The following is a 54,692-nucleotide window of genomic DNA, read 5'->3' on the forward strand; positions in this document are numbered from 1 at the left end:
CAGCGCGCCGACCGCGCGCTCTACCGTGCCAAGAGCGACGGGCGGGATCGCACGAGCATCGGTTGACGCGCCGGCGGTGCCGGCCCACGGTCGGCACCCACGCCTGCGCGGCGAGAGGGGCGCTGACGGTTACCGCGGCCAGGCGTTGGCGATCGTGCAGAACAGCCGTGCCGTCTGCTCGGTGTCGTACACCGCGCTATGCGCTTCGTTGGCATCCCAGCCCAGTCCCGCCGCATTGGCAGCACGTGCCAGCACCGTCTGCCCGTATGCGATGCCGGCCAGCGTCACCGTGTCGAATACGCTGAAGGGGTGGAACGGATTGCGCTTGTGCCCGGTACGGGCGACGGCGGCATTGACGAAACCGAGGTCGAAATGCGCGTTGTGGCCGACCAGGATTGCGCGCTGACAGCCGTACTTCTTCATTGCGGCGCGAACCGGGGTGAAGATATGGTCCAGCGCGGCGCGCTCTTCCTTGGCCAGCCGGAACGGGTGATCCAGGATGATGCCGGTGACTTCCAGCGACTTCGGATCGATTTCCAGCCCTTCGGCCGGCACGACATGCGCGCTGGCGGTCTGCCCGGGGAAGAGCAGGCCGTTCTCGTCCATCTCGATCGGCACCGCCGCGATCTCCAGCAGCGCGTTGCGCTGGGCGTCGAAGCCGCCGGTCTCCACGTCCACCACCACCGGCAGGAAGCCACGGAAGCGTTGTGACATCGCACGCTGCGCCTGCGGTACTGCGGAAACGGGGGCGACGTCAGGTGCGGGGGTGGGGTCGGTCATGCGTGGATTCTAGCAGAGCGTTCCTGAGCGCCCGGTGCGCGCAGCCGGATGGGGCGTTGCGGGCGGCGCGCCAATCAGCGGCATCGCGGACCGGCTCCCGCCCAGGTGCCCCCGCCAGCGCCATGCCGGGCCAGCAGTGCATCGACGCTCAGCCTGCCGGCGCCAGCGAACAGCAACGGCAGCAGCATCGCCATGAACAGCACGGGCAGTTTGAAGTTGCCGAAGCCTTGGTCGCTGATTGCATACCCCATGGCGAGGTCGCCCAGCGAGTGCCATTCCATCGGCCAGTGCACCGCATGGGTCGCCACCACGGTCAGCACCAGCAGGCTGGCAGCGGCAAAGCGGGTGCCGAAACCGACGAGCAGGCAGGCGGCACCCAGCAGTTCGAACCAAGTGGCCAGTTGCCAGTTCAGCGCGGCCGGCAAGTGGTCGAATGGAAACGGAAAGGCCTGCTGCAGGTCGGCGAACCAGTTCTGGCCGTGCAGTTTCTCCAGGCCGGATTCGAAGTACTCCCAGGCCAGCAGTACGCGCAGGCCCAGCGGGGCCAACCAGGGGGCGAGACGGTCCAGCTGGCCACGCGCGGTGGCCAGGATCGGGTAGTTCATCGGGAATCTCCGGGAGTGGGGCGTCAGGGCGGCGGCGTGATCGGGCCGATTACGCCGGCTTGCAGGAACTGTTGCAGCAGGGCGGCACCGGCCTCGTCCAACGCGTGCTCCTCCAGCCCGTGTGCCAGTGCCAGCTGCCGCAGGTAGGTGTTGCCATCGGCGCCGGGCTGCTCGCCGATGCGGGCCAGCAGATGCACCGCCAGTGGGCTGAGGCTGGCGAAACGCACCTCACCGTCAGCATCGCGCCGGACCAGCAGGCCGGTCGGCTCGGCCGGAGCCGTGCGCGGCGCATCGTCCGCGCCAAGCCGGTGGACCGGCCATTGATACAGCAAGGGCCAGGCCAGCGGCGAACGCTGCAGGGCGACCACCCGAGGATCGATCGCGCCGGCCACCGGCAGCGGCTCGGCCTGCAGCTGGTACAACGCCGTTTCCACCCACTCGTAGTGGGCCAGCTCGGCCAGCGCCGGATGCGGAAGCTGCGGCTGTGCCTGCAGCCACTGCACGAACTCGGCGGCCAGTTCGGTGAACAGCGGACTGCGGCAGCGATGCGTCGCGAAGTAGCTGCGCACCAGGGCACTCCAGCCCGGTTCACCGAGCAGGCGCACGCAGACCGGGAACCCGTTGCTCAACAGACCCAGCAGGTTGTTGAACAGCAGGCGCTGGTACACCGCTACGCGTCGCGGCTCCATGCCGGCCGGCGCGGCCACGGTGTCCGGGTCGCGCAGATGGGCGGTGAACGCGTGCTGCTGCGCACGCAGCCGTTCCGGCGCTTCAGCCATGCGTGCTGCCTCCGGCTGGGTCGGCCTGCAGGCGGCGGATGGTCTGCAGCTCGCTCTGGAGCTCGGCGTATGGGGGGAAGTTGAAGTCGCGTTCGAGCAGGGTGGGGCGGGGGCCGATGCGCGCATAGGTACGTGCAAGCAGTTCCCAGACCGGATCGATCACGGCGCTGCCATGGGTGTCGATCTTCAGGTCCGGCGCTTCATCCAGGTGCCCGGCCACGTGCAGGCAGACGATGCGCTGTGCCGGCAGGCCGGCGATGAACGTGTCGGCGTCGTAGCCATGGTTGCAGGCGTTGACGTAGACGTTGTTGACGTCCAGCAGCAGGTCGCAGTCCGCTTCGGCAAGCACCGCGTTGGTGAAGGACAGTTCGTCCATGGACGGTTCCGGTGCCAGGTAGTAGGACACGTTCTCCACCGCGATGCGCCGGCCGAGCAGGTCCTGCACACGGGCAATGCGCGTGGCGGTATGGCGCACGGCTTCATCGGTGAACGGAATCGGCAGCAGGTCGTACAGATGGCCGTCGTCGCTGCAGTAGCTCAGGTGCTCGCTGTAGAGCGGCACGCGGTGCTCGTCCAGGAACCGGCCAACCTGTGCCAGCAGCTGCGTATCCAGCGGTGCACTGCCGCCCAGCGACAGCGACAGGCCGTGGCAGCTCAGCGGATGCCGCGCCGCCAGTTCGGCCAGTGCATCGCCTGCCGGGCCGCCTACATGGATCCAGTTTTCCGGCGCACATTCGAGGAAGTCGAAGTCGCCGGCCGGCGCCTCGCGCAGCGCCTGCAGCAGCGCGCGGCGCAGGCCCAACCCGGCGGCCGCCGCGGGAAGCGGCGACCGCCGGTGGGCAGCGCTGGCGCGGACGTCAGTGCTTGCCACCGCACTTGCCTTCGCCGCACTTGCCTTCGGCCGCCTTCTTGTCGCCGGTGCTCTTGGCCTTGGCATCGGTGCCGGCGGCGGCCTTGCCCTTGTCGCCACCACACTTGCCTTCGGCGCTCTTGCCATCGGCGCCGCACTTGCCTTCGGCATGCTTGGCGGCGTCGCCGGTACGCGCGTCGGCAGCCTTGGCATCGGTGGCCTTGGCGGCCTGGCCGGCCACCAGATAGCCCTGTGCCAGATCGCTCATGCTCAGAGCCGAAGCGCTGGCCGTCATGCCCAGGCCGGTGACAAGGGCGGTAGCGGTCAGCAGGGACAGGGTCTTGTTGGTACTGCTCATCGGTTGTGCTCCTGGGTGGTGTGGGCAGGTGCCCGGGTGGCCGGCAGAGGTGCCGGTGGAAGCGATCGTGCGCAGATCCTACTCAACGAATCCTCGCAGAGAACTCAAATTTTCGTGAGATTTTCCGCGCAGTCAGGGGGCGGGGCCTTGCCAGGCAGGCGCGGCGCCTTTGGAAATGCTGGAAGGCCCAAAAAGAAAGGCCGCTGTCGCGCGGACAGCGGCCACTCTGGAGTCGACTCCGGTGTTGCAGTGCAGCGTCAGGGCTGACCGGTGCTGGAGGTTTCGTCGCGCTTCTCGCGCGGCGGCAGCGGCTGCTCTCCATGCACGAGGAACCAGACGTTCTCGGCGATGTTGGTGGCGTGGTCGCCCACGCGTTCCAGATTCTTGGCCATGAACAGCAGGTGGGTGCACGGCGTGATGTTGCGCGGATCTTCCATCATGTAGGTCAGCAGTTCGCGGAACAGCGCGGTGTACTGCGCATCCAGGCGCGCGTCATCCTCGCGCAGGGCCAGCGCCGCCTCGGCATCATTGTCGCGGTAGGCCGCGATGGCGCGGCGCACCTGCTGTGCGGCCAGCCGGCCCAGGGCGCGCAGGCCCTGGATCTGCGGCAGCGGCGGCACCTTGCCCAGTGCGATCGAACGCTTGGCAACGTTGGCCGCGTAGTCGCCGATCCGCTCGATGTCGGCGGGGATGCGCAGGCCCGCAAGGATTTCGCGCAGGTCGCGCGCCATCGGGCCGCGCAGCGCAAGGCGCATCACGTCGTGGCTGATCTGCTGCTCCAGTGCATCGATCGCCTCATCGTTGGCGATGATGCGATGGGCGGCGTTCTCATCGCGCTTCTCGATCACGTCCATCGATGCTTCGAGCTGGGCGACGGCCATCTCGCCCATGCGCACGATTTCGGCCACCAGGCGCTGCTGCTCTTCGTCGTAGCTCTTGACGATGTGGTCGTTGGGAAGATTCATGGTTGTTCCGTCATGTAGAGCCGGGCCATGCCCGACTGGCGTTGTCTGTGAAGAAGCCGCGGTCCGGTCAGCCGAAGCGACCGGTGATGTAGTCCTCGGTCTGCTGCTTGGACGGCTGCGAGAAGATCACTTCGGTGCGGTCATGTTCGATCAGGTCGCCCAGGTACATGAAGGCGGTGTAGTCCGATACGCGGGCGGCCTGCTGCATGTTGTGGGTGACGATGACGATGGTGTAATCGTTCTTGAGCTCTTCCACCAGCTGCTCGATGCGGCTGGTGGAGATCGGGTCCAGTGCCGAAGTCGGTTCGTCCAGCAGCAGCACGTCGGGGCGCAGGGCGACGGCGCGGGCGATGCACAGGCGCTGCTGCTGGCCACCGGAAAGACCCAGCGCGCTCTGGTTGAGCTTGTCCTTCACCTCGTCCCACAGCGCGCCCTGACGCAGTGCCTGCTCGACGCGGTCGCTCATCTCACCCTTGGACAGCTTCTCGTGGTGGCGGATGCCGTAGGCCACGTTCTCGAAGATCGTCATCGGGAACGGCACCGGCTTCTGGAACACCATGCCTACTTTGCTGCGCAGCCGGTTCATCGGGAACTTCGGCGACAGGATGTTCTCGCCGTCCAGCAGCACTTCGCCGCGTGCTTCCAGCTTCGGGTACAGCGCGTAGATGCGGTTGAAGATGCGCAGCAGGGTCGACTTGCCGCAACCGGAAGGGCCGATCAGCGCGGTGACGCGCTTTTCCGGGATCTCCAGGTTGATGCCCTTGAGGGCGTGGAACTTGTCGTAGTAGAAGTCCAGGCCACGCGCAGCGAGCTTGACCGGAGCCGGGGTATGCAGGTTCTCGTGCGAGGCCGGCACGGCGATGCGCTGCATCGGCACGGCATTGGAAAGATCGTTCATGGTGGTTTCCACGGAAAGGTCAGTCATGGGAGATGCGGTTGCGCAGCAGGAGGCCGCGGGCGGCGAGGCTGACCAGCAACACGAAGACGGTCAGCACCAGGGCACCGGCCCAGGCCAGCACCTGCCAGGATTCGTACGGGCTGCCGGCGAACTGGTTCATCACCACCGGCACCGAGGCCATCGGCTGGAACACGTTGCTGTTCCAGTACTGGTTGCCGAAGGCAGTGAACAGCAGCGGTGCGGTCTCACCGGAGATGCGGGCCAGCGCCAGCAGGATGCCGGTGATGATGCCGGCCGAGGCGCTGCGGTAGAGCACCTGCACGATCACCTTCCATTGCGGGATGCCCAGCGACAGCGCCGCTTCGCGCATCTGCGAGGGCACCAGGCGCAGCATTTCGTCGGTGGTACGCACCACCACCGGCAGCACGATGAAGGCCAGCGACAGCGCGCCGGCGAAGGCGGAGAACTGGCCGCCGGTCTGCATCACGTACAGGGTGTAGACGAACAGGCCCAGCACGATCGACGGGGCCGACAGCAGGATGTCGTTGACGAAGCGGACCACGGTGCCGGCCTTGCGGGCATTGCCGTACTCGGCCAGCCAGGTGCCGGCCAGGACACCCAGCGGGGTGCCGATGCCGATCGCCAGCGCACACATCACCGCGCTGCCGAAGAAGGCGTTGGCCAGGCCGCCTTCCTGCATGGGCGGCGGTGTCATCTTGGTGAACAGGTCCAGGTTGATGCCGGCCAGGCCCTTCGCGGCCAGGGTGAACAGGATCCAGCCCAGGAAGAACAGACCGAACAGCGCGGTGGCGCAGGACAGCGCGATGGCGACGACATTGCCGATGCGGCGGCGCAGGTACAGCGAGTCAGCGGTGGTGGACATCAGTTGCCCTCCTTGCGGGCCAGGCGCATCAGCATCAGGCGGGCGATGGCGAGCACCACGAAGGTGACGATGAACAGGACGAAGCCAAGCAGCAGCAGCGCCGAGCGGTAGGTTTCAGTGGCCTCGCCGAAGTCGTTGGCGATCAGGGCGGCGATGGTGGTGCCCGGCTCCAGCAGCGACGGCGACAGGCGCACGCTGTTGCCGATCACGAAGGCCACGGCCATGGTCTCGCCCAGTGCGCGGCCAAGGCCGAGGAAGACGCCGCCGATCACCGCCGAACGGGTGTAGGGCAGCACGATGTCCCAGCTCACTTCCCACTTGGTCGACCCCAGCGCATAGGCCGATTCCTTCAGGCGGGTCGGTACGGTCAGGAACACCTCGCGCATGACCGAAGAGATGAACGGGATGACCATGATGGCCAGCACGAAGCCGGCGGTCAGCATGCCGATGCCCAGCGGTGGGCCCTGGAATATCGGGCCGATGACCGGCCATTCGCCCAGCGTTTCGTTGAGGAACGGGGTGACGTACTCGGTCATCACCGGCACCAGCACGAACAGGCCCCACATGCCGTAGATGATGGAGGGAATGCCTGCCAGCAGTTCGATGGCGGTGCCGACCGGCCCCCGCAGCCAGCGTGGCGCCACTTCGGTCAGAAAGAAGGCGATGCCGAAGCTGACCGGCACGGCGATGACCATCGCGATCAGCGCGGTGACCAGGGTGCCGTAGATCGGAGCGAGCGCACCGAACTTGTTTTCGACCGGATTCCAGTCGGAAGAGAAGAAGAAGCTCAGGCCCTGCATCTGCAGGGCATGGCGGCCGCCCCACAGCATCGACAGAGCCGCGCAGGCCAGGGCGATCAGGACGAAGATGACGGTGCCGACCAGCACCCATCGGAACAGTTTGTCGTTGCGGGCATCACGCGCGTCACGCGTGGACGGGGCGGCTACAGGCTGGGCGATGGCATTCATGGGGACGGCAGGGCCAGGAAGGGGCGGGGCGGCACGGCGTGGAAGACACGGTGCCCGCACGCGGCGGGCACCGTCGGGTCCATCACTTCAGTTCGGTCGCCCAGTAGGCCTCGATCTGCGTGACCAGTTCGGCCGGCAGCGGCACATAGTGCAGCTCGTTGGCCTGGGCCTGGCCGTTCTCGAAGGCCCACTTGAAGAAGGCCAGGGTGTCCTGGTTGCGCTTGGCATCCTTCGGCTGCTTCTGCATCAGCATGAAGTTGGTGGCGGTGATCGGCCACGCCTGCTCACCCGGAGCATTGGTGATGACCAGATTGAAGTCCTTGGCGCTGGCCCAGTCGGCGCTGGCGGCCGCAGCGGCGAAGGTCTCCGCGCTCGGCTGCACCCAGGTGCCGGCGGCATTCTGCAGCGAGGTGTACGGCATGGCGTTCTGCAGCGCGTAGGCCAGTTCGACGTAGCCGATCGAGCCCTTGATCTGCTTGACGTACGAGGCGACGCCTTCGTTGCCCTTGCCGCCCACACCGTCCGGCCACTGCACCGAAGTGCCTTCGCCGACCTTGCTCTTCCACTCCGGGCTGACCTTGGACAGGTAGTTGGAGAAGTTGAAGGTGGTGCCCGAACCGTCCGAACGGTGGACGATGGTGATCTTGCCGTCCGGCAGGGTCACGCCAGGGTTGGCAGCGACGATCGCCGGGTCGTTCCAGGTCTTGACCTTGCCGAGGAAGATGTCGGCCAGCAGGGCGCCGCTCAGGCGCAGCTTGCCGGCTTCCAGGCCTTCGATGTTGACGACCGGCACCACGCCGCCGATGGCCGACGGGAACTGGGCCAGGCCGGCCTGCGCCAGCTCCTCGCTGCTCAGCGGCTTGTCGGACGAGCCGAAGTCGACCGTGCCGGCCTTGATCTGGGCGATGCCGCCGCCGGAACCGATGGACTGGTAGTTGATCTTGGCGCCGGTGCTGGCGTTGTAGTCGGCCGACCACTTCGACACCAGCGGGAAGATGAAGGATGCGCCGGCGCCGGAGACTTCGGCGGTCACCTTCGCACCGGCGGCAGCCGGGGCAGCGGCACCGTCGGCGGCCGGCTGCTGCGCGGCCTGCTTGTCGCCACCGCAGGCCGACAGGCCCAGGGCGATGGCCAGGGAAAGGGCGGCGAGGCCGGCCGAGTGCAGTTTCATGGTCACTCCATAGCGGGGAAGAGCCGACGGCGTCGGCGGATGCGGCTATGAAATGATGTTTTTGTTACAGCCGTATGACGTCCATGACAGAGGTGTCCTGGATCACGTTCCGACAAGGGTTTCACAGGGTCGTCGCCCACGGCGGACATCCCCGGAGACCGCCGTGGCCGCCCGATCTGCGCACCGGCAGGGTTGCCCCGGGCCGGTGCAGGATCGAGCCCCACGCCCCGCTGCGACGGCAGGCCGGACCCCACAAACGAGAAGAGCGCGAGATCCCGAGGATCTCGCGCCCGGTGGGGCCGGCGGGGGAGAGAGGACCCGCCGGCCCCGCTCCTGCGGGGGAGGTCTTGCTCAGTACTTCAGGTTCTGGGTCCAGTAGGTCTCGATCTGGCGGACCAGGGTGTCCGGCAGCGGCACGTAATCAAGCTGCTTGGCCTGCTGGTCGCCGTTCCTGTAGATCCAGCGGAAGAACTCCTGCGTGGCCTTGGCACCGGCGACGTTCTTCGGCTGCTTGCGGACCAGGATGAAGTTGGTGGCGGTGATCGGCCACGCATCGGCACCCGGGGCATTGGTCATCACCAGGTAGAAGTCACGGGCATTGGCCCAGTCGGCGCTGGCGGCGGCGGCCGAGAACGAGGCGTCCGACGGCTGCACGATCTTGCCCGCGGCGTTCTTCATTGCCGCGTACGACATCTTGTTCTGCAGCGCATAGGACAGCTCGACGTAGCCGATGCCACCCTTGATCTGCTTGACGTAGGCGGCCACGCCTTCGTTGCCCTTGCCGCCGATGCCCGCCGGCCACTGCACCGAGGTGCCTTCACCGACCTTGCTCTTCCACTCCGGGCTGACCTTGGACAGGTAGTTGACGAAGTTGAAGGTGGTGCCCGAACCGTCGGAGCGGTGCACGATGGTGATCTTGCCGCTGGGCAGGGTCAGGCCCGGGTTCAGTGCAGTGATGGCCGGATCGTTCCAGGTGGTGATCTTGCCCAGGAAGATGTTGGCCAGGGTCGGGCCATCGAGCTTCAGCGCACCCGGTGCGACGCCGGCGACGTTGATCACCGGCACCACGCCGCCGATCACCGACGGGAACTGGGCCAGGCCGGCGGCAGCCAGTTCTTCCGGCTTCAGCGGCGCGTCGGAGGAACCAAAATCGACGGTCGCTGCCTTGATCTGGGCAATGCCGCCGCCGGAACCGATCGACTGGTAGTTGACCTTCTTGCCGGTGGCGGTGCTGTAGTCCGCCGACCACTTGGACATCACGGGGTAGATGAAGGAGGCGCCCGCGCCGGTGACATCGGCAGCATTGGCGGCGAACACGGACGACGCGGCCAGGATGGCGACAGCGGCGCGCGACTTGAAGGCGTGGATCACGGGAGAGACTCCTGGGGTGGTCGAAGGGCGGTTGCCCAACGTATCGGTGCACATTCCATAACGATTCCGTGACACGGAAAGGTCTGTCATATGACGCCGGTGTGACATCGGATGAGGGGATCGCGCTGCGGTACAGGCGCTACCGGACGTGGCAAGGGCACGACCGCAGTCGTGCCCTTGCCGGTGCATGGTGCGATGACGCGGGCTCTTACCAGAAGAACTGCGCGCGGGCTTCCAGGATGTTCGGATCGTCATTGACGAAGCCGCGGGCGCTGGAGCTGTACTTCTTGCTGTCGACCTTCACGTAGTTCAGCATCAGCTTGAAGTTCGAGCGCCAGTACCAGTTGGCGCCGACGGTCCACACATCCATCTTGCCGCCGAGCACGCCATCGACGATCGGCGGGCGACCGGCGACCGGGTTCGCGGCCAGGTTGCCGTCGTTGAGGTCCATGTGGTCGTAGCGCACGCCCAGCTGCCACTGGCCGCTGGCCGGGTTGTTCGGCAGGCCGGTGCCGGGCGTGCCGCCCTTGTAGCTCCAGGTCTCGCCGGTGACATTCCACAGGCCGCTGATGTAGTAGCCGTCGCTGGTGTAGTTGTCGTGGTCGTAGCGCTTGGCCTTGCTGGTGTAGTACTCGGCCTGGGCCTTGAACGGGCCCTGGAAGTACATGGCTTCGGCGCCGACGGTGCTGATTCGGTCGGTGTCGGTCAGGTTGCCGCTGTCGATCAGGCGGGCGGTGGCCAGGTCGGCGTTCGGACGCGCACGCACGCGCAGGGTGTCAGCGTCGGCATCGTAGTCCACGTAGCTCAGGCCGAAGTGCAGGACCTGGCCCTTCTCGTTGATCGGAGCCCAGGTGCCACGCGCGCCATAGCCGCTGCCATGGGCCAGGTTGCGGGTCAGCTCGCGGCCGAAGGCGCTGGCGGTGACCGACCAGTTGTCCTGGCCGTAGCTGTAGGCGCCACCCAGGCGGCGGGCGATCGCGTAGGTATTGGTGACCGCGGCCTTGGAGATGAAGTCGTTGTTCTTGGTGCTGGACAGCTCTTCCAGGCTGTTGGGCTGCTTGAACTGGCCGACCTGGATGAAATGGTTGGCATTGCCCAGCAGCTTGTACTTCACGTTGGTGTCGAGGAACTTGTCGGCCTTGGCGTCGTAGCCGAGCACCCACTCCACGTTGCCCGGGCCCTTGCCCTTGAGCACCAGCTCGGCGCGGCGCAGCTCGAACTCGCTGTCCTTGCCGTTGCCGGCATCGCCACCATTGAGGTCCACGACGTCGTTGTGGAACCAGTTGCCGTCGGCCTGGACCAGGCCTTCGAAGGTGATTTCCGAACCGCCGATCACGTCGATGGCGACTTCAGCGTGGGCAGCCGGCACATAGAGCGCAGCGGCCACGGCCACCGTCAGGAGTTGGTGATGCAGTTTCATGGAGAGGAGCCTTGCAGGCAGGTGGGAAGATGCGCGCAGGCTAGAAGGTAAAGATTGCGTAAATGTGACAGTTTCCGCGCGCAGTCTGTCCGCCGCGACCCTTGCCACGACTGGGCCCGGCATTGATGCCGGGCCGATATGACGTGGGGATTGCGCTGCGATGGCATTTACCCGCAGGCGCTGCGCGGATGCCTCAGGGGGCCGGTGTCTTGTCCTTGAAGCGGCACAGATCAGCGATCACGCATCCCGGGCAGTCCGGCTTGCGTGCCTTGCAGACGTAGCGTCCGTGCAGTATCAACCAGTGATGTGCGTCGAGCAGGAATTCATCAGGAATCGCCTTCACCAGCCTGTCTTCCACTTCGCGCACGTTCCTTCCCGGCGCCAGTCCCGTGCGGTTCGCAACGCGGAAGATGTGCGTATCCACCGCCATCACGGGTTCGCCGAAGGCCGTGTTGAGCACGACGTTGGCGGTCTTGCGGCCGACGCCGGGCAGGGCTTCCAGTGCCTCGCGATCGCGTGGTACTTCACCGCCATGTTTCTCCAGCAGGATCGCGCAGGTGGCGATCACGTTTTTCGCCTTGGCGTTGAACAGGCCGATGGTGGCGATGTATTTCTTCAGTCCGTCCTCGCCCAGCGCCAGGATCTGCGCGGGCGTGTTGGCAACGGGGAACAGGCGGCGCGTGGCCTTGTTGACGCCGACATCGGTGGCTTGGGCCGACAAGGCCACCGCCACCAGCAGTTCGAACGGCGAGCTGTATTCCAGTTCGGTCTTCGGATGCGGGTTGAGTTCGCGCAGGCGCGTGAACATTTCCACCACGTCGGCGCGCGGCATGCTGCTGCCACGCCGCGCTGGCGCGCGGGCGGCCTTCTTCGCGGTGGCCATCAGCGCTCCTTGCCGGTGGCGCGTGCCTTGGCACGGGCGAGGATGGCGGCAGCGGCGGCGGGCAGCGCAGGTTTCACGTCCGGCGCCGGGCGCGGCGTGCGACGCGCATCGCGTTCGGCGTCGCGGCGGGCCAGGCGCACCGCGCGTGCGCGGTAACGGTCACGTGCGGCCCAAGCGCGCTGCAGCTGCTGCCGCGCCTGGCTGAGCACCTCCGGCAGTTCCGGGTGCCCGGGAACCTCGTGTGTGTCGCCTTCGTTGGCGACATAGTCCATCAGACCGGCCTGCAGGGCACCATCAAGATCGTCTGCCTGGACCCGGGCGAACAGCAGCGCGGGGTTGGGTCGGGATGCCATGGGGTCAACGGTTCTGGAAGGCGGGGGGACGGCGTTGCAGGAAGGCACCGGTGCCTTCGCGCATATCCTCGGTGGCGAACAGCAGGCCGAACTGCGCGCTTTCGTACTCCAGTCCCGCCTCCAGACTGCACTCGCCGCCGACGTGGACCGCATCAAGCAGGGCGCGCAGCGCCAGGGGCGCCGAGCGTGCCAGCTGCCGGGCGATGTCCTGCACACGGGTGTCCAGATCGGCCGCCGGCACCACCTCGTTGACGATGCCCAGCGCGAGCGCACGGGCGGCATCGATGGGCGCACCCAGCAGGCACAGTTCCAGGGTGGCGGCACGGCCGCACAGGCGCAGCAGGCGCTGGCTGCCGCCGAAGCCGGGGATCAGGCCGAGATTGATCTCCGGCTGGCCGACCTTGGCCGAGTCAGCAGCAACGCGCAGATGGCAGGCCAGTGCCAGTTCCAGGCCGCCGCCCAGGGCGAAACCGTTGACGCGGGCGATGACCGGCTTGGGCATGCGTTCGATCTGTCGCATCAGTCCTTGGCCGAGCAGGGAGAAATCACGTCCCTGAACCGCACTGAGTGTGTTCATCTCGGCGATGTCGGCGCCGGCGACGAAGGCCTTCTGGCCGGCACCGGTCAGCACCACCACACGCACCTCGGGGTTGGCCGCGGCGTCCCTGAACGCATCGGCCAGACCCTGCAGGGTCGCGGCATTGAGGGCATTGAGCTTGTCCGGGCGCTGGACGGTCACGGTGCGGATGGCGCCATCGTCGGTGACAGCGATCAGGTCATCGGCCACGGTGAAACTCCTGGAACGTTAAAAAAGAGTGATTTTGAACTCTGCCCGCGCAGACAGGTCATAGCCTGCGTGGTGAGTAGCGGTTACACGTTGTGGCCGTTATCCTAACCCGTCGCCTCAGGGCGGCGCAGAACGTCCCTGAGTTACCACCCCTGGAGAACTGTTTGATGAAGTTGCGTTCTATCGCGGTCGCCGTCGCGGCCCTGGCCCTGACGGGCAATGCCTTCGCCCAGGACGTCTCGTCCGAAAAGGGCAAGCTGAGCTACTACTTCGGTTACGACTACGGCAACAACCTGGCGGAGCTGACCGGTCGTGGTGAGCAGCTGGACATCAACTCGGTGGTGAAGGGTCTGCAGGACGCCTACGCCAAGAAGCAGCCGGCGATCACCGCCGAGCAGCTGAAGCCGGCCGTTGAAGCGTTCCAGAAGCGCGAGCAGGGTCGTGCCCAGGCCGCCAAGGCCGAGTATGAAAAGGCCGCTGCCGAAAACAAGACCAAGAGCGATCAGTTCATCGCGGCGAACAAGGCCAAGGCCGGCGTGCAGTCCCTGCCGAGCGGCGTCCAGTACCGCGTGATCGAAGCCGGCAAGGGTGCCAAGCCGACCCAGGCCAGCACCGTGCAGCTGGAAGTCGCCGGTCCGTTCCCGTACGGCCAGCGCCCGACCGAGGCCCGCCCGGCCCAGCAGATTCCGTCGATCAAGGTCAGCGAAGTCGAAATGAAGGCCATGCGTGAGACCCTGCTGCAGATGCCGGCGGGTTCGAAGTGGGAAGTCACCCTGCCGCCGGACCAGGCGTACGGTGCCGACCCGCGCACCCCGTTCCCGCCGAACGTGGCCGTGCAGTTCGAGATCAAGCTGGTCAGCGTCAAGTAAGCCTCAGCATCAACATCAACGCGCCGGTGATCCCACCGGCGCGTTTTTGTTTGCGCGGCGCGCGGCGAAGGACCGCATGCCGCATCTTCAGCCCGCGCAAATTCAGCGCAATCGCGCTACTGTTGCAGCGTGCAAACTACGGAAGACCCGGCGCGTGTTGTCGCAAGCCCCTGCATCGGAACGTGCAAGCTGGATGGCAACCGGCTGTGCCGCGGTTGCCGGCGGCACATCGACGAGATCACACGGTGGTCGTCGATGAGCGACAGCGAACGCAGCCACATCCTGCATCGCGTGCTGCCGCTGCGCGAGCAGCTGCAACAATCGCTGCACGGCTCGCTGGCCGACCATGATCGGCTGTTGCGCGCATTGCATCCGCTGGCCGCCCCGCCCGCCGGTGACGGTTGGAACCGCAGTGAACTGATCGACCTGCTGCCGCCGGGTCCGCCGGTGGAAGCGGCGGTGCTGGCCGGCATCGTGCCGCGTGCCAATGGCGCGCAGGTGATCCTGACCCGTCGCACTGAAACCCTGCGACAGCACGGCGGCCAGGTTGGGTTTCCCGGCGGCCGTACCGAGCCGGATGATCGCGATGCGCTGGCCGCAGCGCTGCGCGAAAGCCAGGAAGAAATCGCGCTGGCGCCTGCGCAGGTGCAGCCGCTGGGCTACCTCGATCCGTTCGTGACCATCACCGGTTACCGCGTCACCCCGGTGGTGGCGGTGGTCGATCCGGATTTCGTGCCCGTGCCGCAGCCCAGTGAAGTGGCCGAGGTGTTCGAGGTGCCACTGGATTACCTGATGGCGGCCGACAACCTGCGCCAGGTCGAAATCAATCATCGTGGCCGCATCCGTCATGTGCTCGAGTACGGCTGGCCTGGCCAGCGGATCTGGGGGGCGACGGCGGCCATTCTCTACAACCTGCGTCGCCGCCTGGAGCAAGTGCAATGAAGCCGATCGATCCGCCGTGGACCACCCTGGTCGATGTCGCCACCCTCGCCGCTGCACTGGGCGAGGACGTGCGCGTGGTCGACGCCCGTGCAACGGCGAGCACCGCCGTGCGTGTGGTCGATGCGCGCGCGTCGCTGGGCGATCCGCAGGCGGGCGAGGGCCAGTACCTGGCCGGTCATGTCCCCGGTGCGGTGTACGCCGACCTCAACCGGGATCTGTCCGACCTCACGCGTGCCGGCCACGGTCGCCACCCGCTGCCGGACAGCGACGCGTTCGCCGCACGGCTGGGTCGCTGGGGTATCGCCCCGGAGACCCAGGTGGTGGTCTACGACGGCAGCGACGGCAGCATGGCCGCCGCGCGCCTGTGGTGGCTGCTGCGCCTGATGGGCCACGCGCGGGTGGCGGTGCTCGATGGAGGCATTGCGGCCTGGCAGGCAGCGGGGCTGCCGCTGGCGACCGGTGCGGGCGAGGTTCCGGCCCAGCCGGCCTATCCGGGGCGCTTTGACACCACGCAGATCGCCAACGCCGACGAGATCACCGCCCGGCTCAAGCATGCGCCGGGCTGGTTGCTGGACGCCCGCGCGGGAGAGCGCTTCCGCGGCGAGGTCGAACCGCTGGATCCGGTGGCCGGCCACGTGCCCGGCGCGGTCAACCGCCCGTTCGCATCCAATGTGCTCGATGGCCGCATGCGCGATACGCAGGAGCTGCGTGCCGAGCTGCAGGGCATCATCGGCAATCGCGATCCGCAGCAGGTCGTACTGATGTGCGGTTCCGGCGTGACGGCGTGCCATCTGCTGCTGGCGATGGAAGCGGCGGGCCTGTCCGGGGCGCGCATCTATGCCGATTCCTGGAGCGGCTGGGTCAGCGACAGCAGCCGACCGGTCGCCAGCGGTACCTGAGACAGAACCGGGGTCAGATCCGTTTTCCTGCGCAGAACGGATCTGCCCCCTTCAGGCGGCAGTCCTGCCGGTTACCCGATCGATTGCAGGGGCACCTTCGCCAGCACCCGAGCCCACGGAAACAACGGCCCCGGATCGCGCTTGCGGGCCACGCTCAACGTCGGATCGTCACTGGCCTGCACCTGTTCCCGGTCCAGCTGGTCGTGGCCGGCGATCCGCTGCAGTGACGGGTAGCGCGCCACCAAGGCCAGCAGCAGCTGTTCCAGGGCCTGCAGCTGCGGCTCGGTGTACGGCTCGTCCATCGCCTGGTGACGGCTGTCGAACCAGTCGGGGTAGCGCCCGCTGTTGACCAGCTCGATGCCCAGCGTCCGTGCGTTCATGCCGCGGACGTGGTGGGCCACGCGCTCAGGTGCCACGTACTGCACGACGCTGCCGTCGCGGTCGATGTAGAAATGGCCGCTGTTGCCGGCGCCGCTGTCGTACAGCACCCGCTCGCCATAGGCACGGGCCGTGGCCAGGTCGGGCAGCTCGGTGCAGTGGATCACCACCATCTCCAGCGTGTCCGGCGCGCGCAGCGGCAGAAGGTCGTGATAGGGCAGGGGCTGCAGCAGCAGGCCGGGCAGGAGCGGGTTGGGCATGCGGCGATGCTAGCATTGCGCAATGAACCTGCATTCTCTTTCGTTGTCGGTGCGCGCCTGCGGAGCGTGTGCATGAGCCGCGGTCACTGCATCCTCTCCCATGGCTTCGAGAGCGGGCCGGAGGCCACCAAGGTCACGGCACTGGCCGAGGTCGCCCAACGCCTGGGCTGGACCCATGAGCGGCCGGACTACACCGATCTGGACGCGATGAGCGAAGTGAGCCGCGTCGGTGACGTGCCGGGGCGTCTGCAGCGCCTGCTGGAACGCGCTGCACATGCGGCGGCACAAGGGCCGCTGGTACTGGCCGGTTCCAGCCTGGGCGCCTACATCTCTGCGATCGCCTCGTTGCAGGTACCGGTGGCGGGCCTGTTCCTGATGGTCCCGCCGACCACCATGGGGCCCATGCCGGCGCTGGACGCCGCAGCGGTCCCCACCACCGTGGTCCAGGCCTGGCACGATGATGTTGTGCCTGCCGCCGGGGTGATCGCCTGGGCGCAGGCGCGCTCGGCACAGCTGCTGCTGGTGGACGATGGCCACCGCCTGGAGCGGCACGTGGAGGCATCCGCACACGCCTTCGAGCGCCTGCTGCGCCAACTGTGAAGCCGGGGCGCACGGCGCGCCGGCCCGCATTGACTACAATGGCAGCCCCGCCGCCCCCGGCGCGGGCCTGCCGGCCGTGCCCACGGCCCTCCTTTCCGACTGGCGCGGCTCCCCTGCCGCGCCCGACCACCTGCGAACCGATCCCGTGAAATTCTTCGTCTCCTGCGCCAAGGGCCTGGAATACCTGCTTGCCGATGAACTGTCGGCCCTGGGCCTGGACAAGGCCACTGCCACCATTGCCGGCGTCAATGCCGAGGGCGAGCTGGAGCAGGCGCTGCGGATCGTGATGTGGTCACGCCTGGCCAGCCGCGTGCTGTGGCCGATCGACGAGTTCGAATGCCCGGACGAGCAGGCGCTGTATGACGGCGTGCGTGCGCTGCCGTGGCATGAGCACATCAAGCCGGAGATGACCCTGGCGGTGGATGCGCATGTGTCCGGCGACAAGATCACCCACGCCCGCTTTGCCGCGCAGCGGATCAAGGACGCCATCGTCGACCGCATGCGCGATGAGGGCCTGGAGCGGCCGTCGGTCAACACTGATCTGCCGGATGTGCGCGTCAACCTGTCGCTGCGCAAGGGCCGTGCCTCGCTGTCGATCGACCTCGGCGGCGGCCCGCTGCACCGCCGTGGCTGGCGGGGGGCCGCGCACGAAGCGCCGCTGAAGGAGAACCTGGCGGCCGCGTTGCTGCTGCGGGCGCAGTGGCCGCGTCTGCATGCCGCCGGTGGTGGCCTGCTGGACCCGATGTGCGGCAGCGGCACGTTGTTGATCGAAGGCGCGCTGATGGCGGCCGACGTCGCGCCGGGCCTGATGCGCCACGGCAGCCTGCCGCCGAGCCGCTGGCTGGGCTTCGACAAGGTGGCCTGGAAGGCGATCCAGAGCGAGGCGCGCGAGCGCGAGGCCACCGGCCTGGCCGCGCTGAAGCCGGTGATCCACGGCAGCGACATCGATCCGACGGCGATCGAAGCGGCACGCGAGAATGCCGAAGTGGCGGGCGTGGCCCACGCCATCCGCTTCACCCGCGCCGACGTATCCGAGCTCACCTCGCCGGAGCAGGAGATCGGTGCGGTGGTCTGCAACCCGCCCTACGACGAGCGCTTGGCCGCCGATCCGGCGCTGTACCGCGCCCTGGGCAACGCGCTGCAGAAGGCGGTGCCGCAGTGGCGCGCCAGCCTGCTGTGCGGCAACGACGAGCTGGCCTTCGCCACGGGTCTTCGTGCGGCCAAGAAGTACCAGATGTTCAATGGCGCGCTGGAATGCGCGCTGATCGTCTGCGACCCGATCGCGGTGCCGGGGCGTGATCCGGCACAGCCGCGGGAGCTGAGCGAAGGTGCGCAGATGGTGGCCAACCGCCTGCGCAAGAACCTGAAGAAGTTCAAGAGCTGGCGCGCGCGCGAGGACATCACCTGCTTCCGCGCCTACGATGCGGACCTGCCGGAATACGCGGCGGCCATCGATGTCTACGAAGAGGACGGTGGACAGCGCCGTACCTTCCTGCACGTGCAGGAATACGCTGCACCGGCGGCGATTCCCGAGAACGACGTGCGCCGCCGCCGCAACGAACTGCTGGCCGCCGCGCGTGAGGTATTCGGCGTGCCGCCCGAACAGGTATCGATGAAGTCACGCGAGCGTGGCAAGGGCGGCAGCAAGTACGGCCGTTTCGAGCAGCGCGACGAGTTCGTGGTGGTGCGCGAGAATCATGCGCTGCTGCAGGTGAACCTGTTCGACTATCTCGATACCGGCCTGTTCCTGGACCATCGTCCGCTGCGCCGGATGATGGCCGAGCAGGTGCGTGGCAAGCGCTTCCTCAACCTGTTCTGCTACACCGGCGTGGCCAGCGTGCAGGCAGCCGTGGCCGGCGCGGCCAGCACCACCAGTGTCGACCTGTCCGCTACCTACCTGCAATGGTGCTACGACAACCTGGCCCTGAATGGTCAGGGCGGCAACCAGCATCTTCTGGTGCAGGCCGATGCGATGGCCTGGCTGGAAGCCGACCGCGGACAGTACGATGTGATCTTCTGCGATCCGCCGACGTTCTCCAACTCCGCCCGCGCCGATGATTTCGATGTGCAGCGCGAGCAGCTGCGGCTGCTGCGTGCAGCGGTGGCACGGCTGGCACCGGCAGGCGTTCTGTACTTCTCCAACAACTTCCGCCGTTTCAAGCTGGAAGAGAACGCGATCGCCGAGTTCGCCCAGTGCCGTGAGATCACTGCGCGTACCATCGGTCCGGACTTCGAGCGCAACGCACGCATCCACCGTGCGTGGGAGTTGAAGCGTTTGGGTTGAAGGTTCGCCGGGCATGGCCCGGCGCTACCGGCTATGCCAGCGCCACCACCAGGCCCAGCAACGGCAGGGTGATCGCCAGCGGCACGATCCACCGCGGGCGGTAGGGATACAGCCCGAACGACAGCGTCACGCCGCCCACCGTCATCACGCCCAGCCACTGCACCGGGCCCATGGCCCAGCCATGGTCGGCAACGCACAGGGCGAAGGTGACTGCCAGCAGCGACCAGCCCAGCACCCGCCACTGGGCGCGCCGTGCCGGAACGGCGGCTTTGCCGTGCAGATCGTGCTGGTGCCTTTCCATTGCCAGCGACAATGCGGTGAACGCGGAGAAGGAAAGCGCCAGCGCCAGCGCCAGCAGCATCATGCGCTGGCCTCCACTTCGGTGGCTTCGGTCGGTGCCCTGGGCGCAACAGTTGCCGCGGCACGCTTTTTCTTCTCGGCCGCAGACAGCGGTGGCGTCCAGCGCTGCATGCGCCAGCCGCACAGCGCCAGCATCGCACCGAAGGCGATCATCGACAGGTCGAAGCCCGCCAGCACCCAGTCGCCGCTGCGCAGGGTAATGCCCAGATGGGCGTGGGTGGTCAGCGCGTTGACCACCGGAACCAGCGCGAATGCGGCTGCGCCCAGGTACAGCTGCCACGTCCACATCACCCGTTTCGGCCAGACGAACGCGGCCAGCAGGGCGCCGCCCCACGCATAGAAGAACACGTTGGCTTCGGCATTGGAGCGATCGGCCAGATCCAGCGGCAGCAGCCGATTGCCCCAGAAGTAGGCGGCAAAGGCGATCGGCAGGCCGGCCACGGTACCGATGTTCAACGCATCGACCAGGCGCAGGCCGAAGCCGGTGCGCCCGCTCTTGGCATGCTTCGGTCGTTCCTTCACTGCCCACAGCACCACGCCACTGGCCACCATCAGGCAGCCGACCAGGCCGGACAGGAAGAACAACGCACGCAGCCCCCAGTCGGCGAAGCGCGCCAGGTGCAGGCCATACAGCACGCCACGGGTGGCGGTGGCACCACCGGAGGCCGGGGTCTGTTCCAGCAGCCTGCCGTCCACCATGTCGTAACGCAGCGAAGGCGTGTCAATGGAAAGACGCTTTCCATCACGCTGGCGGATGTCGATCACCGCGTTGCGCGCGCCCGGATTGGACACGGTGAAGCCGGCCACTTCGGCGCCATGCCAGTGGGCGCGCGCATCGTCCAGCAGGCGGGCGATCGGCAGCGGCGCGGCGCGGCCTTCGGCCGGCGCGGTTACTTCAGGCAGGCCACCGAAGGCTTCGCTGAAGAATTTGTCCTCATCCTGCGGGTAGGCCACTTTCACGCCCCAGGGCAGGTACATGATCATCAGGGTGACGATGCCCGTGTAGGTGATCATCGCGTGGTAGGGCAGCGCCATCACCGCGCTGACATTGTGGAAATCCAGCCAGGAGCGCAGGCCCTTGTCTTTGCGGAAAGTGAAGAAGTCCTTGAAGATCTTCTTGTGGGTGATCACCCCGGTGATGATGGCCACCAGCATGAACATGGCGCAGAAGCCGACCAGGTAACGGGCCCACAGTACGGGGATGTAGTGCAGGTCGAAATGCAGGCGGTAGAAGAAATCTCCGCCGCGCGTCTGGCGGGCGTTCAGTTCGTCGCCGGTGTTCGGGTCGAGCGTGGCATCGCCGAAGGCACCGCGGCGGCCACGGCTTGGATCGGCCAGCTCGGGTGGCAGGCGCCAGAACAGCTGCATGGCCGGGTTGCGCGGCTGCGGCAGGGTCACGAACCAGGTCTGGGCCTGCCCCGCATGGGCCTGCAGGTAGTCCACGCTGCGTTGCGCGGCCACATCGATGCTGACGGTGCTGGCCGGCAGTTCCGGGCGCATCCAGCGGCTGATCTCTTCACGGTAGTAGCTTGCGGTACCGGCCATGAAGATCAGCAGCAGCAGCCAGCCGACCAGCAGACCGGTCCAGGTGTGCAGCCAGGCCATCGACTGGCGGAATCCGTTCTTCATGCCCAGGCCCCCATCAGCCGCGCGATGCCGGCCATCAGCAGGGCAGGGGCGAGGATGCCGATCCACGCACGCAGGGCACTGCGGGTAGCGAATGCCCACAGCGCGGCACAGGCGGCAACCAGGATGGCCAGCAGCATGCCGGTCAGCACGGTCTGGCCCCGCGCGCCCGGCAGGACGACGGCACAGAACACGCCGGTCATGGAGGCCAGCGCATAGCCACCGAAGATCGCGGCCAGCGAGCGCGACAGGATGCCCCAGCGCGGGTTGCGGAAGAAAACACGGGAGCTGGCGGTTGCGGGCGAGCGGTCCACGGTGGTCCTGTCGGTCGGGGAGGGGATCGAACGCGCCTGCGGCCCCCTTGCGCCCCGCGCACGTCGCCCAGCGTGTCCCATCAATGCAGCGCTGCCCGCGCAGACGGGCAGCCGGAGGTCAGGGCTGTACATGGGCACCGGACAGGTCTTCCTTGCCCGTGCGGCCAAGCGCACCACCGATCAGTAAATGATAGGCATTCGCATTCTGTTAATCAAGGCTGCGTGACGAAAGAGGAGTCGTTCCGTGCCCACTGTAAGCGGACAGTCACTCTGCGAAATCGGGACACGGGGTTTGCAGAATCCCCAGCTCCGGCCAGTCAAGGGCGAATCGTCCCTGTGAGCCCCTTTTCCCTGACCGTTCGATAGCCCCTCAAACAGGGTTAGAACCCCGCTTCAAGCGGGGCTCAAATCGGGGGGAGCTCATCGGCCACCCACCCGCCACTGCGGAACTGGTTGCCACCAGCGTGCCCAGCGGACCCGGCCACCACCGTGCCATACAGTGCCGTCCGATGGAGCTCCTCCGTGTCCAGGGCGCCATCCCTCCCCCAACGCGGCACCAGCGACATCCGCGCGCCACCTGCGGCCGCCATGGCCAGTCGCTCCCAGTCCATCCCGCCCCCCAGGCCGCCCTGGCGGGCGATCTGCAGGCGGTCGGTCTGAGGGGTAAAGCGGAGGCGCCGGTAGGTGCGCCGAGCCACCACGTTGACGCCTGCGCCCAGGGTGCGCTCCACAATGCTGGGATCGATGCGCTCAGTCTCTGAGCCGGGCTCAATCGGTAGGTCTACCGCCTGGTGGGCGAACAGCTCGCCCACGTCCAGGCCCGCCACCCCAATCTCCACCTGGATACCCACGAGGGCCACAGTGCCCGCTGGAAGCACCCACCAGGCCGCGCGGCTGCCGTCCACCAGCTCGACCACCTTTTGGTTGAGCGAGGTGCCACCGAGGGCTTGACCATACGTAGCATCACCAGCCTTGCGCCCTGTGAGCTTGAGGGAGGTGCCGACCGGGCAGGACAAGCCGAGCATGCCAACGACACGGACGCCAGCGGCCGCTGGCCAGGTCAACCGCAGCCGGACGGCCGACGTACCGCCGCTGAGCCGAGCAATGCTTGTGGGCCGCCCATCGGTCAAGGCGGCGGGGTTTGCGACAGTGGCGCCATCAACGGCAGCGGTCACGCCTGCAGGGGAGAATCCGATAAGCATGTGGCAGTCCTTATGCGCCCCAGAATTTAAGGGTCTGTTCGCCAGTGATGGGGTTGCTGGTCACCGCCGTGACGATCACCTTTCGACCGGCTGCGAGGCCATAGCGCGGGTAGCGGATGCGCCCGACCTGGCCCGGTCGCAGCTGCAGGTCAGGCCGCGCGGTCATCCGGCCGGCGTAGAAGTTGCGGGGCACTGCGTAGAGCTTCACGACACGATCAATCTCCGCCTGAGCGTCAGCGCGGCTATCGAAACATGACTCCACCGCTGGCGCGGCCTCCGCGTGCTGGTAGCAGGCAGGCAGATCCCCGGTGGCGTAGACCTGGCCACGGTGGCTGGCAGACAGTTCCTTGCGGATGCTGGGCGGCACCTGATCCAGGCCAGTGGCCATGTCGCCGTCAGCCAGGACTACCGCGTTGGGTCGATAGCCCATGCGTCGGGTGAGGCCGGGGGCCAAATCCGGCATCACAACCAGCGGAGCGGCGAGCTCGACCAGGTCGAGCTCGAATGCCAGGTTCGCATCGGCAACGCTCTCAGGGTCGATCAATCGCGCCAGGCGCAGCACGCCATCCCCATCCTGCCACCAGTCGGCGCAGTAGCTGCCCAGGATCGCAGCCAAGGCCTCGCGCGGCGTGCTGTTGCCGTCCGCAAAGTAGCCCACTCCGGCATAGCCCGTAGCCTGATCGATGGCGACCGCGTCGGCGCTCTGCCATGCAGCTTTCCCAATACGGCCGAACACGTCTGAAAGCGCCTGTTGAAGCGTTGCCGGCCGGTCCGCGCCGATGGTCGAGACGTCAGCTGTCAGCGGCCCGAGAGGTGGCGACTGCAGGGAGAGCTGCTGTCCACCAGCAACCAGGCTGTACGCGGTGCCGGCAACCAGTTCCACTGCGCGGTCACGGACACTCATCACTGATTGCAGGCGCGAATCGCAGATCCATTGCAGCGAACCATCACTGTTTACGGCCGTGGTCGGCACGCTTCGCACCAGCCCGATCACCACGGGCTGCGGCTGCCAGGCGATGCTCTCGCCGTGGGTCGGGAGAAATACGGCCCTGCTCAGCGGCTCATCCAGGTCACTGTGCGCGTCCTTGAACGTAAGGCGCTTGTAACTGTCGTCTTCGACCTCGATTCGATCCAGCACATAGCGAGCGACTGGCACCGCACTGGCCATCGACTGGCCTTGCTCGACCTGGCGCACCGTGACTGGCACGTCACGAATAGCGGACAGCGCAGCGGCATCCAGCATCCCTGCGGCGTCCTGCACGCGGACCTGGGCGCTGCCGGCACGCGACTCATTGCTCCACATCCAGAACGAAACCGCGCTGATCGTACTCAGGCCCTCGGTGGCGATGATCCCAGCGAACGCGGTGTTCGCTGGCGAGTCGCTGGCAGCGCTCATGTAGTCTTCGCTTGCGACCCGGATTGTGGAGATCGGATCGGCAGCCTGGGCCCATCCCGCAAGTGCGGCCGGGCTGAGCCCTTGCCACTGGCCAGCGTTCACAACACAGCGAAGGCCGCGCGCCTTGGTGGCAGCGATAGATGCAGCGAAGTAATACGGGCCACCCGCTAAGACATCAACGCTGGCCACCTGCTGGCCGTCAAGATAGAACTGAGCCTGCGCAGGTGTGCCAGGCAGCACGCGTACCCCCAACGCCTCACCCTTGAGGGGGATTGGCAGGCCGCTGGCAATCACAGCGCCGTTGCGGACCACTTGGCCGGTGTGCAGCTTCCAGCCGACTCCATTGGACGCACCCAACTCGGAGGACAGCGGCGCAGCGGCGTTGCAGAGGCCGATAATCGCAGCGAGAGGATCGTCGCCCCAAAGCATGAACTCAGCGCCGGCAGGACCGGTAAGCGGAAAGGTGCTCCTGGCGATGCGGGCAAGAACAACCGCCCCCGGTGAGGCCACGGTCAAGCCGCCATCCTCTACCAGTAGACCAGCACCGAGCGGAGACGACGCCCAACGGCCGAAGGTACGCACGACGAGTCAAGCCTCCTGGGGAACTTCAGTTGCTTCAAAGCGGTAGACCGCACCGACTTTGAGCGTGGCGGCGTCGGCCGTATCGACCGTGAGATTGATCTGCGGCATGTTCGGCTGACTGACCGGACGGAACTGCAACATCACGCCGGGCTGGTCAGCAGACTCGGAGCGAAGATACAGGCGAGCATCAAAGCGCATGGGTGTTTCCTCTTGATGGATGAGCGGCATTGCCCGGCCGCTCGGACGGGTCACTCTTCAATGGAGACGATGGAAAGGCTGGCGGTAATGTCCAGGCCGGTGAAACTTCCAGACTGATGGCTCACGTCCTGTTCGCTGAACCCAACGATCTCTGCGCGATAGGTGCGATCTTGCGTGCCTTCGCTATCGTTCAACGTCACCGATCCAGACCAGAACGAAATCGCCATATCAGGGCCATCAAACTCGTTCGTAATCGACACGCCGCCACTGGCTTCAAAACTCGTCCAGAACTGCTCTGCGTTGTTGCCCAGCTTCCTGTAGACATTCACCGCACAGGCGTTCCTGTTTCCGCCTGCGACGAAGCCCTGACGGTCCATTCGGCTATTGGTTCGAACTACTCTTCGCTGATAGCTGACAACGACGTTCTTGTTCCGGCCGCTGGTGCTGAACGGGCCAACGACGATAGAGACGCCAATGGTCTGCGTGGTTGTTGACTGTGCCGCATTACGGCGGATGCCTGCCGCAATGGCGCCGCCCCAGTACGCGCCACCATTCACGTCCATCCACACGGTTGCGTTTCGCTTGGTCGCACCGGCTGCGCCGACGTTCGGACCAAAGTAGTCAATCAATCCATCGGGCCCGAAGCCGTTGCCGATGATGCGCTGGACGTTGCCACGCCACACGCGCAGGTACCCGTCCTGCAGCTCCATGCCGTCCGGCGCGCCGGGGCTGATGATGCGCAGGATCTTGGACAGAATGCGCATCTCGCTGCGGTCACCGTTCGCCTCCATTTCCAAGCCGGCCATGTTGCCGTCCACATCGAGCGCGATGCCAAACCTGGCACTGCTCTCCGCGCCGCCTGCGGACCACTCCGGTGGCTCAGTCGCATCCTTGTCCACCATCGATAGCATGGGCCGGAGCCAGCGGACGAACCAATGAGCGGTGCTGAGGTGATGGCTTACGAGAATGCTGCGAGCCCTTACTGCGCTAGCCGGAGCAACCGCCTTCACCCAAAGGCGGCTATACAGAGAGATGGTATTCCCACCACCGGCCAAGTCGGTGGCAGGTGAGCCCACGGAGCCAACCTGGACGCCGTTGGCATCCAGAAATTCGAGAATGAGCCGCGCACGATGCCCCGATGCGTAGACGGAAAGCGCGTAGGTCTTTCCCGCCTCGATGGGGGCATCGCTCGCTGGCCAAACGAACACCGTGCCACTGGCGGCGGTGGTGCCCGCTACGATGAGCGCCCTCATTCCGTAGGGGACGCCAGGGTCAACGCCGCCGGAAATCCCTGCACCCGCAGCGAAATACTTCTGTGTGCCAGTCGCTCCATCGGGCGACCACATGTTCGGCCAGCCCACTGTGCCAGGCCCACCAGTGAACTGGGTATTCCCAAGAAGGTTACCCGCGCCGTTCTGGTTCTTGACCTTCGCCTCAAGCGTCTGGACGGCCGATGAACTGGCCTTGCCTGCTATCTCGGCTTGGACCCCAGTGACGGACTGGCCCAGCGCGGTCAGCTGCTGTCCCTGCTGGGTCACGGTCGAAGTAAGGCCAGCCGTCGCCGCAGAATTTGCCGCTGCCGCCGCTGCTGTTTCCTTGCCACTGGGCACCCAGCCCGTTGCTGCGGTGCCTTCCTGGAACAGCGCGTTATCCAGCTCAATGGCAACGCCCTGGACGGCCGTCGCGTGCATTCGGCCTACGAACAGCCGAGCCTCCACCACATCGTCAACGGTGGTATCGGCTTGGAACACCAGACGCTGCCACTGAGCAGTGGCAACGACGTTGGGCATCGTGCTCGTTGCCTTGATGACACCTGCGGCGTTGCGCCACTGGACGTACATGCGCAGCCCTGTTCCCGCAGTGGCGCGCACGTAGCTGCTGAGAACGTACTGGGTCCGGGGACGAACTGGAACCCACCCATTGTCGTTGCGCGTAGCGAGGCCGAGGTACTGACCGATTGCCGTGGCATTCGCCTCCAGGCGGATCGCGCGACCACCACCGGACAAAGGTGATGGAATGTACTTGAGCACAACGTTCGCCATGTTCCCTTCGCGCTGCCAGCCAGTGGGATCTGACGTGTCGCTTGGGGAGGCTTCATAGCTGCTGTTCGGCAGCAGATTGTCGCCGCCGATACTATCGATCTTGGCATTGACGCTGGTGAGCGACTGACCCAGCGAAACGACGCTGTTCTCATTCGCCAGGGTGCGCGCCTCCAAGCTGGAGGTTGCAGCCGCGTTTGCCTGGGTGGCCCGCTCCAGCGCGGATACGTCCAGGCTGCCCTGCGGGCGTCCGTTGACGAATTCCACGATGAGCTCAACCCACTGGTCGGCACGCCCGGTGGAGACCGGGGGCGACAGCCGCTGCATTGCAGCGCCCTCGCCAGCGCGCTTGCGCCCGACCAGAACGAACATACGTGTTCCGGTCAGGGCTTCAACGTTGCGACGGGAGGCGCCAGAATCAACGAGACGGTCCCTGGCTCCCGCGATGTCAGGGCCCACGCCGTTGCTCAGCGGCCCTGTGTGATCGCTGGTGAATAGAATGAAATACTGATTCTCAGCCAGGGCGTTGTCGTACCAGTCGTTGAAGCTGGCGCATGCCGATGCGCCGTTGCCGTAGGTATCAAAAGTTTGCCGGGTCCCCAAAGTGCTGTCGGCGTTGACCACTTGGACATTGAGGCCGCGTCCGGCACCGCCCATGGTTCCGCCCGCTGCATTTCGCGTTCCGGACGAGCGAGGGCCTCCAGTGGGCTGACTGGTGATGATTGCGTTGGCGGTTATCTCGTAGACCGTGGCGTTACCAATGCCGGCACGAACGGCAGTCAGCGCGGTTCCTTGGGACAGCAACTGTCCCTCGGCATTGGTGACGCGCGCGTCCAGGGCACTGTTAGCCTTCGCATTGGCGGTTGTTTGGGCTGCAATCTCAGTGGCGCTGGGCATCCAGTTGGTTGCTATCTCGCCCTGCTGGAACATCACGTTGTCAATCGCAATAGCCAGCCATTGCCCTGCCGCAGTGCCGGCCGCGCGGATGAAGATGCGCACGCTGACAGCATTGGCAGGCGCGGTGAACGTCCCGGTGTATCGAGTCATTACGTCGGTCATGTCGACAATCGGAGCGTACTGCGCCGGTCCGATTCCTGCGTTGGCGTTGTCCAACCACTGCACCAACAACTGAATCCGGCCCACGTTGGCAGTCATTCGGCATGCCCACGCCGACAGCGTGTACTTTGCCCCTGGTACAGGCTTCGGCCTGTTGGCAGTCGCCACTTCCACGCCGATGTACTGACCCGAAGCCGTGAGGGCGTTGGTCGAACCGATCTGGATGGCCCGCGCAGATCCGGTCACTGCATAGGCTGCGCCATAGCTCACCGTCTGCGCGATGCTGTTGGACGCGAACCAATCCGGCAGAGTGCTGTTTTCGGCATTGCTGGTTTCAAATCCGCTATTCGGCAGCAGATTGTCGCCACCAATATTTGCCAGCGACGCAGTAACGTTGGTGATGGCTGTGCCAAGGCTCGTGATAGTGCCGCCTTGGAGCGTGACCTGGGACTGCAGAGCCTGGAGGGCGCCGTTGGTAGCCTTGCCGTCCACGTCGGTGCGCAGGGCACTGATGAGGCCCGACTGCGCGTTGATGAGGCCCGCCTGCTGAGTGACGGTTCCGCTCAGCGAGCTGAGTCCATCGGCGACTGCCAGGATCTCGGTCACCTCTTCAACTGCGACATCGTCCACCCATAGCGTACCTGCGGTGTTATTGCATGCCACTGAGAGGCGCAGGCCTAGAACGTTGGCGGCAGGGACGGTATAGATGAACTCCAGGTACGTCCAATCGGCCTTGTTCGCGAGGAACGGTCGATCTGCAAGCCAGGCGGCTGCTTGGTCAGCAAGCCTGAGCTTGGAGTCGCCTGCGGTGCCGTTGAACGTGGCGCTGGTCTTGTACCAGCAACTTACGCGGTACTTCTTCGCAGGCCCGGTGGCCATGGTCATGCCTGCGTTCGCAAGCGCAACAGTTGTACGGGCGGAGCCCGTGCCATCGATGCGCAGTGCCGCGCTGCCGCTTCGTCCCTCTGCGGCCGGCCACGAAACACCGGCCAACTGCGAGCCTCCCTGATACGTCCATCCCACGTCCTTGCCGGCGTTCCAGCCACCGTTAAGGATCATGTTGGCGCCCTGGGAAATCATCGCGGGCAACGTTGCATTGACCTGGTCAATACGTTGGCCGATGGCTTCGTCGCGGGTGAGGCTTGCCTGCTCGACCGTGTTGACCTTGGCCTCAGACGCGAGCGCGCCTGTTCCTGCAGGCAGACGGACCTCCACTGCGGACTGGCGCTGGCTGAGCGCTTCGTCGGCGCCGACACGCGCCCTCATTTCGTTGTAGGCCAGGCCGCCCGTTAGCTTCGCCGGATCGTTGCCGGGGTAGTCGCCGCGCATTTGCACGGCCAGTGTGTTGCGCTGGCCAGCCTCAGCCGCCAAGGCGGCCGTTCGCGCGTCGCTCTCCTGCTGGACCATGGCGACGGATGCGCCAGGCGACGGGCGGCCCACGGCAATCCAGTCGTATTCGATGTAGGCGCTGGCGGTCTGCGCACCCGTCAGTGCCAGGCGAATGGCACGCAATGGTGAGGGGCCGTTCCAGGGCAGACGATCAACGTCGAGGACGGCGATGCCGTTGGCGTCGAATGCCGGCACCGGGATGGAAAGCGACTTCGCTTCGTTCCACTCCCGGTCGGCCTCAGTGATCCAGCGAATCAACCCCATCCAGGCGGGATTGCCCACCTTGCGCATGCGCAGCTTGATGAAGCGATAGGCGGCGCCGTCGATATTGAGCGGCGCCGGGGACTGGATGCCGGAGTTGTTGGTGGTGTTGATCGGCCGCAGCATGCCGTCGGCGATAGTTGGGGCGCCGTACACACCCGTCCAGCCTTCCAGTCCTGCGTTGAAATGCCAGATGCCGGCAGAGTCGAACTGCGTGCCGCTGCCTGCGGCGACCTCGGCCAGAGAGCGCGCCATTGAATCCAGGCCGTTCTGGATTTTCGTGTTGACCGTGCTGATGTCAGCGGTGCGCTCGGTTTTTTCGTTCAGCACGCTTTGAATACGGGCGCGCTCTTCGTTGGCCAGGTTGGTGGCCAGATCCTCGGCACGCTTGGCCACTTCGCCCACTGCGGCCGCACTCTTCTGACTCTCTGCCAGGATCTGTGCCTGCGCAGCCTGGAAGTCCGCCATACGCTGCTGTGCCTCGGCAGCATCTGCCAGTGCCAGGTCACGCAGGCCCTGGTCCAGCTTGCCCTGCAGCTGGACCAGCTCCGCCGTCGTCGGCGGCACCACGGGGGCCTGAGCCTTGGGTGTGGAGTCTGCAGACGACACGCCGTTGACCTGGACAGTGACCTTCCACCAGCTCACAACACCGCTGGCCTCGGTGTAGGTGTAGCGCGTGTCTGAGGTTTTGGTGACGTACTTCCATTCGCCCGGCTTTCCGCCTGCATCGGCCGCGCGCCAGAGGACATAGACAGCACCAGCCAGCGGCGAAGCGTTCCAGGTAATGGTCACGCTATCCGCTGCCGGCCTGGTCTCCACGCCTTCGGCAGGAGGAACCACAACAGCTGGCTTGGCCGACGCCACCCAGTTGGAGGGCTGCCGGGTCACAGGCGTGACTGCAGGCAGGCCCTGGCCACCGATTTCAACGAGCAATACTTTCCGGTTCATAGCGCCATCAAAGCGTTGTGTTCACCCTGGCGTGCCAGGGACTGGATGCCGTCACGGACCTGCAGCAGCACCTCGTAAGAGGGATCGACGTAGCCACGCCCCGGTGCGACTGGCGCAGCTGGTGCTGCAGGCGTGTTGCTACCGCCAGGCGCGGCCGACGCCGGGACTGGAACGCGGCTGTCGGTCAGCACCGTGACCATTTCCTGGGCGATGCGCTTGGGCAGATCGAACAGGATTTCTGCCAGGTCGGTGATGTCGGTCTGCTGGTTCTGCAGGTACTTGGCCAGTTCGTCCGTGGTCAGGCCCAGATCCTTGGCCAGCGCCTCAGCGCTGATGCCAGTGATGTTGCGCAGGATCTCCAGCGGATCGCCGCCACGGGCGCCAGCCAGATCGGCCACGCCCTGGGCGATGCGCTGAGCGCGCTCCAGGCGGGCGGCAGCTTCCTGCTGCTGTTCCAAGGCAGCCTTTTGCGCGTACAGCTGCTGCAGCGACGCGGCCGTGCCATCACCGCCAAAGCGCTTGGCGAGCTCCAGCACCTGGGCATAGTCCACCTGATAGCCCTGGCCGCTGGCATTGAGTTTGCGGCTGACTTCCAGGAACTGCTGGGCGTATTGGGTGAAGCTCTCCAGGTTGCCGGCGCTGGCGGCGCTCTGCATCAGATCCGATGCCGTGGAACGCTTCTGCGTGTCGGTGTCCGGTGACAGCGTGCTGCTCAGCTTGAGCGAGTTGATGAAGTCCTGCAGCTTGCTGCTGGTCCCGTCGATGGAACCGCCCAGGCGTTCGATTTCATCGTTGACGCGATTGAGCGCCAGGCCTACCAGCTCCGACTCCAGCGACCTGGCCAGTGCGTCGGCCTTGAGCTGGGCGGCCTGGCGGACGGTGGCCAGATCCTGCTCGCGGGCTGCCAGGCCGCCCAGGGCCTTGGCCTGCTGCTGCAGCGTGCGGATGCGCTCCTGCTCCTCCTGGCGCACAGCCAGGAGCGACTTGGCGAAGCCACTGAAACCATCGGTAGCGATCTCCTGCTGCGCGTTGCCCACTACGCTTCCGTAGGAGGAGGCGGCAGTAGTGATCGCCTTGACCTGTTCCTCCATGGTGGTGCCGGCAGCCTTGGCCATCTGCTGGAACATGGTTGTCGTGCGCTTGACCAGGTCGATTTCCTGGGCATTGAGCGCACGGCCCAGCTCCTGGGCGTTGCCGGTCATCAGCTCGATGGACGCCGCCAGGCTGTTCATCACGTCGCCGGCTTCAAACCCCTTGTTGAGGAAGTCGCCGAAACCGAGGATCGACACGCCGCGCCCGGTCAGGTTCTTGGCCGCGCCGGTAATCAGTTGCTCCAGCTGCGCCTGGGCCTTGTCCGGGTCCGCATCGAGCTGAACCTTGCCGAGGTCTACGCGGACGGAGGACAGCTGGCTGTTGATGTCCACGCCCAGCTGCTCGGCCAGGCTGATGACGCCTGCACGCGCGCGCCCAGTGGCCTGGCTGAAAGCGTCGGTGATCGTGGTATCGACCTGGCCATACTCGGTCCATTTCTTGTCGCTGCGGAACAGGCCGCCCTTGGCCTTGATGTCGGCATAGGACTGGCCGGCGAACCCGTCGAAGCCATACGAGCCAGTCAGGCCCTGCGCCTGAATCTGCGGCTTCTTGCGGCCGAACAGGGCAGCATGGATCGAGGAGCCAGACAGAATGGAGGCGGCTTTGGCGTTGAGGCCGAGCTTGCGCGCCATCTTATCGACGTGACCCACGGCGCCCAGGGTGGCGATCTTGCCCGCCCAGCTTTCGCCATTGGCGATGTCCCAGCCCTGATCGAACAGCTCGGCATTCTTCATCATGGCCGCGACCACCCAGCCGATGATCGGCACGGCCATCGATGCGGACGCCGCGCCGCCACCAGCAGCCCCGGTGCCAATGAAACCGCCGACGTTGTTGCCAAAGCCCATCATCTTGCCTGGCGCAGCCACCCCGGCACGCCAGCCCCCACCGGCCAGCATGGCGTTGGTGCCAGTGAGGTTGCGGCCGCCACCGATCATGTTGGCCAGGCTGCTCATCCAGCCCGAGCCCGCGCCGCCCTGGTTGCCGCCACCGAACATGCCGGCGATCTTCGACAACCAGTTGCCATCAGCTTGGCCACGCGACACACCAGCCAGCGCGCCATTCATGGCGTTAGTGAGCGCATCCTGGAACGGGCGCACCAGGTTCTGCTCAAGCATGGTGCGCACGATGTCCCGCCAACCACGCTTGAAAATGTCCTTGAGGCGGCTGAAGAAGCTCTCAGACTTGTCCAGCCCTCCGCTGAACATATCGGCCAGCATATCGGCGACATCCGCGACACCGCGCGTTCCGACGTTGGCCCATTCCTCCAGGTCGGCGGTCTGCTGTTCGATGCGAATGGAGGCATTGGCCCACGCCCGTGCCTGGGCCATCAGGCCTGCGGTTGCCTCTGCGTTGATGCCCGCTCCGGCCTTGTTGGCCTCGTTGATTGCCTGGAGCATGTCCTGCTCATTGCGCAGCTGGCGGGCGCGGCGCTCGCGCTCGATCCCGACCACGCCCAGCAGCTGCACCTCGCCGCTCAGCGTATCGAGCAATGCCCTGGGCGCCTGCTGCTGCTTGGTGACCTCGGCGGCATTCTTGACCAGCTCGGCCGCTGACGACTTCACCAGGCTGGCGTAGGCCTCCTGGGTGATGAGGTGCTTGGCCAGTTCGCGGTCGAGCTCGGCAATACGCTGCTTGTGCTGCTCCTGGGCAGCCGCCATCGGCCCGGAGAGCTCGGCAGCAGCCAACGCCGCCTGGCGGGTGTACTTGGCCTGGGAATCGGCCTGCTGCTCTGCCAGGCGCGCGGCCTGCTCGCCGGAGCGCTTGGCCTCGGTCTGGGTGCGCGTCAGATCACGGGTGGCCGCATTCTGCTTGTCCAGCGTCAGGGTGAGCTGGATGAGCTGTTCGTTCTTGGCTCGCGCCAGCTGATAGTCGGAGCTGGTCGGGTCCAGGCCCTTCTGCGCGCTTTCCGTGATGAACTGCGCACGCATGCGGGCTGCCTTGCCCTGCGTCTTCTCGATCAGGTCCAGCTGGACGCTCTGGATCTGCTTATCCAGGCCTTCGTTGACCGACTGGAGGGCAGCCTTGATCGCGGCGCCAGCGCTCTTTGCTGATGCTCCCAGCGCGTCAAAACTTGCAACGTTGAGTCGGTTGCGCTGCTCTACGTTGAGCTGCTCATCTGCCCAACGCTGCAGTAATGGACGAGTCTGCTCCAGTGTTTGCCCTTGGTCCGCCTGCCGACGCAGCAGCTGTTCCAACGAGCTGCGCTGCGCGTTGGTTGCGTTGGTAACTCCTGCGGCGCTGAGCACCATGTTGGCCGAGACCGAAATGGCCTTGTCATAGCCCTTGGTCAGGTTGTCCAGCCGGAGCCGCGCGGACTCAATGGCTTCCGACGCGCGCCCCAGCTCCTTGTCGAATCCAAACGGCAGCGCCCGATCACGCGCCTCAAACGAGCGGCGCGTTGCCGCCAGGCGTTCGTACTCATCGCCCAGGTTCTTGATCTCTTTGCGAGCTGCCTCAATGGTTTCAACTGTGCTTGAAAGCTCCGCGAATGATGTGTTCGCGGTCTGCTGATTGAACTCCTGCAGCACCCGCATGGCGGGCTGGAAACCGGCCGTGACGGTTTTGGACAGCTCCTGTGCCTTCTGGTTGCTGTTCATCGCCCAAGCGACGAATAGCGACAGCGCGGTGATCGCAAGGCCTGCAGGGCCACCAAACGCGCCCATCGCCACGTTGAGGCCTCGCATGGCGGCAGCCTTTGCGGTGAGCGCAACGGATGCGGCCTGGGCAGCAGCGGCGGTGCGCAGCTGAGCGGCGGCCAGAGCCTGCTCAGCCGCGGCTACGCCACCTGCCACGCTCATGCCGGCGCGAGCGGCCGACAGGCGGCCTGCCGCCTGCTGCTCGGCAATACGGGCTGCAGCCAGCTCCTCGCGGGCCAGCGCTCGCGAAGCGGCGGCGGCCGTAATCTTCTCGGCGGTAGCCCTGGCCAGGCTGACGACCAGGCGACTTCCCAGGGCGACGGCCAGGACACCGGCTATCTGGTCCAGGTGCTGCATGTTGTTGGCCAGGAACGCGATGCCCTGGGCGATTCCGCCGCTGGCGCCCAGCTCCTGGGAGGACTCGCCGACAAACTTCGTGACGCTGTTGCGCAGCAGCTCCATGGCGCGCCCGACCGTGAGCGGGATCTGCTCAAACTCGGCGGCGATGACGGAGGACTGGTTCTCAAGCGCGGCCACCATCTGATCGACGGTCACCTTGCCGTCGTTGACGTGCTTGCGCAGCTCGCCCATCGACAGGCCCATACCGTCGGCCAGCGCTTTGGCCAGACGCGGCGAGTTTTCCACGACAGAGTTGAATTCCTCTGCGCGCAGCACGCCCCCAGCCAGGGCCTGGCTGAGCTGGACGATGGTGTTGGCGGTGGCGACGTTGCTGGCGCCTGAGATAGCGAACGTCTTGTTGATGGACTCGGTGAGCGCCAGCTGCCGTTGCTGGGTGATCCCATACTCGGCGGTGGACTGCGACAAGCGCGCGTAGAGGGTGGCGGTACTGTCGAGCGCGGTGGCGGTGCGCTGGGAGATGTTGAACACCTGGGCCGATGCGGTGGCATAGGCCTTGTGTCCATCTGTCGCCAGCTTGAGCCGCGCTGAAATGTTGGCGTAGTTGTCCGCAACGGAAATGAGGGCACCGGCCGTCTGCGCGCCAATGTAGGTGGCCACCGTCGCCCGCGCCGATGCCAGTGCGCTGGACACAGCAGAGACACGGCGAGCAGTGGAATCCGCCGCCGTGCCGATGCTGGAAATGCCGGCAGCACCACGCCGTGCCTGGTCGCCGGTTGTCCCTGCCGTCGCCCCCAGGCGCTTGAGCTCGGCATCCGATGCCCGAACGGCTGGCACCAGGCGGCTGTTGTCGGCATCGAGGCGGAGGGTGACGGTTGGGTTCATGGGCTATCCGAGGCTTCGCGATGGGCCATGGCCGTGGTGCCAATCAGCACGTCCAGCGATGGCATCAGGTCTGGCAATAGGTGCGGGGCAATGCCCTGGAGGCAGGCAGCGGCTTGGATCTCGCGCGCTTCAATGCCGTCGTAAACCGGGGCGTGCATGCCGGTGATCCAGCGGGCCTTGCAGCGCACGAACAGTTGGACGACTTCCCAGTTCTCATCCAGGACCGGGATAACGCTCGGCGGCTCCTCGCCGCCGCCCCCGTCGCGCAGAAAGTCCGCCGCGCTGACGACGCCGTCAGGTTCATGGTTCCTGTCGGCGCCGTCAGTGCGTGGACCCCTCCCAATCAGCGCCCGCGCGACGGCTTCGAGTTTTTTACGTGCGCCCGGCCGAACTGGTCGAAGTAGGCGCCGATGATGGCCGGCTGCAGGAAGGCGAAGAACGGACCATTGAAGACTTCTTCCAGGGCGGCATCGCCCTCGATGGCCTTGCCGTCCGCGTCACCCAGGCCAGCGACGCTGACCAGGATCTTGCGCAGGTATTCCTCATCCTCAACGGGGTTGTCCTGGATGGCTTTGATTTCTTCGCGTGCCAGGATCTTGACCTGACACTGGATGGTGCCGGTGGCGAAAACGTTGGGCTGGTCGGTGGGGATGCGCAGTTCCACCGGCAGGTGCACGGTGTTGGTTCGGGCGAGACGGAGCATGGGAAAGTCCTTGGGAAGTGGTTTAACAGCCCCTTGATCGGGGACAGGTCCACTTTGCCCAGGCACAGCTGCCGTTCGGGACTAAAGCACTTCACTGAAAAAGAAAGGCCCCGCACAGTGGCGGGGCCGTTGGGAGTGTAGCGCAGTACCTGCGAATTACGGTGGCGTGCTGTCGCCGAACTCGATGTACAGCTCATCGCCGCCAGCATCGCTGGCCACGCAGGGACCAGTGAGCTCCCAGCCGTAGTCGCCATCAATCTCGACTTCGTTGATGTTCTCGATCTGGCCGCGAATGCCCAGCTCGCTGTAGAGCTTGCTCTTTTCGGTCAGGCGCAGCGCAACCTCCAGGACGCCGGCCGAGTCGCGCACTGCCCACGGATTGAAGTCAGCCAGGGCCGTCTTGGCCAGGCGCAGCGTCCAGGTCGGGGCGCGGTCGCTGATGCCGCTTTCCTTGTGGCTGGTGTACTCCTTCGACGTGATCGTGTTGCCCACGTCCACCGAGAGGGACTTGGCCCACACGACCAGGCCCGCTCCGCCATCAACCGTGATCGTGGTGCGGGTGTTGTCCGCGCGCGCGACGGTGGGCACCACGGCGGTGGTGGTGATGTTGGGCAGAGCGTCCTCGGCGATGGTGTCGTAGTCGCCCTGGATGCGGATGTTGCCCTTGAAGCGCTCGCCAACGGCCAGTGCCAGGTTGGTGAGGTTGTGACGTGCGGCGCCGATCTGCTTGACCGTGCCGGCATGCCAGAACTTGGCATCAGAGATCGGGATGTTCGCGCTGATCGGGTTGTAGCGCGTGGTTTTCGCAACAGCATCCTTGACGGCGGTCATGCCAGCGGGCAGCAACAGCGGCGCGCAGACGGCATCGGAGTCAGCCGCTGCACCCGGCTTGGTCGGCGGGAACAGCTCAAACTCGCCCTCAATGAAGGCGCGCTTGGCACCGACTGCGAAGGGCTGGCCAGTCAGAAACGGACGATCCACCGGGCGTTCGATCTTGTCGAACTCGGTGCCGCTGCTGCCGTTGAACAGCAACACGCCATCGGCGCTGGCGGTGGGGACAATCGGCACCGAGGCCGATGCGCGCAGCGCCAGGGCCAGGCCGCGACGCTTGAAGGATTCCAGGTTGGGCTGGGCCATGGTCAGTTCTCGGGTGAGGTTGCAGAGGAGCGGCGCGAGCGGTTCTGGCTCGATGCCGGCGGTGGCGGCGGCTCGGGTGCTGGAGCGGGTTCGGCGGGCAGTACGGACTCATCCACGAGCTGGCCATCGATCACGCGCCAGGCACCGCCGCTGGTAGGGGTGTGCTTGGTAGTCATGGGGGCGGTGTGTGTTGCATGCGGTAGTTGGTGACGAATATCTGCTGGCTGACCAGCCAGCCGGCGCGGAACTTCTCATCACGGCCAGCCTGGAAGCTGAGTGCATCGAACGCATCGACTGGGGTCCAGCCGGCCAGCGCCATGCGGACGCCTGGAATGACTTGCTCATCCATCTGGCGGCGTGCGCCACTGCCACTGGCCTGGCCGCTGAAGTTGCGCACCATCAGGACCACGCGCAACGTGACATCCACGTTCTGGATGTGCTGATCGCCCGTGTACTTCGGGCGGCCACCCACCTCGGCGGCCGTCACATACGCGGCGCAGTCCTTTGCCGGCTGCTGGTCCAGGGCGGTATCCAGGTCGGCGGCGTCACCGACCAGGAGCAGTGCCTGGACGTGATTCCGCAGACGCTCCAGGACGGGCGAGATCGGGAACGGCCCCACTGTCACGGTCGGCCCTCGCGCCCGAACACCTTGTTGCCGGCATGGAAGATGAATTCCCCTGCAGAGCCGCTGGACGTGGTCGGATCTTCGATGCCCAGGTGGAACTTTTCCTGTGCCGTCTCCTGCAGCAGGCGAATCGCGTCACGGTAGTCACGCACGATGGGATCGGTGCGCTCGTCCGTCTGGCGATCAGGGTGCAGCAGGTAGCGCGTGATGCTGCGCGACCAAACGGCCAGCAGCGGCACGACCTTGGCCAGCGGCAGTCTGTAGCGCCGTGCCAGGTAGCCGTCGATGATCGCGTCTGCCTGACGGGTGGCCTCCTGGATGCGCTCCAGGGCTGCATCGGCCTTGGCCACTTCGCTTGGCGGAAAGGCGCTGCGGTCACCCCCACGCAACGTGGCATCCATCAGCTCGGTGGCAACCGGGCGCTCATCGCGCCCACCCGCCACCTGGGACAGTTCCAGCGCCCCTGGGAGCTCGGCCAGTTGCGTGAGGGTGACGTAGGCCATTACGCGCCGGCCTCCAGCGCTGCCTCGATCAAGCCCACCCGATCTGCTGCCGGCTGGGTCGCCCAGGCCTCCTCGGCCAGGCCAGCGGCGGCGCGTGCGCGGGCCTCCGCTTCTGCCCACTTGCGCTTGGCGTTGCCGGACTTGGTTGCCTTGCGTTCGCGAGCCAGTGCCAGTTCGTTGGGATCGTCCGAGGCGGGCACCTCCGTCACGATCAGTTCGGAGTCGCTGTTGATCGCGTCGAGCTGCTTCTTGTCCAGGTCATCGACATGCACCGTCCGGCCCTGCCGGGTGAAGTGCATGCCGGCACGCCAGCGGCCACGCTCCAGGCGGGCCTTTACCAGGATCTGTTCGGCCATGGGCCGCTCCTTCTGTAATCGGGGAAGTTACGACCGGCACCCCGTGGTGCCGGTCAGCGGTCGAGGGTCAGAGCAACCAGGCGCTGTCCATCACCTCAACAACGCCCTTCATCACGTTGTCGGTGCCGGCGATCTGGTTGGCGGTCAGGATCTTGGCGGCCTTGAACTTGTCGTTCGGCACGCACACCAGCAGATCCGGCACCAGGCCCAACGGACGGCCGTGGTCGCCCCTGCGGGAAGTGAAGGCGGTGTAGGCCGCCTGCAGGTTCTCCTCGGTCAGCGGCTTGTTGCTGGCGTAGGCCATCTGCCAGAAACCGAAACCGACATTGCGGCGGCAATCGACGCCGTAGCGGAATTCCTTCTTGTTGAACACGCCCTCATCGGTATCCGTATCCATGGAAACGAACTGCGGCGGCTTGCGGTTCTGGAAGATGATCGGCTTGAGTGCACGCTTGGTGCACAGCAGATACCAGTAGGCACCACTGCCGCCCGAATCCACGTTGCTCTGGACCGTTTCCTTGCCTTCCTGGTCCAGCACCGGGTGATCGGTGTCGAAGAAGTTCTGGCCGTCGTAACAGGCGGTGGAGATGCCGTTCTTCAAAAGCGCGAACGTCAGCTCGTCCGGCTGTGCGCCGACCGACTCGCCCATGCTCTGCATGAGCGGGCTGTAGATGCCGAGGTTGTCATCCTCGATGTCATCCTTGTCCACGCCGACAGTCAGCTCATACGGCTTGTTCTTGATGGTGTAGCCGTGGTTCTGCAGACCATGCACCACACGTTCGCCGACCCATTCGCGCAAGCTGGGCAGCTTGCCCAGCCAGCCGTACTCGTTGGACTTGGTGGTGGACGGCACCACGGTGGCAATGCGCTGGTACTGGGACGGTGCCTGGCCGAGGCCGGCGTTGAATGCTGCGTTGAAGGCGACGTACAGCGTGGAAAGATTGCCGCGATTGACGATCATGGGATTGTCCTAGTGATAGGTGAACGGATGGGCCGGCTCAGCCGACCACGATCCACACGCCGGCCGCATCCACGTCCAGGACGACACCAGCGCGCTTGCGGGCGCCGCTGTTGTCGGTCTTGGCCACGGTCTGGTCATCGGCGATGTAGGCAGTTGCGCCGATGTCGGCGCGGGTGATGGCATCAGCGCCAGCACTGTTGTCAAAACGGAAGCCAGTGCCGCGCTCGCATTCGACGGTCTCGCCTGCAGCAGTGCCGGTGACGGAGCGGAGTGCAACGCCGACTGCGTCGCCGGAACCGGCAGTGCCTGCCGGCACCGCGTTGCCGTTGGACGCCAGCAGCGCAATCAGCGTGCCCGCATGGAGCGCGGTGCCGGGGTTGGAGGGGTGGCCGACACGATGTGCGTCCCGGCGCGGGGTGTTGCGAGCCTGGGTGGCTGCGCTCATAGCGGACTCCGGTGAGAGGTGGGGGGTAGTGCTCAGGCCTGCGCCTGGGCGGCGTCCTTCTTAGCCTTCGCGAAGGCTTCGGGGGTGACGCCGGTAGCGCTGCACACGGCCATTTCAGCCGCGTCCAGGCCATGCTCGTTGGTCGCGCTGGCCGGCTTCCGGCCGCCGGTCTGCGTGCTAGTCAAGGCAGCGATCGGACCGGCCTTGTCCAGGAAGGACGACAGCGCGGCCAGGTCTTTGTTGCCCAGATCGGTGGCCCAGTCCTTCATGCTCGGCAGCAGGCGGCCATCAGCCAGGCCATCCTCGACCAGAGCGCTGACCTTGTCAGCGGTGCGCTCGGCGGACAGAGCGGCGACCTGGCCGCGCACTTCTTCCAGTGCGGCGATGGGCACGAACTTGGTCGGGTCCGGGGTGGCGGTGGCCTTGGTCTTGAGGGCACTGCAGGCCGCAACGGCCGGCTCGCCCTCGGCGCCCAGCTCGGCCTGCAGTCGGCGCAGCACGCCCAAGCTGGTGGTCAGGGAACTGCAGGCAGCGATGGCGTCCGCTTCGGAGGTGGTTTCGGGCAGGCCCAGGGCAGCCAGGAAGGCTTTGAGCAACGGGTTCATGGAGGTTTCCTTGTCAGGATCGATGTCGTGGGCAAAGCAAGCCGCTGCGCGCAGCTCCATGGCCTGCATGCCGTCGATGGCGGGGTCATTGGTGAAGGCGGCCATCTGCATGGCCAGCACCTCGCCGGTGGTCTTGTCGTAGAGGAACACCGGAGAGACATAGCGATAGGCGCCGGTTCGGATCTGCTCCGCAGCCTGGGGAGTCAGCTCGGTGGTGGCCCAGAGGCCAGATCCCTCGCGCCATTGCAGCGCACGCATCCAGGCAGCGGCCGGCGCGGGCTGCCCGTTGGTTTCTTTGTGCAGGGTCTGGTGCTCGTAATCGACCACTGCCGGGTTGACGCGAGCGTTGAAACGCTCGATCACGCGAGCCGCCACCGAGGCGTCGATGTACCAGGCGGGGACATCCATCTTTCGCCCGTCACTGGGCTTGAAGTGACCGGCAGGGGTCAGCTGGATGGAGATGGTGCGGTCATCGCCCACGGCGTCGGCCTGCAGCTGGAAGCTGCAGGCAGCCAGGGCAACGGCGGTATGGAGGCGGCGGGCGGGCTGATTCATCCCCGCCAGATTCGCCGCCCTCGATCAGGCGGCGGGACTAAAGCCCTTCACTGCTTTTCGGGTGCGGCCCGATGGGCGGGATGTCGGCAGGGACTCTACACCGGACCGGGCGATTTTTGTCCCTCGCCGGGGTGGTCACTTGAACAGTCGCCTTCAAGGGCGTTTGAAAGGCGTTTAAATCGACCGCCGCTGCCCGTTGGGGGTGGACCATGGACGGTGGCCGCGCCCAGGGGGCCTCCACGGGCCGTACAGGCCGTTTTAGGCGGGGGTCGATCCAGCGGGGTGCGCGTCCAGTTCCAACCACGCGACGGCCAGGCGTTCGATGCTCTGCTCATCCTCGGCGCTCAAGCCCATGAAGGGACGGGCCGGCAATCCAGGATGATTCACCTTGGCCACGAATGCGGGTCCGTCCTTGCCATCCTTTCCTGAGCGCGTCTGCATGCCAGGCCAGTAAAGCGCCTTTCCGTTCTTTGCTCGGATCTCGTATGGCTTGGTGCCTTCCTGGTGCCAGCGCGCCTGCTTGGAATCGGCGCGGATCTCCACCCAGTCAGGGCCCGACAACGGGTGGATGCCGTCACGGGTGCGGCGGGTATCGTTGAGCGGGGTCCGCCCCGATCCATCGGCCAACGGCTGCCAGGCAACGCCGTCCGGCCCAATGCCGGTATCGAATCGGGCCTGTGTGCTTTCAGTCAGATCCTCGCCAACCTGGGCCATCAGGCCTGACAGGTTGACGCTGCGCTCCAGGAGACGGGCAAACCACTGTTCGGCCTGCCGCGCATCGATAGTGAGAATCAGGGGTTCATTGGCCATGGTATTCTCCGCAAACGGGCCGGGGCCAAGCCGCCCCCGGCGTAGCGGCTCCGCCGCAATCCTTCCACAGGGTGGGCCAGCCCCCGAGGCCCTGCAGGAAGCGCCGCAGAGCGGACTGGCGCGTCTGTAGGCAAAGGCTCATTCCTCCGGCCGTCCCCATACCAGCAGCCCCTGCCGCGAACGCGGCTGAGCCTTGCTGCCACGGAAGAAGTCGAACGATCCCCACACCCCGCCTGGCAGCACCTCGGCAATCACTGTCAGGGCGTAGCGCTTCTGCGAGCCGCCTTCGGACTCGGTGACTTCGATCCGCTTGACGTAGTAGCGGCGCAGGCCAAGCTGGCCAGCCTCGTTGCGGGCGAAGTTGGCCCACACCTCAAACGGGCTCTGGATCGTCTCGGCCAGCAGCGGCAGATACTTCTCCCGACCATCCAGGCGTGACGGCTTCTCCAGCCAGTGCTCAATAACCTGGTCGGTAAGCAACACCTCGGCCCCGGATGGATCGGTGAGCGTGGCAGTGCGGCCGTACAGTTCCTGCCAGGCCTGGCGCACCTGTTGAGGGTCACGAATACCCGTGGGCAACGGCCGGGCAACCGCAGCGTCCAGCGGAACCTGGGCGGGGCGCCCGTAGTCCTCGGCGCTTCGCCCTGGCGCCTCCGACCACTTGGCTGCTGCATCCTTGGCAAGCGTGCTGTCGGCGATATGGCGGCCGCTGGCGGCGTGGCCGACGTGATAGGCCCACTCCGGTGGCGGGTCGCCCTGGATGGGCGCGGGCGGCTCACTGACCTTCCAGCCCATCGCCTTCATCTTCGCGGCCGATACGCCCAGCACCGTGCAGCGACAGCCCCAGCCATTGGGCGTGTAGTGGGTGTCCCACCAGGGATGGTCGGACGGCAGGATGACGCCATCCCATGCCTTGTGCTGCTCGCGCGGGTTGCGCACGGTGTTGTGTTTGTAACGCAGGAACGGGAAATTCTTGAGCGTCTCCCAGCGGCCGGCCTGGTAGGCCGTTCGCAGGTTGGTGTGGTAGATAGTCGCCGTGCGCCAGGCCTGTCCGCCTGGGCTACCTTCGCCGGTCCAGCCATGCCATCCGTTGCGCTGGACGATGTCCTGGAAGCGAGCGCGGAAATCCTCCAGCGTTTCGCCCTGGCTAATGGCTGCATCCACCGCTTCGCGCAGATCGGTCAACAGCGCATCGCGGGTGGCACCGGCAACGACAAACGCCCGAGCATGTTGCCCGTGCATCAGGTCATCCCACCGTCGCGTCGGAAGGTTCACCTTCCCGCGAAAGTAGCGCTCCGCTTCGGGCATGCTCCCGAAGTTGCCCCGGATCTCAGCCACGGCTTTCGTCCAGGGCATCGAGCATGCCCGCCGCTCCAGCAATGGCCAGGGCGTGCTGCATGGCCTGGCCGAATTGGGCCACACTCAGGTTGGGCAGCAGGGCCAGCAGGCCATCGCGGATCTGTTCCAGATCCTGGGCGCGATCAACCAGCTCCCGAATCGAGCCCACCCATTCGGCCACCACGGGATCGAGCTCGGTGGCCACCAGTCGCGCCAACTGGTCCTCGCGGTCACGCGACGACACGGAGACGGGCTGGACGGCAGCCGCCGCAGTCCGGGCACTGCTCAACGCCACCTGATCCGTTACTGCGGGGGCCTGCCCCAGCATCGGCTCATCCTCGCCGGCTTCGGGGATTCCCAGCTCGGTATGCGCCCAGGCACACGGGATCTTCATACCCATGGCGACCAGCGGGGGCAGTGCCGTGGCGTAAGTGCCGATGTCCTTGATCTCGGCCAGGTCGAACACCAGGCGCGGACAACGGCGGTAGTCACCGGGTCGCACCAGCCCGTTGAGCACTGCCAGCGGGTAGATCAGGTCACGCGACAGCGTGCTGGCCAGCTGGCCAGCATCGGCGTCCTTGATTTCCTTGCGCACTTCGTTGTGCACCGTTCCCAGCGCATTGGTGCTGGTCTTGCCGTCAGCCTGGCTGGTCAGCGTGCCGCCCAGGATGGCCTTGCTCTGGCTGCGCTCGCACCAGTTCATCATCAGCTCAAAGGCCTGGGGATCACCCTCAGCAACAGCGGGGAACTCCATGCTCATCCCCTCGGGGATGATGCCGGCCGCGTTGTGGCCGATTTCCATCAACGCGCGCAGCAGTGACATTTTCTCGCGGTCGGATGCGCCTGGCGGGTACTTGCCGATCCGCATCGGGATGCCGTAGACCTCCAGGAACTCGGCCAGGTCGCCGACGCTGTAGTTCTTGAACAGGTACGGCCACACCAACACGCGGAACAGCGCAGCGCGCTCCAGGTAGCCGCTCTTGGCCTTGTGGGTGTGCGTGATCCAACCGAACGGGCGCAGGGCTTCGCCCTCGCCAGTGCCGTTGCGCAGACGGATCTCCTGGCGATAGCCGCGGTGCAGCTGGAACCACGACTGCGGCCGATGGGTGATGGACTTCGGCAACCACTCCTGGGCGCTGCGATCCCATTCGATTTCCAGGTTGGCAAAACCCTTGCCGATGGCGTCGGTGGTATCGAACACGACCCCATCGAAGTCATCGATAGCCAGCACCATCGCCTGCAGCTGCTCGGTCGCCTTCTTCTCGGCCGCACTGGGATTGGGCGGCGCACTGATCTTGAACGGCAGCCCGGATACGGCGCGGCGGCGCTTGGACATCTCCGAGAAAACGTGAGCGTCGCGCTCTTCGATGTCTTCAAACAGCTCGTACTGGCGGATCAAATCGCCCTGTTCGGCTGCCAGGAGGATCGAGGCCAGCCGGCTGGGCGTGAGGCCGCGCGAGGGGTGTCCCTGGAACTCGCGCTGCAGCGAGGTGGCGTGCGCAGTCTGAGGCTGTGCCAGATCGGTCAAGGCGAAGGGCTGGCCATCGGGGCCAAGAATGCGGGTTTGGTTCACCATGCTTGCGGTTCCGGCAGATTGAATTCGTCGTCCTCGGGACGCTCGTGCCCGTGGCTGGCCACGGAATCAAAGCCGCGCACTGAGCGCGGCACAGGAGTCCAGTCCATCTCGGCACCTGGATGGCGACTGGCGTAGTACATGAGGGCAACCGCGATAGCCGAGTCGCCATGGCGCTGGCCACCATCCCGCCCAGTGGTCCGCTCGGGCACCCTGGCCACGCCCTTGATGACTCGCACCACGCGCAGGTCTGCCATCGTGTCCTTGTCACGCGGCAGGGAAATGGTGTCGTCCTCAAATGCCTTCTTGACTGGCGGCATGTGCTCTCGATACCAGCCCTCGGTGGCCATGACCAACTCGACACGGCTATAGCCGAACTCCTGGGCGAGGAACTCTGCGAGTGCATGACCATTACCGCGCGCATCCACCGCAGCTTTCACGAACCGAGGCAAACGGTGGATAACGTACTTGGCTACCTGTTCCTGCTGGCGGTGCGGCATGTTCCGCAGTTCGAGGATGAACGGCGCTTTGCGCTTGAGGGTCTGGGTGATCTGCGCTGGCACCATCACCGACAAGTCACCTGACCGGCCGAAGTCCTGGCCATAGACGCTCTGTAGATCAGGGTCCAGCTTGTCCAGGTGCGGTCCGACATCGTCATCCAACCAGGTCTGCACGGCCTCCCATCGGACGTGGTCGCTTTGCTGCTCAAAACCCTTGGGACAGGTGTAGCGCAGCACCGGGGCATCGGTCATGCGCGCCTCAATCAGCGCTGCACTGAGCCATGCGCCACTGCCCTGTGACGGAATGCAGTCCAGCTCCTCGGCGGCGGCATCGCCATAGGTTCCGTACACCTCGGCGATAAACTCCTCCTCGGCTTCCTGTGACCAGGTTTTGCCCAGGCGCATGCAGACACGGCGGTAAAGGCCTTCTTCGACCGCCTCACGGAAAGGCACGCGGTGGATCGATCCGCGACGACCACCCGCGCGGATCTCCTCGATCAGCTCATTGAATGCGTTGTCATGGCCATCATGGGTGGAGATAAGGCGAACTTTTCCGCCCCACACCAGGAACGCAACAGCTGCCTTGAGCAGCTCCTGCAGATCATCGACGAACGCGGCTTCGTCGCCCACCAGCACGCCCTGGCGACCACGCAACTTGCGCGGCCGACTGGCCAGTGCCGTGATCTTGAATCCACTCTCCGGAAAACGAATGGTGAAGGTCTTGATGTGTTTGTCATCTTCCTCCTCATCCCAAAAGCCTTCCTCCACCAGCCCGGCCGCATAGTTGAAGGCCTTGGCCCACATGGCGCAGGCCTGGATGTATTCCTCGGTCATTTCCTTGTCGGTGCCGAGGTAGTACACGTTCTGACCGCCCGCGCCCTTTGCACTGGCGGCAATCAGCACGTCGTCGGCAGCCTCCGCCCAGGTGATGCCGGTACGGCGTCCCTTCTCCATAACCTTGAGGTTGGCGGTGTCAGCGATCCAGCGCTGCTGATACGGCATCAGTGCCGCAGGCACGTCGGCAGCGGCAGTGTTCGGAACAAGCTGGCGGGCGTTCTCAGTCATTCGGTGCGGATTCCCAGGATCTGAGAGCGAATGTCGGCGGCGGCAGCGGCGGACAGTCCGCCGCTCTTGACGACCTTCTCCAGCTTGGCGGCCTGCTCGCGCACCATGGCATCGCGCGCTTCCTGCATGATGGCGCGCCGCACATTGACGCTCACGCGCTGGGTGTCCATCGCGTCCTTGGCAGCGCGGGCCAGTTTGCGGATCTCATCAATGCTCACGTCCTCCTTTTCGTGAGCCCGCAGCGCCGCATTGGTGGCCAGGGTGGTGATGGCTTGGCCGAGGAGCGCGCCAGCCTTCTCGCCCACACCTTCGCCCAGCTCGCCCACCACAGCCTGGGACACTGCCTCAATCTCCCGCATGCGAGCCGTCAGCTCAGCAAACCCCGCACCATAGCGATGCAGGGCGGAGCGCGAGATGTCGGCCGCAGGCTGTCCTGGGAACTGCTGTTGCAGTGCCTCGATCATCTCGGCCAGCGTGAGGCGATCTTCGCGCAACAGCTTCTCGATGAACGTGCGTTGTTCTGCGGGCAGGCGCTGAATGCTGGACTTGCCGCGACGGCGTGGTGTGGTGCTCATCGTCGTTACCGGGGGCTGGGGCGGCTGACACCGGGCACACTGGCCATGCCACGCGAAACGTCGTGACCACGAGCGCTCAGCTCAGCAACCATCACACCCGGCACGGGCTCATCAACGCGCACCAGCGATTGCTCGCTCAGCCAGGTCAGGTCGGTCAGCACGTCATCGCGGCTGGCGGCCACGGCCAGGACGTTGAGGCCGGCATGCAGTACCGAACTGTTGGCGCGGTAGCCGTTCTGTTCCGAGAGCAGCCGCAGCAACACCAGGCGACGGTCCTCGCGGTGGCGCTCCGCAAAGGTCTTGTGGGACATCAGTCTTTCTCCATGAGGTGTTCTTGGACGGTTTCGAGCATGCGATTGGTGGCGGCTGCCATGCCCTCCAATCGGGCAATTCGGTCAAACAGTTCGCCGGTTTCCTTGTGGGTCAGGTGGTGTGCGTGCTGAACCTCCAGTTTCGTGACTCGATCAGCCAAACCGGAGTGGCGCCACCAAAGCACCACGCCGACCAGAAGGTTGAGCGCGACCAGTCCAGCAACCAGGACCAACAGCCCAATGACGATGGACGCATCCCATGCGGCGGCGGCGATCACGGGCGGAATCCTGCGCCTGCGCAGGCGGTGCAATGGCGGGTGCCTGGCACTGCCTGCAGGCGACCAACTGGGACGATGGCGCCGCACTCCTGGCATTCGGTATCGCGCATCGGCTTGGGCGCTGGTTGAGGGTTGAACTGCGGGCGGCTGTGCCTGAAACGATCCCAGGCGCGTTCGGTTACTACGTCGGCCTGGTCAGCGTCGTCTGCCACTCGGGTGCCTCTTGCCTTGGATGATTTCAGTCAGGTCCACCGCCACGGCACGAAGCGTGGCCACGCGCCCTCGGTTGATGAGCCCTGCGTTGCCTGGCTGCCTGCTGCCGCTTTCGGCATCGCGAGCCATCTGCTCGTACTCGTTCCGCAAGCGGGTCAGGTCAGCGACCTTGATCGTGGGTTCCGCCTTCACGGGCACAGGCCTCCACGGGCAGCTGCAGCTGGGTGACCGCTGTGCAGTACCAGCCCCAGGCGGTCGCCTCCCAGTCCGACACTGCCTGCGTCAGCCTTCGCTGCTGGTTGCGGCAGTCGTGGTACAGCGCCGCGACCTGGTCGTGATTCCCCAGCAGGGTTTCCCAGAGATCGTCCTTGGCTGCCGGCAGCTCCGGGCATTCGGCCTTGAGCGTTGCCGGCATTGGGGGCGCGGGCGGCAGAGGCAGCGGCGCCTGCGTTACTGCGGTTCCAGTGCTGCAGGACATCAGCCCCGGCGTGACCAGTGCGCAGATCAGGGCGAGTGCGCAGGAGCGCAGCGAGCGCCTCTTGCTGCTGCAGGTTGAATTGACGTTGGTTCTCACGGTCCAGCTCCTGGAGCTCGGCAATGTGGTTGAGGCGCTGGGTTGCGCGGTAGTAATTGGCGGTTGCCTGGGCCGATTGGGTCTGCAGCGTCTTGGCCGACTGCTGCAGTTGGCGTAGCTGCAGCTCCAGGCCCTGGCGCTGCTCGATGGCCGCCGATCCGGCTGCCCAGCGATGCCCCGTCGCAAACCCGATGCCGAGCAACGCGGCAACGGTCAGGCACAGCACCAACAGCAAAGAGAGGAAGCGATAGGGGCGGGTCGGGTCTGCGATCAGGGGCATGTGGCCACCCCCGTCCAACCGGCCGCGAGATACGCTGGCTCCAGTGTCAGCAGGATTCGTTTCGGATAGCCGGTGTTCTCTCTGTGCGCCCACTCCGCTCGGGCGCGGTACGGCTCGACAGCCCGCCAGTCGTTTGCATCCGCTCCCTTGGTGTACGCCAGCGCTCGTTCGCGATTGAGCGCCTTTTCACCGCCGTTGTACGCGCGGAAGGTAAAGGCCCACCGGCTGCAGCTGCTCATACGCCCCTGGCTGTACTCGGCGACGCGGTCGAACAGCCAGCGGTCATACAGCGCGGCAGCCAGGATGGCCTGCTGCGGGTTCCAGGGATCGAATCCTGCCAGGTCGGTCGGATAGATCGTGGCGATCCAGCGGGCCGTGGACGGCATGAACTGGGCGATCCCCTGGGCACCCACAGGTGAGCGCGCATCGGCCCGAAATGCGGACTCCTGGTGCAGCTGTGCAGCCAGGCGTGCCGAGCTCGCGTTGACGCCCCAAGCGCGGGACGCTGCCTGTTCCACGCGATGTCGATACAAGGCAGATGCGGGGGCAATCTTGACGGTGGCGCGGGTGGGTGCGGCTTCGGCCGTGCCGCAGATGGCCCACGTTACGATGGCCACAAGCACCAGGCAGACCGCGATGGCCAAGCGCAGGCCGGGATCGGGGCGGCCGTGCCGGGTCATCCGATCAACCCTGCCGCAATCATGGCCGCAGCGATCAGCGTCACGCGGCGGGTTTGCGCCATCGACTTCTCGATGCCATCGAGATACCTGGGATCGGCGCCACGGAACAGAGTGAGGTCAACGCCGTGGCCGATTACCGCTGCCATTGTCAGCTTGGCAGCTGCCCAGGCGTAGGACGCCACCAGGATGGGATTGAGGATGGCCACGCTGGCCAGCAGAAACAGGCTCAGCGCCAGCCACAGCCAGATGTAGCCGATGCGGTCGAACAGCGAGCCGAGGTAGGCGATGGCTCGGGTACGGCGATTGTTGGGTTCCATGTGCACTCCGCTGTTTGGGTAAGCGGGGTGCGTCCGTGCTGCGCACGTTGACCGTCCCCCGGTGCACACAGCTTCCGCGCGCGCGAAAGTGGACGGGGACTAAAGTGCTTCAATGAAAAAGCCCCGCATATGCGGGGCCTTTGTAGGGATACTGGCAGGTCTAATCGTGTCGCGCACACGCCCGTGGGTAGTCGCGCCAGAGTATGGCATCCACACTCCCATCGTCCTGACCCGGATCAATGACCGCAGCGACCGGATCGACCATGAAACGGCGATAGCCTTCTGGCCCGAACGACACCCGTCCGCAGACAGTGCGCTTGTCCACTCCTATGCGGACATCCGTGAATGCCGCGACGGTAACGCCGGCCTTCTCCATGATCGCGCTCTTGGCAGAGGCGATCTTCCAACTTGAGTAACCCCATACGGACCAAACGAGGCACCCCAGCACCACCGCCGCAATCACTGCAACCACGGTCCACTCAATTTTGCCCAGCACCGGCCGACTCATCATCTCTCCTTAGAAATCAAAATTCCGCTGCACCCTGGCAAGGTGCAGCTGGCGTTGCTGACGAATGATCTCGTAGACCCGAACCTCAGTAAGGCCATACTCGGTCACCAGCTGCGCAATGTTACCGCGCTTGGCCCGACGGTAGATTTCCGCGTCCCGCAGGGCGTTGCGCAGGCGCATCCCCTGCGGGATGTAGATCTGACGGCCGCCGGCATACTCGGCTTGCGCCAGCATGCCGGCAAGGGCCAGCCGGGTGGCCTGTTCTTCATCCAGGCCGGCGCGACGGAATGCAGCCTCCATGACCGCGACCAACGCGACCAAGGTGCCCTCCCATTGTTTTTCGGTCAGATCCAGCGGTGCGGCCGCGATCAGCTCGGCGGCTGCATCGGCGTCCGGTGTTCCGACCCAATCGCGTTGCTCGATCATCAATGCTCTCCGTACTTCTCGCGCGCCTCTGCGCGCTCGCGCTCGGCATCGTCGTCGGACATCTGGCCCAGCGACACCATCTGGCTGATCCAGGCCAAGCGCTGATCCAGCCTGGATTCGCCAGCACCTGGATTGACGCGTGCCGTGGTGCCCAGGTGTCGGCCTGCGCGGGCGTGTTCCTCTCGTTCGCGCTCAGCGGCTGCATCGGCCTGGTCGGCCAAGCCGAACACGACCGCGCGCAGGTAGCCGTGCGACTCCAGCGGGAGGGTCAGGTTCGGACGAGCCACCAGCATCTGATCGATGCCCGCCACCCAGTGACGAACCTGCGCCGGGCGTCGGATGCCGCCGCGTTCGTCCTTGCAGACCGTGCCAGAGGCGACCAGGTCGGCGACTTCCTGGGCGAGCTTCACCGCGCGCCCCATTCGCAGGCCCTGTTTGGCCGGTTTAAACAGGCCCAGGTAGGCCAGCACCGCTCGGCCAAGCTCGGGCGGCATTGCCGCCACGGTTACTGCCAGGCGCTTGCCTTCCTCCTCCAGGAGAAACGCATTGATGTGGCCCTGGCAGCCACAATCGGGACAGGTGGCTCTCATCAGGGCGTCCGCAGATCCTTCAATGTGAAGATGGGCGGGGCATCCAGGCTACCCAGGGCTCCCTCCAGAAATTCCCTTACATACGCATCCTCTCGTCCATTGGCGCGCAGCAGCTCGATTCCGACCAGCACAACGCTGGTCAGATACTGAATCACCTGCGGCGGTGGGAGCGTCTTGATGCGCTCGAAGGTTACGCGCAGGGCTTCGCCGGTTGCCTTCTGTCGCTCTTGTTCCCGCTCGGCTTCGCTTACGGTATTGCTCATCCTTCCCTCCGGTTGCAGTCGATCTGTAGCGCAGCAATCAGGCTGTGCAGCTGGTCATGCTTGAGAAACTCCAGGCGGTCCACCTGAAACATGCGCACTGACATTGCATGCGCGTAGTTCCAGGGACGTTTGGCGCTGGCCAGCAGCGCCTCCACCTTTCGCAGCATCGGAACCTGGTCGGTGTTCTTCGGGCGGTCAGGGTGCGGCTTGCCCGGCTTTGCCTTCCAGCCAAGCCTGGTCAGCTCAGCCAGCACCGCATCGCGCTCGCTCGGCGACATTTGCGTGGATGACTGCTTGCCTGTCACGCGCTGCAAGAGCGCGCGATAGCTCGCCTCATCCATGCCGAGCTCCTTCTGCGCAACCTTGATCTTGGCGATCTGTGCGCGGCGCAGGGGGTCGGTTGCCGACTTCATAGGTGACCCTCCGGCACCCGTGCTGACCATCCAGCGCGGATCAGCTCGATGCTTGTGCACGTGCGGCTGAGGTGACGACGCAGAGCTGCTGCCGAAGGCCAGCCCGGATCGTAGATCGTTCCGGTTCCCTGCTTGACCATAGTGGCAGTGCGACGCTTGCCCAGGCTCTTGACCATCCGCGCTTGCTGAGCCCTGCTATAGAGGCAGAATTTACGGGGACGGTAGAACTTGGCGCCGATGGGGCTGCTTTCCTGCATGTACCCCTGCTTTATCTCCCCATCAACGAACACGATAACTGCGTATCGCAGCGTCTTGATCTGCCTTACCTGGATCACCAGCCGATGTTCATCGGCGATCAACTCCACGTCACCGCCGTAGGGCGTCGCAAGTGCCTTCTCGACTTCCGCCCACTGTTCTTTGCTCAGCGGTGACTTCTTATGCGCCGACATCGCGAGGCTCCTTATCGCGGAAGCAAACGAGGCTCGGGGCGCTGATGTGGCGCACCAGGCGCCAGGGGAACACGTCACTACGGGCCTCGATGTAAGCGGCCGCCCGCTGGATGTACCCCATGGCCTCTGGAGAGCGCGGATCGTCGGCGCAGCTCAGGTCATAGAAAATCAAGCCTTCGATGTCCTGCTGACGGGCAAACATCTCGATGTCAGCGCGCACGGTCGCATCCGCCACAGCCAGTGCCAGCTCGGCGAGCTCGGAAGGAACGCGGGCGGTCACAGTGCCACCGCCGACAGGTCGAGGGTGATGGGCTGATAGGCGCCATCCTTGTCCCGCTGGTACACGCGGACGTAGGACTTGCTCCCCATGACCTGGACAGCTTCGCCAATGGCGCGCATGGCTTCCTGCCAGCGCGGATCGTCAATCTCCAGACGCCGCAGCTGTAGCACCTGCCCGGTGCGGATGTTGCCCTGCTGATCGACACGGAACGCATCGTTGATGATGGTGCGGATCTCGGTGCGTGCGCCTTCGGTCCACTCTGCCAGACACTGGTCGATGAGTGCCTTGGCAGCCAGCAGGCGTTCGTCAAACTTGATCGTCTCCTGGAACTGGCGGATCACCTTGTATCGGCCATCGTAGGCCACCAGCGTGACGTTGCCCTTCTTGCCGCCGATGTGGACGCGGTACTGCTCTGCGCTCAGGGACACGAACGCGGCAATGCTGTTGAAGGCATGGCGCTTGAAGTCGGCCATGCGCTTGTGCAGATCCTGGGCGCGCTCAGCGAGCTCCTGCACCAGCTCATCGCGCAGCTTGTCGATTTCCTTGATGTGCTGTTCCGGGACCAGGTGCCCCTTGGCGTCTTGTCGGTAGCCTTCGGGAATCGCGTTCGCTTGCATGGGTGGGGTTTCCTTGTTCATCAGGGGGTGAGGTGGTTACGCGCTTCGCTGAGGGCGCCATCGCACTGCATCAGCAGTCGCAGCAGGGGCGCTGGCAGCCCGGCAGCGCGGGCATCCAGTGCCGTTTCCAGAACGTCCTTGGCAATGGCTTCCAGGCGTCGATCCACGGCGAGCGCTCGGGCGTTGTGCAGTGACCGCTCGCAACCGGCCGGCGCGGGCTCCGGCACGGCAGCAAACTCGGTGCCCGTGGAGCCACGGACCAGCCAGAGCATCTGCGGATCATTGCCTTGGCGTTCGACCTGGTTTCGGTCGATCAGCTCCTCCAGGGTGTCGTCGATGTCCAGCGGGCGCGCATCGTGCAGGGTGGTGGCCAGCTGGACGCGCGTCATGCAGCCGCCTGCCTGGTCGATTGCCTCCAGGATTCGCTGCAGCAGCTGCTGCAGCGACTTGGGAAACGGAACATGCTTCGTCATGGTGTCTTGCTCAATGCAGCCCACTGGTGGGGGTGGATTGGCACACGTCCCACTCCACCTGGCAGCCGTGGAATGGGGTCGCCATCTTCGTGCGGGTCACCAGCTGGCCCTTGCGCTCGCGGATGTGCTGGGCGCCCACCAGCGAATCGCCGCGCGGGCGGTCGATCACGATCACGGGCCGAGCGCCAGTGATCGAGACGGAACGAGCCGTGAGGCCCTTGTCGGCCAGGGCGTTGATGGCCTCCAGTGCGGCGGTCAGCTGGTGCTGGATGGCGGTGCGGTTCTTGTCGGTGGTGGTCACGGGAGACGCTCCTGGTTGTCGATTGGTGCCGTTTGAGCGGCGCTTGCGATGGCTTCATTGCTCCACTGCAGCAACTGGCCGATGGTCAGCGAATCGAATGGGGTGGCCAGCGCATAGCAGCGCTGGATGATCAGGCAGCGCGCCGGCAGTGCATCCGGTGATGCCAGCCTGGCGATGCCGCCCACAGCCGACACCAGGTCGGCCGTGAGATGGGAAATGGACGTGGTCACACCAGCACGCCCAGTTCTTTGGCCGCGTAGCGGATGGACTCGCAGCAGATCCGCTCGTTCTTGGCCTGCGAGTAGATCGAGGCAAGGCGCAGCA

At 65.6% G+C, this 54,692-nt stretch carries 62 protein-coding genes (2 of these 62 only partly in view); 6 read left to right on the plus strand and 56 right to left on the minus strand.

All coding sequences use genetic code 11. From position 1 onward, the window contains the following. Positions 1-66 carry the 3' portion of a ligand-binding sensor domain-containing diguanylate cyclase gene (locus ACZLIF_RS07080; protein ID WP_128987825.1) on the plus strand. 2,961 nt of this gene lie to the left of the window's left edge, so the window shows 66 of its 3,027 coding nt (coding positions 2,962-3,027); its start codon lies beyond the left edge, outside the window; its stop codon occupies positions 64-66. A 63-nt stretch (positions 67-129) separates the two neighbouring features. On the opposite strand, the gene rnt is transcribed toward ACZLIF_RS07080, so the two are convergent. The 15 genes from rnt to ACZLIF_RS07155 form a co-directional block, all read right to left on the minus strand. Then, on the minus strand, positions 130-714 hold the full coding sequence (gene rnt / locus ACZLIF_RS07085; protein WP_053518226.1) for a ribonuclease T: 585 nt from the start codon (positions 712-714) through the stop codon (positions 130-132). Positions 715-854: 140 nt separating this feature from the next. Continuing rightward, complete coding sequence (locus ACZLIF_RS07090; RefSeq protein ID WP_111185747.1) at positions 855-1,385, minus strand: HvfX family Cu-binding RiPP maturation protein; 531 nt, start codon at positions 1,383-1,385, stop codon at positions 855-857. A gap of 23 nt (positions 1,386-1,408) precedes the next feature. Next, a complete protein-coding gene (locus ACZLIF_RS07095; protein ID WP_128987826.1) occupies positions 1,409-2,164 on the minus strand; it encodes an HvfC family RiPP maturation protein in 756 nt (251 codons plus the stop codon). Further along, complete coding sequence (locus ACZLIF_RS07100) at positions 2,157-3,035, minus strand: HvfB family MNIO-type RiPP peptide maturase (protein ID WP_128987827.1); 879 nt, start codon at positions 3,033-3,035, stop codon at positions 2,157-2,159. Before ACZLIF_RS07100 ends, ACZLIF_RS07095 begins: the two co-directional genes overlap by 8 nt. After that, positions 3,022-3,372 (minus strand): HvfA family oxazolone/thioamide-modified RiPP metallophore, encoded by a 351-nt coding sequence (locus ACZLIF_RS07105; protein ID WP_065181201.1) that lies wholly within the window; start codon positions 3,370-3,372, stop codon positions 3,022-3,024. Before ACZLIF_RS07105 ends, ACZLIF_RS07100 begins: the two co-directional genes overlap by 14 nt. Before the next feature lie 257 nt (positions 3,373-3,629). Further along, positions 3,630-4,337, minus strand: a complete 708-nt coding sequence (gene phoU / locus ACZLIF_RS07110; RefSeq protein WP_053518201.1) for a phosphate signaling complex protein PhoU — start codon at positions 4,335-4,337, stop codon at positions 3,630-3,632. A 67-nt stretch (positions 4,338-4,404) separates the two neighbouring features. Then, a complete protein-coding gene (gene pstB, locus ACZLIF_RS07115; RefSeq protein ID WP_053518202.1) occupies positions 4,405-5,235 on the minus strand; it encodes a phosphate ABC transporter ATP-binding protein PstB in 831 nt (276 codons plus the stop codon). A gap of 19 nt (positions 5,236-5,254) precedes the next feature. Continuing rightward, positions 5,255-6,118, minus strand: a complete 864-nt coding sequence (gene pstA, locus ACZLIF_RS07120) for a phosphate ABC transporter permease PstA (RefSeq protein WP_053518203.1) — start codon at positions 6,116-6,118, stop codon at positions 5,255-5,257. After that, positions 6,118-7,086, minus strand: a complete 969-nt coding sequence (pstC, locus tag ACZLIF_RS07125; protein WP_053518204.1) for a phosphate ABC transporter permease subunit PstC — start codon at positions 7,084-7,086, stop codon at positions 6,118-6,120. Before pstC ends, pstA begins: the two co-directional genes overlap by 1 nt. An 82-nt stretch (positions 7,087-7,168) precedes the next feature. Further along, the gene (pstS, locus tag ACZLIF_RS07130; RefSeq protein WP_053518206.1) at positions 7,169-8,257 is read right to left on the minus strand and encodes a phosphate ABC transporter substrate-binding protein PstS; all 1,089 of its coding nucleotides are present in this window, start codon (positions 8,255-8,257) and stop codon (positions 7,169-7,171) included. Between the two features lie 351 nt (positions 8,258-8,608). Then, a complete protein-coding gene (gene pstS / locus ACZLIF_RS07135; protein ID WP_065174722.1) occupies positions 8,609-9,628 on the minus strand; it encodes a phosphate ABC transporter substrate-binding protein PstS in 1,020 nt (339 codons plus the stop codon). Positions 9,629-9,836: 208 nt separating this feature from the next. Then, positions 9,837-11,048 carry an OprO/OprP family phosphate-selective porin gene (locus tag ACZLIF_RS07140; protein WP_065174723.1) on the minus strand — a complete coding sequence of 404 codons (1,212 nt, stop codon included), beginning with the start codon at positions 11,046-11,048 and terminating at the stop codon, positions 9,837-9,839. A gap of 193 nt (positions 11,049-11,241) precedes the next feature. Continuing rightward, complete coding sequence (gene nth, locus ACZLIF_RS07145; protein ID WP_128987828.1) at positions 11,242-11,931, minus strand: endonuclease III; 690 nt, start codon at positions 11,929-11,931, stop codon at positions 11,242-11,244. Next, positions 11,931-12,284 carry a hypothetical protein gene (locus ACZLIF_RS07150; RefSeq protein ID WP_053518210.1) on the minus strand — a complete coding sequence of 118 codons (354 nt, stop codon included), beginning with the start codon at positions 12,282-12,284 and terminating at the stop codon, positions 11,931-11,933. Before ACZLIF_RS07150 ends, nth begins: the two co-directional genes overlap by 1 nt. A 4-nt stretch (positions 12,285-12,288) precedes the next feature. Further along, positions 12,289-13,071 (minus strand): enoyl-CoA hydratase/isomerase family protein, encoded by a 783-nt coding sequence (locus tag ACZLIF_RS07155; RefSeq protein WP_128987829.1) that lies wholly within the window; start codon positions 13,069-13,071, stop codon positions 12,289-12,291. A 167-nt stretch (positions 13,072-13,238) separates the two neighbouring features. Between ACZLIF_RS07155 and ACZLIF_RS07160 the strand changes: the two genes are divergently transcribed. The 3 genes from ACZLIF_RS07160 (at position 13,239) to ACZLIF_RS07170 (ending at position 15,781) form a co-directional block, all read left to right on the plus strand. Beyond that, positions 13,239-13,940 (plus strand): FKBP-type peptidyl-prolyl cis-trans isomerase N-terminal domain-containing protein, encoded by a 702-nt coding sequence (locus tag ACZLIF_RS07160; protein WP_005408797.1) that lies wholly within the window; start codon positions 13,239-13,241, stop codon positions 13,938-13,940. 129 nt (positions 13,941-14,069) lie between these two features. Beyond that, on the plus strand, positions 14,070-14,882 hold the full coding sequence (locus ACZLIF_RS07165) for a CoA pyrophosphatase (RefSeq protein ID WP_053518213.1): 813 nt from the start codon (positions 14,070-14,072) through the stop codon (positions 14,880-14,882). After that, complete coding sequence (locus tag ACZLIF_RS07170; protein WP_053518214.1) at positions 14,879-15,781, plus strand: sulfurtransferase; 903 nt, start codon at positions 14,879-14,881, stop codon at positions 15,779-15,781. Before ACZLIF_RS07165 ends, ACZLIF_RS07170 begins: the two co-directional genes overlap by 4 nt. Positions 15,782-15,852: 71 nt before the next feature. On the opposite strand, the gene ACZLIF_RS07175 is transcribed toward ACZLIF_RS07170, so the two are convergent. Continuing rightward, a complete protein-coding gene (locus ACZLIF_RS07175) occupies positions 15,853-16,419 on the minus strand; it encodes an N-acetylmuramoyl-L-alanine amidase (RefSeq protein WP_065174726.1) in 567 nt (188 codons plus the stop codon). A gap of 72 nt (positions 16,420-16,491) precedes the next feature. Between ACZLIF_RS07175 and ACZLIF_RS07180 the strand changes: the two genes are divergently transcribed. Continuing rightward, entirely contained in the window at positions 16,492-17,019 is a 528-nt protein-coding gene (locus tag ACZLIF_RS07180) for an alpha/beta hydrolase (protein WP_053518227.1), read from the plus strand. A 145-nt stretch (positions 17,020-17,164) separates the two neighbouring features. Beyond that, positions 17,165-19,303: a bifunctional 23S rRNA (guanine(2069)-N(7))-methyltransferase RlmK/23S rRNA (guanine(2445)-N(2))-methyltransferase RlmL gene (rlmKL, locus tag ACZLIF_RS07185; protein ID WP_065181385.1), complete on the plus strand. Its 2,139-nt coding sequence runs from the start codon at positions 17,165-17,167 to the stop codon at positions 19,301-19,303. 31 nt (positions 19,304-19,334) lie between these two features. Here the strand turns inward: rlmKL and ACZLIF_RS07190 are convergent, their stop codons facing one another. The 40 genes from ACZLIF_RS07190 to ACZLIF_RS07385 form a co-directional block, all read right to left on the minus strand. Then, positions 19,335-19,661, minus strand: a complete 327-nt coding sequence (locus tag ACZLIF_RS07190; RefSeq protein ID WP_128987875.1) for a DUF3325 domain-containing protein — start codon at positions 19,659-19,661, stop codon at positions 19,335-19,337. Between the two features lie 2 nt (positions 19,662-19,663). Beyond that, on the minus strand, positions 19,664-21,292 hold the full coding sequence (locus ACZLIF_RS07195; RefSeq protein ID WP_128987830.1) for a PepSY-associated TM helix domain-containing protein: 1,629 nt from the start codon (positions 21,290-21,292) through the stop codon (positions 19,664-19,666). Further along, positions 21,289-21,603: a DUF3649 domain-containing protein gene (locus tag ACZLIF_RS07200; RefSeq protein WP_053518219.1), complete on the minus strand. Its 315-nt coding sequence runs from the start codon at positions 21,601-21,603 to the stop codon at positions 21,289-21,291. The genes ACZLIF_RS07195 and ACZLIF_RS07200 overlap by 4 nt, the downstream gene beginning before the upstream one ends. Before the next feature lie 404 nt (positions 21,604-22,007). Beyond that, entirely contained in the window at positions 22,008-22,805 is a 798-nt protein-coding gene (locus ACZLIF_RS07205) for a hypothetical protein (RefSeq protein WP_128987831.1), read from the minus strand. Between the two features lie 10 nt (positions 22,806-22,815). Beyond that, the gene (locus tag ACZLIF_RS07210) at positions 22,816-24,717 is read right to left on the minus strand and encodes a hypothetical protein (protein WP_128987832.1); all 1,902 of its coding nucleotides are present in this window, start codon (positions 24,715-24,717) and stop codon (positions 22,816-22,818) included. Between the two features lie 72 nt (positions 24,718-24,789). After that, the gene (locus ACZLIF_RS07215) at positions 24,790-24,981 is read right to left on the minus strand and encodes a hypothetical protein (protein ID WP_128987833.1); all 192 of its coding nucleotides are present in this window, start codon (positions 24,979-24,981) and stop codon (positions 24,790-24,792) included. Between the two features lie 50 nt (positions 24,982-25,031). Then, positions 25,032-30,674, minus strand: coding sequence for a carbohydrate binding domain-containing protein (locus ACZLIF_RS07220; protein ID WP_128987834.1), 5,643 nt, complete (start codon positions 30,672-30,674; stop codon positions 25,032-25,034). Further along, on the minus strand, positions 30,671-35,644 hold the full coding sequence (locus ACZLIF_RS07225; protein ID WP_128987835.1) for a tape measure protein: 4,974 nt from the start codon (positions 35,642-35,644) through the stop codon (positions 30,671-30,673). Before ACZLIF_RS07225 ends, ACZLIF_RS07220 begins: the two co-directional genes overlap by 4 nt. Continuing rightward, positions 35,641-35,802: a hypothetical protein gene (locus ACZLIF_RS07230; protein WP_311069193.1), complete on the minus strand. Its 162-nt coding sequence runs from the start codon at positions 35,800-35,802 to the stop codon at positions 35,641-35,643. Before ACZLIF_RS07230 ends, ACZLIF_RS07225 begins: the two co-directional genes overlap by 4 nt. Positions 35,803-35,987: 185 nt before the next feature. Then, entirely contained in the window at positions 35,988-36,347 is a 360-nt protein-coding gene (locus ACZLIF_RS07235; protein ID WP_049436675.1) for a hypothetical protein, read from the minus strand. Positions 36,348-36,503: 156 nt separating this feature from the next. Further along, positions 36,504-37,484, minus strand: a complete 981-nt coding sequence (locus ACZLIF_RS07240; RefSeq protein ID WP_128987837.1) for a hypothetical protein — start codon at positions 37,482-37,484, stop codon at positions 36,504-36,506. Between the two features lie 172 nt (positions 37,485-37,656). After that, on the minus strand, positions 37,657-38,109 hold the full coding sequence (locus ACZLIF_RS07245) for a phage tail terminator protein (RefSeq protein ID WP_128987838.1): 453 nt from the start codon (positions 38,107-38,109) through the stop codon (positions 37,657-37,659). Then, positions 38,106-38,612 carry a gp436 family protein gene (locus tag ACZLIF_RS07250; protein ID WP_128987839.1) on the minus strand — a complete coding sequence of 169 codons (507 nt, stop codon included), beginning with the start codon at positions 38,610-38,612 and terminating at the stop codon, positions 38,106-38,108. Before ACZLIF_RS07250 ends, ACZLIF_RS07245 begins: the two co-directional genes overlap by 4 nt. Then, positions 38,612-38,968 (minus strand): hypothetical protein, encoded by a 357-nt coding sequence (locus tag ACZLIF_RS07255; RefSeq protein WP_128987840.1) that lies wholly within the window; start codon positions 38,966-38,968, stop codon positions 38,612-38,614. Before ACZLIF_RS07255 ends, ACZLIF_RS07250 begins: the two co-directional genes overlap by 1 nt. 67 nt (positions 38,969-39,035) lie before the next feature. Continuing rightward, entirely contained in the window at positions 39,036-39,929 is an 894-nt protein-coding gene (locus tag ACZLIF_RS07260) for a Mu-like prophage major head subunit gpT family protein (RefSeq protein ID WP_459062125.1), read from the minus strand. A gap of 37 nt (positions 39,930-39,966) precedes the next feature. Beyond that, a complete protein-coding gene (locus ACZLIF_RS07265; RefSeq protein ID WP_128987842.1) occupies positions 39,967-40,374 on the minus strand; it encodes a hypothetical protein in 408 nt (135 codons plus the stop codon). 32 nt (positions 40,375-40,406) lie between these two features. Further along, the gene (locus ACZLIF_RS07270; RefSeq protein WP_128987843.1) at positions 40,407-41,534 is read right to left on the minus strand and encodes a phage protease; all 1,128 of its coding nucleotides are present in this window, start codon (positions 41,532-41,534) and stop codon (positions 40,407-40,409) included. A 258-nt stretch (positions 41,535-41,792) separates the two neighbouring features. Continuing rightward, positions 41,793-42,344, minus strand: coding sequence for a phage virion morphogenesis protein (locus tag ACZLIF_RS07275; RefSeq protein WP_128987844.1), 552 nt, complete (start codon positions 42,342-42,344; stop codon positions 41,793-41,795). A 138-nt stretch (positions 42,345-42,482) separates the two neighbouring features. Continuing rightward, the gene (locus ACZLIF_RS07280) at positions 42,483-43,586 is read right to left on the minus strand and encodes a PBECR2 nuclease fold domain-containing protein (protein WP_164972338.1); all 1,104 of its coding nucleotides are present in this window, start codon (positions 43,584-43,586) and stop codon (positions 42,483-42,485) included. Positions 43,587-43,674: 88 nt separating this feature from the next. After that, complete coding sequence (locus ACZLIF_RS07285) at positions 43,675-45,258, minus strand: DUF935 domain-containing protein (RefSeq protein WP_128987846.1); 1,584 nt, start codon at positions 45,256-45,258, stop codon at positions 43,675-43,677. Continuing rightward, the gene (locus ACZLIF_RS07290) at positions 45,252-46,820 is read right to left on the minus strand and encodes a hypothetical protein (RefSeq protein WP_128987847.1); all 1,569 of its coding nucleotides are present in this window, start codon (positions 46,818-46,820) and stop codon (positions 45,252-45,254) included. The genes ACZLIF_RS07285 and ACZLIF_RS07290 overlap by 7 nt, the downstream gene beginning before the upstream one ends. Next, a complete protein-coding gene (locus ACZLIF_RS07295; RefSeq protein ID WP_100552825.1) occupies positions 46,817-47,395 on the minus strand; it encodes a phage protein Gp27 family protein in 579 nt (192 codons plus the stop codon). The genes ACZLIF_RS07290 and ACZLIF_RS07295 overlap by 4 nt, the downstream gene beginning before the upstream one ends. A gap of 5 nt (positions 47,396-47,400) precedes the next feature. Then, a complete protein-coding gene (locus ACZLIF_RS07300; protein ID WP_049436663.1) occupies positions 47,401-47,706 on the minus strand; it encodes a VpaChn25_0724 family phage protein in 306 nt (101 codons plus the stop codon). Beyond that, the gene (locus ACZLIF_RS07305; protein ID WP_049436662.1) at positions 47,706-47,984 is read right to left on the minus strand and encodes a hypothetical protein; all 279 of its coding nucleotides are present in this window, start codon (positions 47,982-47,984) and stop codon (positions 47,706-47,708) included. Before ACZLIF_RS07305 ends, ACZLIF_RS07300 begins: the two co-directional genes overlap by 1 nt. Beyond that, positions 47,981-48,094 (minus strand): TraR/DksA C4-type zinc finger protein, encoded by a 114-nt coding sequence (locus ACZLIF_RS07310; RefSeq protein WP_429000435.1) that lies wholly within the window; start codon positions 48,092-48,094, stop codon positions 47,981-47,983. Before ACZLIF_RS07310 ends, ACZLIF_RS07305 begins: the two co-directional genes overlap by 4 nt. Before the next feature lie 263 nt (positions 48,095-48,357). Then, the gene (locus ACZLIF_RS07315; protein ID WP_128987849.1) at positions 48,358-48,771 is read right to left on the minus strand and encodes a hypothetical protein; all 414 of its coding nucleotides are present in this window, start codon (positions 48,769-48,771) and stop codon (positions 48,358-48,360) included. A 270-nt stretch (positions 48,772-49,041) separates the two neighbouring features. Beyond that, on the minus strand, positions 49,042-49,731 hold the full coding sequence (locus tag ACZLIF_RS07320) for a transglycosylase SLT domain-containing protein (RefSeq protein ID WP_128987850.1): 690 nt from the start codon (positions 49,729-49,731) through the stop codon (positions 49,042-49,044). After that, the gene (locus tag ACZLIF_RS07325; RefSeq protein ID WP_049436660.1) at positions 49,728-50,048 is read right to left on the minus strand and encodes a hypothetical protein; all 321 of its coding nucleotides are present in this window, start codon (positions 50,046-50,048) and stop codon (positions 49,728-49,730) included. The genes ACZLIF_RS07320 and ACZLIF_RS07325 overlap by 4 nt, the downstream gene beginning before the upstream one ends. A gap of 160 nt (positions 50,049-50,208) precedes the next feature. Beyond that, on the minus strand, positions 50,209-50,556 hold the full coding sequence (locus ACZLIF_RS07330) for a hypothetical protein (RefSeq protein ID WP_128987851.1): 348 nt from the start codon (positions 50,554-50,556) through the stop codon (positions 50,209-50,211). Positions 50,557-50,565: 9 nt separating this feature from the next. After that, positions 50,566-50,982 (minus strand): Mor transcription activator family protein, encoded by a 417-nt coding sequence (locus ACZLIF_RS07335; RefSeq protein WP_049436658.1) that lies wholly within the window; start codon positions 50,980-50,982, stop codon positions 50,566-50,568. After that, positions 50,982-51,572, minus strand: coding sequence for a hypothetical protein (locus tag ACZLIF_RS07340; RefSeq protein WP_128987852.1), 591 nt, complete (start codon positions 51,570-51,572; stop codon positions 50,982-50,984). The genes ACZLIF_RS07335 and ACZLIF_RS07340 overlap by 1 nt, the downstream gene beginning before the upstream one ends. Beyond that, positions 51,572-51,835: a hypothetical protein gene (locus ACZLIF_RS07345; RefSeq protein ID WP_128987853.1), complete on the minus strand. Its 264-nt coding sequence runs from the start codon at positions 51,833-51,835 to the stop codon at positions 51,572-51,574. Before ACZLIF_RS07345 ends, ACZLIF_RS07340 begins: the two co-directional genes overlap by 1 nt. Then, entirely contained in the window at positions 51,832-52,248 is a 417-nt protein-coding gene (locus ACZLIF_RS07350) for a gp16 family protein (protein WP_206733958.1), read from the minus strand. The genes ACZLIF_RS07345 and ACZLIF_RS07350 overlap by 4 nt, the downstream gene beginning before the upstream one ends. Continuing rightward, positions 52,245-52,697 carry a hypothetical protein gene (locus tag ACZLIF_RS07355; protein ID WP_049436656.1) on the minus strand — a complete coding sequence of 151 codons (453 nt, stop codon included), beginning with the start codon at positions 52,695-52,697 and terminating at the stop codon, positions 52,245-52,247. The genes ACZLIF_RS07350 and ACZLIF_RS07355 overlap by 4 nt, the downstream gene beginning before the upstream one ends. Next, positions 52,684-52,977, minus strand: a complete 294-nt coding sequence (locus ACZLIF_RS07360; RefSeq protein ID WP_128987854.1) for a hypothetical protein — start codon at positions 52,975-52,977, stop codon at positions 52,684-52,686. The genes ACZLIF_RS07355 and ACZLIF_RS07360 overlap by 14 nt, the downstream gene beginning before the upstream one ends. Beyond that, a complete protein-coding gene (locus ACZLIF_RS07365; RefSeq protein ID WP_128987855.1) occupies positions 52,974-53,594 on the minus strand; it encodes a DUF3164 family protein in 621 nt (206 codons plus the stop codon). Before ACZLIF_RS07365 ends, ACZLIF_RS07360 begins: the two co-directional genes overlap by 4 nt. Positions 53,595-53,614: 20 nt before the next feature. Further along, complete coding sequence (locus tag ACZLIF_RS07370) at positions 53,615-54,067, minus strand: hypothetical protein (protein ID WP_128987856.1); 453 nt, start codon at positions 54,065-54,067, stop codon at positions 53,615-53,617. 10 nt (positions 54,068-54,077) lie between these two features. Further along, positions 54,078-54,368 carry a hypothetical protein gene (locus ACZLIF_RS07375; protein ID WP_049436652.1) on the minus strand — a complete coding sequence of 97 codons (291 nt, stop codon included), beginning with the start codon at positions 54,366-54,368 and terminating at the stop codon, positions 54,078-54,080. Further along, on the minus strand, positions 54,365-54,598 hold the full coding sequence (locus ACZLIF_RS07380; RefSeq protein WP_128987857.1) for a hypothetical protein: 234 nt from the start codon (positions 54,596-54,598) through the stop codon (positions 54,365-54,367). The genes ACZLIF_RS07375 and ACZLIF_RS07380 overlap by 4 nt, the downstream gene beginning before the upstream one ends. Then, positions 54,595-54,692, minus strand: the 3' portion of a protein-coding gene (locus ACZLIF_RS07385) for an AAA family ATPase (protein WP_100049994.1). 1,129 nt of this gene lie beyond the right edge of the window; the window shows 98 of its 1,227 coding nt (coding positions 1,130-1,227); its start codon lies beyond the right edge, outside the window; it ends in the stop codon at positions 54,595-54,597. Before ACZLIF_RS07385 ends, ACZLIF_RS07380 begins: the two co-directional genes overlap by 4 nt.

This window comes from Stenotrophomonas sp. 2201_Sma, assembly GCF_056486685.1.

What these genes read in the sequence shown, in the direction of transcription:
- ACZLIF_RS07330 (WP_128987851.1), bottom strand. Translation starts at nt 50,556, where the DNA reads ATGAGTCGGCCGGTGCTGGGCAAAATTGAGTGGACCGTGGTTGCAGTG.
- ACZLIF_RS07240 (WP_128987837.1), bottom strand. Translation starts at nt 37,484, where the DNA reads ATGGCCCAGCCCAACCTGGAATCCTTCAAGCGTCGCGGCCTGGCCCTG.
- pstS (WP_053518206.1), bottom strand. Translation starts at nt 8,257, where the DNA reads ATGAAACTGCACTCGGCCGGCCTCGCCGCCCTTTCCCTGGCCATCGCC.
- ACZLIF_RS07260 (WP_459062125.1), bottom strand. Translation starts at nt 39,929, where the DNA reads ATGATCGTCAATCGCGGCAATCTTTCCACGCTGTACGTCGCCTTCAAC.
- ACZLIF_RS07350 (WP_206733958.1), bottom strand. Translation starts at nt 52,248, where the DNA reads ATGAAGTCGGCAACCGACCCCCTGCGCCGCGCACAGATCGCCAAGATC.
- ACZLIF_RS07235 (WP_049436675.1), bottom strand. Translation starts at nt 36,347, where the DNA reads ATGCTCCGTCTCGCCCGAACCAACACCGTGCACCTGCCGGTGGAACTG.
- ACZLIF_RS07220 (WP_128987834.1), bottom strand. Translation starts at nt 30,674, where the DNA reads ATGAACCGGAAAGTATTGCTCGTTGAAATCGGTGGCCAGGGCCTGCCT.
- ACZLIF_RS07250 (WP_128987839.1), bottom strand. Translation starts at nt 38,612, where the DNA reads ATGGCCTACGTCACCCTCACGCAACTGGCCGAGCTCCCAGGGGCGCTG.
- nth (WP_128987828.1), bottom strand. Translation starts at nt 11,931, where the DNA reads ATGGCCACCGCGAAGAAGGCCGCCCGCGCGCCAGCGCGGCGTGGCAGC.
- ACZLIF_RS07215 (WP_128987833.1), bottom strand. Translation starts at nt 24,981, where the DNA reads ATGCGCTTTGATGCTCGCCTGTATCTTCGCTCCGAGTCTGCTGACCAG.
- ACZLIF_RS07225 (WP_128987835.1), bottom strand. Translation starts at nt 35,644, where the DNA reads ATGAACCCAACCGTCACCCTCCGCCTCGATGCCGACAACAGCCGCCTG.
- ACZLIF_RS07180 (WP_053518227.1), top strand. Translation starts at nt 16,492, where the DNA reads ATGAGCCGCGGTCACTGCATCCTCTCCCATGGCTTCGAGAGCGGGCCG.
- pstC (WP_053518204.1), bottom strand. Translation starts at nt 7,086, where the DNA reads ATGAATGCCATCGCCCAGCCTGTAGCCGCCCCGTCCACGCGTGACGCG.
- ACZLIF_RS07285 (WP_128987846.1), bottom strand. Translation starts at nt 45,258, where the DNA reads ATGGTGAACCAAACCCGCATTCTTGGCCCCGATGGCCAGCCCTTCGCC.
- ACZLIF_RS07280 (WP_164972338.1), bottom strand. Translation starts at nt 43,586, where the DNA reads ATGCACGGGCAACATGCTCGGGCGTTTGTCGTTGCCGGTGCCACCCGC.
- ACZLIF_RS07310 (WP_429000435.1), bottom strand. Translation starts at nt 48,094, where the DNA reads ATGCGCGATACCGAATGCCAGGAGTGCGGCGCCATCGTCCCAGTTGGT.
- ACZLIF_RS07370 (WP_128987856.1), bottom strand. Translation starts at nt 54,067, where the DNA reads ATGACGAAGCATGTTCCGTTTCCCAAGTCGCTGCAGCAGCTGCTGCAG.
- ACZLIF_RS07340 (WP_128987852.1), bottom strand. Translation starts at nt 51,572, where the DNA reads ATGAGAGCCACCTGTCCCGATTGTGGCTGCCAGGGCCACATCAATGCG.
- rnt (WP_053518226.1), bottom strand. Translation starts at nt 714, where the DNA reads ATGTCACAACGCTTCCGTGGCTTCCTGCCGGTGGTGGTGGACGTGGAG.
- ACZLIF_RS07345 (WP_128987853.1), bottom strand. Translation starts at nt 51,835, where the DNA reads ATGAGCAATACCGTAAGCGAAGCCGAGCGGGAACAAGAGCGACAGAAG.
- ACZLIF_RS07160 (WP_005408797.1), top strand. Translation starts at nt 13,239, where the DNA reads ATGAAGTTGCGTTCTATCGCGGTCGCCGTCGCGGCCCTGGCCCTGACG.
- ACZLIF_RS07295 (WP_100552825.1), bottom strand. Translation starts at nt 47,395, where the DNA reads ATGAGCACCACACCACGCCGTCGCGGCAAGTCCAGCATTCAGCGCCTG.
- ACZLIF_RS07255 (WP_128987840.1), bottom strand. Translation starts at nt 38,968, where the DNA reads ATGGCCGAACAGATCCTGGTAAAGGCCCGCCTGGAGCGTGGCCGCTGG.
- ACZLIF_RS07175 (WP_065174726.1), bottom strand. Translation starts at nt 16,419, where the DNA reads ATGCCCAACCCGCTCCTGCCCGGCCTGCTGCTGCAGCCCCTGCCCTAT.
- ACZLIF_RS07325 (WP_049436660.1), bottom strand. Translation starts at nt 50,048, where the DNA reads ATGGAACCCAACAATCGCCGTACCCGAGCCATCGCCTACCTCGGCTCG.
- ACZLIF_RS07090 (WP_111185747.1), bottom strand. Translation starts at nt 1,385, where the DNA reads ATGAACTACCCGATCCTGGCCACCGCGCGTGGCCAGCTGGACCGTCTC.
- ACZLIF_RS07140 (WP_065174723.1), bottom strand. Translation starts at nt 11,048, where the DNA reads ATGAAACTGCATCACCAACTCCTGACGGTGGCCGTGGCCGCTGCGCTC.
- pstA (WP_053518203.1), bottom strand. Translation starts at nt 6,118, where the DNA reads ATGTCCACCACCGCTGACTCGCTGTACCTGCGCCGCCGCATCGGCAAT.
- ACZLIF_RS07265 (WP_128987842.1), bottom strand. Translation starts at nt 40,374, where the DNA reads ATGAGCGCAGCCACCCAGGCTCGCAACACCCCGCGCCGGGACGCACAT.
- ACZLIF_RS07335 (WP_049436658.1), bottom strand. Translation starts at nt 50,982, where the DNA reads ATGATCGAGCAACGCGATTGGGTCGGAACACCGGACGCCGATGCAGCC.
- ACZLIF_RS07320 (WP_128987850.1), bottom strand. Translation starts at nt 49,731, where the DNA reads ATGACCCGGCACGGCCGCCCCGATCCCGGCCTGCGCTTGGCCATCGCG.
- ACZLIF_RS07170 (WP_053518214.1), top strand. Translation starts at nt 14,879, where the DNA reads ATGAAGCCGATCGATCCGCCGTGGACCACCCTGGTCGATGTCGCCACC.
- ACZLIF_RS07095 (WP_128987826.1), bottom strand. Translation starts at nt 2,164, where the DNA reads ATGGCTGAAGCGCCGGAACGGCTGCGTGCGCAGCAGCACGCGTTCACC.
- ACZLIF_RS07230 (WP_311069193.1), bottom strand. Translation starts at nt 35,802, where the DNA reads ATGCACGCCCCGGTTTACGACGGCATTGAAGCGCGCGAGATCCAAGCC.
- ACZLIF_RS07270 (WP_128987843.1), bottom strand. Translation starts at nt 41,534, where the DNA reads ATGAATCAGCCCGCCCGCCGCCTCCATACCGCCGTTGCCCTGGCTGCC.
- phoU (WP_053518201.1), bottom strand. Translation starts at nt 4,337, where the DNA reads ATGAATCTTCCCAACGACCACATCGTCAAGAGCTACGACGAAGAGCAG.
- ACZLIF_RS07150 (WP_053518210.1), bottom strand. Translation starts at nt 12,284, where the DNA reads ATGGCATCCCGACCCAACCCCGCGCTGCTGTTCGCCCGGGTCCAGGCA.
- ACZLIF_RS07205 (WP_128987831.1), bottom strand. Translation starts at nt 22,805, where the DNA reads ATGCTTATCGGATTCTCCCCTGCAGGCGTGACCGCTGCCGTTGATGGC.
- ACZLIF_RS07275 (WP_128987844.1), bottom strand. Translation starts at nt 42,344, where the DNA reads ATGGCCAATGAACCCCTGATTCTCACTATCGATGCGCGGCAGGCCGAA.
- ACZLIF_RS07300 (WP_049436663.1), bottom strand. Translation starts at nt 47,706, where the DNA reads ATGTCCCACAAGACCTTTGCGGAGCGCCACCGCGAGGACCGTCGCCTG.
- ACZLIF_RS07365 (WP_128987855.1), bottom strand. Translation starts at nt 53,594, where the DNA reads ATGCAAGCGAACGCGATTCCCGAAGGCTACCGACAAGACGCCAAGGGG.
- ACZLIF_RS07355 (WP_049436656.1), bottom strand. Translation starts at nt 52,697, where the DNA reads ATGTCGGCGCATAAGAAGTCACCGCTGAGCAAAGAACAGTGGGCGGAA.
- ACZLIF_RS07105 (WP_065181201.1), bottom strand. Translation starts at nt 3,372, where the DNA reads ATGAGCAGTACCAACAAGACCCTGTCCCTGCTGACCGCTACCGCCCTT.
- ACZLIF_RS07195 (WP_128987830.1), bottom strand. Translation starts at nt 21,292, where the DNA reads ATGAAGAACGGATTCCGCCAGTCGATGGCCTGGCTGCACACCTGGACC.
- ACZLIF_RS07290 (WP_128987847.1), bottom strand. Translation starts at nt 46,820, where the DNA reads ATGACTGAGAACGCCCGCCAGCTTGTTCCGAACACTGCCGCTGCCGAC.
- pstB (WP_053518202.1), bottom strand. Translation starts at nt 5,235, where the DNA reads ATGAACGATCTTTCCAATGCCGTGCCGATGCAGCGCATCGCCGTGCCG.